Here is a 56,952-nt window from a genome sequence, read left to right as displayed (position 1 = left end):
ACCGGCTCGTCAATTTTATCCACACGGTTCGGAGCCCAAAGTTTAGATTTGATGGCGCGTCCGTTTCCGTTTCTGATATCTTCTGTTACTAACTGTACTTTGCCCTCATCATCTAAGGTTGCAGAGCAGTTCTGTGCAGTTAAAAGGAATTTATTGTCAGGGCATCCGGCAGGATAATCCTGTGTTTTATCGAAGTAAGTCGGCTCCAGGGCGATGGATGCACAGGTATCTGTGTTAATAATAAACGCATCGTCGTGAAGTACTTTAATTTCGTATTTTCCGTTATGTTTTGCATGTGTCAGAGTGGATTTACCGGATCCTGACAGTCCATATACAGATGCTACGTACTTGGAACCGTCTGCCAGTGTGTACTCTTTCTGTCCGCCGTGGCAGGCTGCGTATCCGTTACGGTTAGCGATAGCCCATGCCATGGTCAGCGTGCCTTTTTTATGTTCACCGAAATATCTCATACCAAGGATGCAGGCACAGTTCTGATCCGTATTAAAGTAGCATAATGTCTGCGGATCGCTTAAGCAGTCAAAATTCACGCCCGGATGATCTACCGGTGACCACTGTGGATCAGAGAAAATAAAGATATCTGCCTCTTTGCCGTCTCCCACAGCTTTGGAGTTTTTATACATTTTTACGTATTCATCTGACATATACTGGAAGTTCAGCATCCAGGAATACATAACATTTTCTTCTCCTTCCGGAATCAGAAGGTGAGCTTTAACCATAAATTCAGGATCCAGACCTACATATACTTCTGCATGGTACATGGTTTTCCAGCGGGCTTCATAGATAGCATCCATAGCCACTTTATCCAGAGCCGCACAGTCTACCCCGGGTTCTCCGGCGATACGGCGTGCTGCTGCATAACGTCCGGTAATGGCACCGTCATTGAATAATAATACTTTTGCATCTGGTTCCAGTCCAAATTCTTCGCCTCTATAAACCGGCATATCTGTAACAACTGTTCCAGGAGAGTTTTTGGCTAACTCATATGCCTCTTTTAATGTGTTAACTTTAACCACATTGTTGCCATAAAATGCAGCTTCAATGATGGAACGTGTTTTGCTGAATCCTGCCTTGCCAGCACCAATTTCATTAATTGGATAGTATGCTTTTGTTGACATGTTATGTCCTCCTTTTTCTCCAAAATCAAACCTATTATCTCATTTTCCTCTTACGGTGTCAATACTTTAACAAACGATTTCGAATTATTTTCGCAAGATGAATTATTTTTATATGCATATTACCTAAATCACTCCACTTTATACAGGCGTCCCATACGTGAATGCCTTCTCCTGGTTTGAAACGATCATTTGGCTGTTTTAAAGTAAATAACTGCATGCCGCCCTGGCTGTATCCGTTTTTTTAAGTCAATCGTCAGACAATTGATGAAAATGAGTGAAATGAATTATTTTTGTGTCTATCCTGCATTTTGACAGTAAACACAAAGAGATGTCCGGATCATTACCCCCGGACATCTCCTGTTTTCTTATATTCCCAGAATTTTTTTAACAATCTTTGGCATCTCTTCTACTTCCACTGTAGTATTGTGAAGTACGGGAGCTGTACGGATTTCTTCGATGGCATTGGGCACCGGTGTGTTGGAAATCTTTGACAGCTCATCCACTAATTCAAAGTCACCCATGGAAGCATACTTCTCATCAATGGCTTCCATTACGCTTCTGGTGAATTTGTATGGACTGGCGGTGGAAGCGATTACCGTCTTTTTCCCGTCTTTAGTCTCTTCTTTGTATTTTTCATAGACAGCTGCCGCTACCGCCGTATGTGTATCAATCACATAACCGGTATCCTCATAGATTCTCTTAATTGTCTCTGCTGTCTCTTTCTCGGATGCATAATTCCCATAAAAATCTTTCAGTTCTTCCAGCATCTCACCGGTAATGGTGTATTTTCCTTCCTCTTTCAGACTGTCCATAAACTCCTGATTCTTTTTTGCATCATTCCCGGCAAGGCGGAAAATGAGTCGTTCCAGATTGCTGGAGATCAGAATGTCCATAGAAGGGGAGGTTGTAAGAATAAACTCCCTGTTCTTGTCATAAGTGCCAGTGCGGAAAAAGTCAAACAAAACCTTATTGTCATTGGAGGCACAGATCAGTTTATCAATGGGCAGCCCCATATTTTTGGCATAAAAAGCTGCCAGAATATTTCCAAAATTACCTGTGGGCACTACTACATTAATTTTCTCATCTTTTTCGATTTCGCCGTTGCCGTACAGAGTGGCATAAGCATAAACATAGTACACAATCTGAGGCACAAGACGTCCGATATTAATAGAGTTTGCAGACGAGAACTGGAACCCTGCTCCGTCCAGCTCCTCTGTCATATTCTTGTCATTAAAAATATTCTTAACCCCTGTCTGCGCGTCGTCGAAGTTACCCCGGATACTTACAACATAAGTATTCTTTCCTTTTTGGGTAACCATCTGCTTCTCCTGAATAGGGCTCACTCCGTCTTTGGGGTAAAATACAATTATTTTCGTTCCCGGAACATCAGCAAATCCGGCCATCGCCGCTTTTCCCGTATCCCCTGAAGTTGCCGTGAGAATCACAATCTCATTCTCTGCGTGATTTTTTTTGGCTGAAGTAGTTAAAAGGTATGGTAAGATGGAGAGCGCCATATCTTTAAAAGCGATTGTAGATCCATGAAACAGTTCCAGATAATATGCCCCGTCAGACTTCGCCAAAGGTGCTATTACTTCTGTATCAAACTTTTTATCGTATGCCCGTGCAATACAGTCCTTCAGTTCATCCTCTGTGAAATCCGTCAGGAATTTGCTCATAACCGTATAAGCAACCTCCTGGTAGCTCATCCCCGATAAGGTTTCGATATCCGTGTCAAGGGCAGGGATCTGCGTGGGGACAAACAGTCCTCCGTCCTCAGAAAGTCCTTTTAAGATTGCGGCAGATGCCGGCACTGTCTCATTGTTACCCCTTGTGCTTTTGTATAAAATCTCCATGTTTTCCATTCCTTTTCTATGTATTCATTATTGTTGCGCGACCCTGAAAATATCTACCGGAATGATTCCTCAGGGCATAAGGTGTTCATTGCATGTTAAAGTATACCATAGGAATTTCTTCCTTACAAGTAGGAAAGGAAAGGACGCCTGCTTCAAGCTACGCCCTTTCCCTCTTATTCTGTCTCATCGTCAGGATAAGTATAAAAATCATGAACTCCATACTTAAAGAGTTTCTTCAAATCCTTGTCAAACCATTCTACATTTTTCTTTTCAGCCTGTTCCTTTGCCACAAAGAATAAGGCTCCTTTGGAATAATCTTCTCCGTCTATCGCTCTGTTTACTGCCTCTCTCGTGGTATCAGAGACGGTAACCGTATGTATTCTTCCGTCAGAGGTAGGGGAAAACTGAGGTTTTCCTGCAACCTTTTCCCATACAACCTTTGTCACCGTATCCGGAAATCTGGAATCCTTTACGCGGTTAAAGATTACATTGGCAACCAGGATACGCCCTCTCATATCTTCACCGCCTGCCTCCGCTTCCACAATAGACAGAAGTGTCTCATAGTCATGATCCGTCATGCGCATCCTGTCTTCCACCACATCCACGGAATGATCTCCCAGATATTCCACACTGGTAGCCACTTCTTCTCCCACTTCTATTCTGGATTCCCTGGCCTGTGTTGCCGTCCGCTGCCCTACCAGAACTGCCTCATAGGAGGTCCCTATTCGACCGACAGTATTGTTCGTATTCTGTGTAACCAGAACTCCTGAGATAATGCCTCCCAGTCCGGATAAAGATTCTTCTTCCTCCGGTTCTTTCTCTTCCTGGGAAGGATTATCCTTTTCAGCCGCCGCATACACTGCATTCTTTCCTCCGCTGCCGAGCGCATTGGACGTAAAGGCAACTGCGGCAACCGCTACTGAGCCAACCAATATGACAGCACAGGACCTGCGCTTCTTTTTCGTGATTTTTTCTGCCAGAAACTGAAAACCGTACAGCAGATTTCTGATTAGTTCCATAAGCTGGTTCCTTAACCTCTTCCTCAGTAAGATATCAACAAGTTCCAAAATAAGTGATTGTTTTAAAATTATAAAATAATTACTTGGTATTCGTCAATATCTAAGGAATTTTTTCAGCCATTTTTCACAAAATTAAGCAGATAATTTCTGGGTATTTTTGGGTATATTTCACAAAGTTTTCAGCAAATTTAGACATTTACCGATTGTTGATTGCTGTTACCAGCGCATCGATGGAAGCCCGGATAATATCCGGATCCACACCTGCTCCCCAGGCCAGAGAACCGTCTGGTTTTCTGATTCCCACATAAGCTATGGCCTTGGAACTGGAGCTCTGCTCTAAGGCATGTTCCTGATACGTTACCAGATCATATTTCAGCCCATATGCCTTCTTAAGCGCATTGCTTACCGCATTGAGGCGTCCGTTTCCGGCCGCTTCTGTCACCGACTTCTGTCCTCCGGCAAAGGTTGAAGTCACTGTGGTTGTAATCCCCTCTTCTGTCTGCTGGAAATGAACTTCGCGGATATTCAGCGGCTCCACTACGTTCTCGAAGGTTTTCTTGAATAATTCGAATATCTCCTCCGGCATAAGCTCCTTGTGAGTGTGATCGGACACTGCTTTTGCTGCGTATCCCATGGCCTCTCTCATCTTGGCGGGCAGATTCAAACCAAACTTTGTCTCCAGAATGTAGCCCACGCCGCCCTTTCCGGACTGGCTGTTGATACGGATCACATCGGCATCGTAATTTCTGCCCAAATCCTTGGGATCGATTGGAAGATACGGTACGGTCCAGTGTTTGGGATCTTTCTCCTCCAGCCATTTCATTCCTTTTGCAATCGCATCCTGGTGGGAGCCGGAGAATGCCGCAAATACCAGCGCGCCGCTGTAAGGCCTGCGCTCGTCAATATGCATTCCCGTATATTCCTCGTACTGCTCGCAGATCTCAACCATGTTAGAGAAATCAAGCTCCGGATCCACGCCCTGAGAATACATATTCAAAGCCAGGGTCACAATATCCACGTTGCCGGTTCTCTCACCGTTTCCAAATAGAGTCCCTTCCACCCTGTCTGCTCCGGCTAAAACGCCCATCTCCGCATCCGCTACGCCGCAGCCCCGGTCATTGTGAGGATGTATGGACAGGATTACATTCTCCCTGTATTTCATATTCTCACTCAGATACTCAATCTGGCTGGCGTACACATGAGGCATAGAGTGCTGTACGGTAACAGGAAGATTAATGATCGCCTTTTTATCCGGAGTCGGCTGCCAGATGTCAAGAACCGCATTGCAAACTTCCAGGGCATATTCAGGCTCTGTTCCGGTAAAGCTTTCAGGACTGTATTCAAACAGAAAATTTCCCTCTGTCTCCTCTGCCAGTTCCTTCAGGAGAGCTGCGCCGTCCACTGCAATTTTCAGGATCTCTTCTTTTGATTTTTTAAATACCTGTTCTCTCTGCGCTACGGAAGTAGAATTATATACATGTACAACGGCTTTTTTTGCCCCTTTTAAGGCCTCAAAAGTTTTTTTGATAATGTGTTCCCTTGCCTGTGTCAAAACCTGAATGGTAACATCATCAGGTATTAAATCCTGCTCAATCAATGCTCTCAAAAACTGGTATTCCGTCTCCGATGCTGCCGGGAACCCAACCTCAATCTCTTTAAACCCGATTTTAACAAGAAGTTTAAAAAAATTTATTTTTTGTTCCAGACTCATGGGAATCACAAGAGCCTGATTCCCGTCTCTAAGATCCACGCTGCACCAAACAGGTGCTTTGTCAATGTACTCCTTCTCTGCCCATTTCATACATTTCACCGGCGGCATAAAATACTGTCTGGTATACTTGCTGCAATTTGTCATAATTATATCCTCCCTGATTTTTATTTTTTGATAAAAGAAAAAGCCCTCCGTTCTATCCCGGCATTCACTGCCTGATAGAGACGAAAGACTGCTAACTGTCCTACGCGGTACCACTCTATTTTATGAAGTATCTTCATACGCTCTGCAAGATACGGGTCACTGCAATAACCTTATATCTCTCCCTGAATAACGGTCGGGCTCCGTCTGCGTCTACTTTTCCTTAGAATTTCGGGCAGCCGCTCGGAGGCGAGTTCAGATTATTCTCTCTGCCGCTTTCCACCTCCCAGCAGCTCTCTGTCATCGAAAATAAACTTACTATTCCTCTTCATCGCTTTTTCTTATATCAATTTATAGAATATAAGATAACATTTCTCTTATCCATTGTCAATCATTTTCTAAAAATGAGTACAAAAAAATCGGGGCAACAGGATTTGAACCTGCGACCTCACGGCCCCCAGCCGTGCGCGCTACCAAGCTACGCCATACCCCGATATGTGTCAGTGTCTCTTATCTGACCCTGACTACTATACACTATTTTGTTGTGCTTGTCAATAGCGAGAAAGGGATTCGAACCCCCGACACTGCGGGTATGAACCGCATGCTCTAGCCAACTGAGCTATCTCGCCCCACCGCTTCTGGACTACCAGAGCGAACTTCCATATATTATCACTATTTGCCTTATTTTGTCAATAGTTTTTCACAATTTTTTTATCTTTTCCTCCTCTTAGTTTTCTACTATAATAAAAATAAAAAGGAGAATACATTATGATAAATCCATCTGCCCAAGAATTGCTGCATTTCTTCAAATATACTATGAAGCTTCAGGGTCTGTCCGCTGTGGATACCGCGGCTCTGATGGGCATAGAACCCCAAGCCCTCTGCCGTCTGCTTTCCGATACCAGTCTGACATTTCAGCAAGCTGTATGCATAGCCAGTGCTTTAAACTGCCAAATTCAGGTAGAAGACAAAAGGGAAGGCGGGGAAAAGGAATTTACTTGTAAGTCATACTCGCCATTTAGTAAGTAAAAAAGTGCTCCTGGCAAGCGGACAGCCCTCCGGAAGGAATTCCTGCTCAGCCCAGGTAACTCCTCACACGGAGGTGTCCCCGGGAAACAGGATCCCGCCCGGAACTGCCGGCTCATACCGCAGAGTGACGTCTGCATCATTATTGATTGATGTAATTAATAAGCCCCTCTGCCTTTATAATCTTCTGCATAAAAGGCGGAAACGCCTGCCCTTTATATTCCGTACCTTTTGTCTTATCGTAAATCATTCCGCTGTCGAAGTCTACTTCAACCTCATCGCCGTTTTCAATTGCTTTAGCTGCCTCAGGGCATTCAATAATAGGCAGACCGATGTTTATGGAATTTCTGTAGAAAATGCGGGCAAAGGTTTCTGCGATCACGCAGCTTACGCCTGCTGCTTTAATGGCGATGGGCGCATGTTCTCTGGAAGAACCGCATCCAAAGTTTTTATTTGCCACAATAATATCACCCTTTTTGACTTTGTTCACAAACTCCTGGTCAATATCCTCCATACAGTGTGTAGCCAGTTCTGCAGGGTCAGAAGAATTCAGATATCTGGCGGGAATAATTACATCTGTGTCTACATTGTCACCGTATTTAAAAACTGTTCCATTTGCTTTCATCTATATCTCCTCCTATAATCCTAGTTCAGCAGGATCTGATATTTTTCCTGTCACAGCGCTTGCCGCTGCCACTGCAGGGCTTGCCAGGTACACCTCAGAATCCACATGCCCCATACGGCCCACAAAATTTCTGTTGGTCGTGGACACGCAGCGTTCATTGGCAGCCAGAATCCCCATATAGCCTCCCAGGCAGGGACCGCAGGTAGGGGTGCTGACCACAGCACCGGCTTTTATAAAGGTCTGTACCAGCCCTTCCTCAATCGCCTGCAGATAAATGGCCTGTGTGGCTGGGATCACGATGCAGCGCACGCCTTTTTTCACCTTATTGCCTTTCAAAATATCAGCCGCACAGCGAAGGTCCTCAATACGCCCATTGGTACAGGAGCCAATCACTACCTGATCAATCACCACATCCTCTGTAATCTCATCCGTGGTCTTTGTATTCTCCGGCAGATGGGGGAAGGCTACGGTTGGCTTTAAGGAACTGAGATCAATGGTATATTCCTCATCATACGCAGCGTCTTCATCCGCCTCGTATACCGTATAAGGTCTGTTGGAGTGTTCTTTCATATAGGCTTCTGCCAGGGCATCTACAGGGAAGATGCCATTCTTGCCGCCTGCCTCAATTGCCATGTTGGCAATGGTAAAGCGATCATCTATAGAGAGATTCGCAATTCCCTCCCCGGTAAATTCCATGGATTTGTAAAGCGCACCGTCTACCCCTATCATACCAATAATATGAAGAATAACGTCTTTTCCGCTCACCCATTTAGATGGCTTTCCAACGATATTGAATTTGATAGCGGAAGGGACTTTAAACCATGCTTTTCCGGTTGCCATACCGGCAGCCATATCTGTGCTTCCCACGCCCGTGGAGAATGCCCCCAGTGCGCCGTAGGTACAGGTATGGGAATCGGCTCCGATAATCACATCTCCTGCCACAGTAAGGCCTTTTTCCGGAAGCAGGGCATGCTCAATCCCCATGTCTCCCACATCAAAGTAGTTGGTAATATCATGTTTACAGGCAAACTCTCTTACACATTTGCAGTGTTCTGCTGATTTGATGTCCTTATTCGGAATAAAATGGTCCATTACCAGGGCAATTTTATCTTTGTCAAATACAGTATCCCCTTTTATCTTATCCATTTCATGAATCGCCACCGGGGATGTAATGTCATTGCCCAGTACCAAATCTAAATCTGCCTCTATTAACTGTCCGGCTTCTACAGAATCAAGTCCGGCATGTGCAGCCAGAATCTTCTGTGTCATTGTCATACCCATTCCTAAATCCTCCTTTATGTTCCAGTACTTTTCTTTCATTTCTTTAGTTGTAATTCTAACACACTTCCTGGTATAATAGAAATACATATAATGCATATTTACTATAACTATTGATTATATATTGCTGCTGGCTCCGTGTCCTGCAGCCCTCTGGGTAAGCCATAAAAATATCCTGAGGGATCCTATGGCAGAAACAGCAGCTATTCTATTACAGGGAGGAAGTATGGATCAAAATCTTTCGTTATACAAAGTCTTTTATACCGTAGCCAATTCCAGAAACATTTCCAAAGCCGCCTCTGAGCTTTTCATCAGCCAGCCCGCAATCAGCAAATCCATCCGAAAACTGGAGCAGAGCCTTGGTGTCACCCTGTTTTCCAGGAATTCCAGAGGCGTCCAGCTGACAGAGGAGGGAGAGATTCTCTACGAATACGTAGAACGGGCCTTCGACTCTCTGCAGTTAGGAGAGGCGCAGCTGAAAAAGGTCAATGAGCTTGGCATCGGCCATCTTCATATCGGTGTCAGTACTACTCTGTGCAAATATATGCTTCTGCCCTATCTGAAGGCCTTTATCAAAGCTCATCCCCACGTAAAAATCACCATTGACTGCCAGTCCACCAACCACACCCTTCAGCTGCTGAAAGAAAACAAAATTGATATCGGCCTGATCGGGCGGCCGGACAGTCTGCATCACATCTGCTTTGATTCCCTTGGAGAGATCGAAGACATTTTTGTGGCCACAAAAACGTATCTGGACAACCTTTCTCTGAGAACCAGAAGCAATGAAATGGATCTCTTCCGTTCAGCTACGCTGATGCTGCTGGACAAAGAAAATATGACCCGCCAGTATATTGATGACTATCTGTCCCTTCACCATATTGAGACAAATAATCTCCTGGAGATCTCAACCATGGATCTTTTAATTGAATTTGCCAAAATCGGTCTGGGGGTTGCATGTGTTATCAAGCAGTTTGTCTCAAAAGAGCTGGAGAATGGAACCTTTGTGCAGATTCCTCTGCCCTTTCCTATTCACAAACGGGAAATAGGTTTTGCCTATCTGGAGAATCAGCAGCATTCCAATGCAGTGAAAGATTTTGTGGCCTTCTACACCGCCCAGAAGCCCCAATAAAAAACCGGTTCCTGGGAACCGGTTTTTTATTGTCTGTTTTAGTTATCAATTAATTTATTGCCATCATTCCAGCTGTATAATTTGCGGAGTTCTTCTCCAACCTTTTCTAACTGGTGATTTCCTTCTTTTCTTCTCATAGCGTTGAAGCTTGGGCAGCCAACCTGGTTTTCCACTAACCAGTTGCGTGCGAACACACCGTCCTGGATATCTTTTAAGATCTGCTTCATAGCTTTCTTTGTCTCATCAGTAACAATCTTAGGTCCTGTGATGTAGTCGCCGTATTCTGCGGTATTAGAGATAGAGTATCTCATTCCCTTGAATCCGCTCTCGAAAATCAGATCCACAATAAGCTTCATCTCATGGATACACTCAAAATATGCGCTTTCCGGTTCATATCCGGCTTCCACCAGAGTTTCAAATCCAGCCTTCATAAGGGCAGTTACACCGCCGCAGAGTACAGCCTGCTCTCCAAAGAGGTCAGTCTCTGTCTCCTCACGGAAGGTAGTCTGCAGAACACCTGCTCTTGCACCGCCGATAGCCAGCGCATAAGCCAATGCTTTGTCATGCGCCTTGCCTGTATAATCCTGATGCACAGCGATCAGACAGGGAACGCCTTTGCCCTCCTGGTACTGGCTCCGAACTGTGTGTCCGGGTCCTTTGGGCGCAATCATAGTAACATCTACATTCTTTGGAGGACGAATCTGTCCGAAGTGGATGGCAAATCCATGCGCGAACATCAGCATATTGCCCTCTTCCAGATTTGGTTCAATAGACTCTTTGTACATAGCTGCCTGTTTCTCATCATTGATCAGAACCATGATGATATCAGCTTTCTTTGCAGCTTCTGCTGCAGTATATACTTCAAACCCTTGTGCTTCTGCTTTTGCCCAGGATCTGCTTCCTTCATAAAGGCCGATGATTACATTGCAACCGGATTCCTTGGCGTTGAGCGCATGTGCATGTCCCTGGCTGCCGTATCCGATAATGGCAATTGTTTTGCCTTCCAATAAGGAAAGATTACAATCTTCCTGATAATAAATTTTTGCTGCCATATTACTTTTCCTCCTACTATGTTTACTTTTTAATATATTTGTTAGGGAATATGAAATCCTCTAGCTAACTATTTTTACAGAGCGAAACTATGTATTAAAGGTAACGGACATCTTCCGCCCCTCTTGACAAACCAGTGATTCCTGTCCGCGCAAGCTCCAGAATCTCATATCCATCCAGAAGGTTCAGGAACGCTTCCAGCTTTGTCTGTGTACCTGTCAGTTCCACTATCAGTGACTCTTTTCCGATATCAACAATATTAGCCCTGAAAATATTGGCTACAGCGATTACATTCTGCCTCTGCTCCGGACTGGTACGAACTTTAACAAGAATCAGCTCCCTGTTAACGCTTTCATTATCCTTTAATACTTTAATATCTCTGACATCCTCAAGCTTTTCCAGCTGCTTGGTAATCTGCTCCAGAATCAGCTCATCACCTCTGCAGACCACTGTCATTCTGGAATATCTGGGATCCGCCGTCACGCCTACGGTCAGGCTGTCGATGTTGTATCCCCGTCTGCTGAAAAGCCCTGCAACACGGCTCAGTACACCGGCGGTATTTTCTACCAAAATGGATAATACTCTTTTCTTCATACCCTACCTTCTCCCTGTATTAATAACTTCTATATTGCAGTTAATTCTATCAATTATTCAATTTTTTGTCAATGGATTTGTCGAGTTATAACTAATTCGTATGAAAGTTATAACCTATAGGAATAAACATACAGGTGCGGAAATTCCTGCAACAGAATTTCCGCACCTGTAAAAGCTGCCTTTCAGAGAACTCAGCTAACCTTCCAGACGAATTCTCCATTTTCCTGTATTCCATAAAAATCACTGAAGTTCAGCTCAAAAATATCCTTTTCAATAGAAGCAATAGGAATCTGATTCTTTATCAGATACTGCCAGATACCGGCGTGTGAAATATCCCCCTGAAGGAGTACTCCAGCCACTTTTCCATCCCGAAGGAGTATCCGTTTATAATTACGGGCATCCTCTCTGGCGATCACGACATCTTTTTCCTCCGGCTTTATAACTCCTACGCACAGAGAGGCCAGCCCAAAGAAGTTGATCGTATTTTTAACGGCAAAAGTATCTGTGTAAGCAACTTCAGATCCCATCATATTAAGAGCTGCTGTTTCGCCCTGCTTCATGGCATTTGGCCAGATACCGGAAAGCCCCGTAACATCTCCGGCCGCATATACACCCAAAACATCGGTCTGCAGATACTTATCTACCTGAATTCCCCTGTCAATTCTGATTCCTTCCCCGTCCATGCCGACAGTGCCCGGACGTACTCCGGCTGCTACTATCACCATATCACAGGGGATTTCCTCCCCATTGTCCAAAAGCAGCCGGGTTACTTCCCCTTTTTCATCGCACAGGGTATCCTGTGCTTTTCTGCCAAGATAGAAGCGGCATCCTGCATTCTCAAAGCGCTTCTGATACTCTTTGGCTCCTTTTTCATCCAGCTGAATAGGCAGAATTTGATCTGCCATCTCAATTACAGTTACCTGTTTTCCCTGTTCCATCAGCCCGCAGGCCGCATCCAGACCCACCAGTCCGGAACCGATGATGGCAATCTTTGAGGAGACTTCTGCCTTTTTGTCAATTGCCCTGGCATCCCTCAGATGGCGAAGCCCGAACACATTGGATGCCTCCCGAAGTTTTCCTACCGGAGGGATAAAGCTTTCCGCCCCTGTGGCTATCAGCAGCTTGTCATAAGAGATCTGCTGCCCATTATCCAGAACCAGTTCTTTTGATGAGGTATCCAGCTTCACTGCAGTGCATCCCGGCATCCATTCTATGTTGTTTTCGCAAAAAAAGTCTTCCGGAACAAAATTCAGTTCCTTTTCATCCCTCTCATGACTCAGATATTTGTGAAGCATGCAGCGGGAATGTACTCTGTCGTCTGTGGAGATAATAAGTATGGAATCTTCCTTTCTCCCCTTTCGGAGTGTCCTGGCTGCAGTAATGCCTGCAGCGCCTGCACCTAGAATTACATATTTCATACCTTACACCTCCTCGATATAGATAGCTTCTTTTGGACAGGCTTTCACGCAGCTGGGTTCCCCTCCCGCGTCTTTGCAAAAATCACATTTGATAATATGCATACCCGTTTTGTCGTCTGGCTTCAGAACTCCGTAAGGGCAGTTCATGACACACATAAAGCAGGAACCGCATTTTTTTTCATCATAACAGACATGTCCGGATTCCGGATCCTTTGTCAAAGCCCCGCTCATGCAGGACATAACACATTCCGGCTGATCGCAGTGGCGGCAGAATATGGGGGTGTAGCCCCCGGTTCTGTTTTTATAGATAAAGTTTCTGGATTCGTTGTCCGTATCCAGGAGATTCAGATCATATAAAGTACCAGTATCTTTTCTATGGGCCTGCATACAGGCCAGAGAGCAGTTCTTACAGCCGTCGCATTTTGACGCGTCAATTATTATTCTTCTCATACCCTCAGCCCCTTTCTATATATGCAGTCCGGCACGTTTCTCCTCGATAATTTTCTCCAGAATATCCGCACTTTCTTTTCCGTCGCCGTTGATGATCACCTGACCGCCGGTAAGATCTTTCATATCTTCCGTTAACACTTTGGTTACCAGCTGGCTTCCTGTGACAAAGGGAGGAAGTCCAAGATGCAGAGGGAGTCCAAGGGCCAGACCAAAGCATCCGTCAGCCAGGGCCTGTTCCTCCAGCCACTGTGCTGCGGACAGGGCGAGAGGAAGCTGGGGAATATCAATGCCGATGGCCTCAGCCAGTTCTGTTGCAACAATCTCCAGTCTTCCGATCGCCAGACAGGGCCCAAAATTCAGTACCGGAGGAATTCCCAGCTTTTCGCAGACAGCACGCAGCTTCGGGCCTGCAAGTTTAGCTGCCTCTGGTTCCATTAGTCCGCAGTTTTCAATGCCTCCTGAAGAGCATCCTGCGGTAAGGACAAGAATGTCTCTGGAAATTAACTCTTTTGTGAGATCCACGGTCAATACATCATGGCCTCCTGCAGTAAGATTAGAACATCCTACTACTCCCACAATACCTTTGATATCTCCGGATACAATCAAATCAATGAGAGGCTTCCAGTTCCCGCCCAGGAACGCTTTTAAGGATACCTCGCTTACTCCCGTAAGCGTTTTATCATTTCCGTGCTCAGGGAACAGATTCATCTCTACTTTGCCTCGTCTCTCCTTATACGCGGCAACGATTTTATCGATGATTTCTTCACTCTGCTGTTCTCTCTCCTCAAATATAAAAGGTTTCATCTCTGCATTTGCCTTCTTTGCTACACTGTCAAGACAAATCTGCTTAATCATCATTTTGTCACAGATGGGCTCTATACCCGGAAGTGTACAATTAAACTCTGAGAGTACGGCATCTATTCCGCCTGTGGCAAGCACGGCTTCACTGGTATAGTTATTTCCTGCATGGCCGTCGAAGACTTCCTGATAATGGGCCCCTCGAAGCTGAAGATCCTGACCGACACAGGTACATCCAACCAATTTAAACCCTTTGGCGCCTGCCGCCTTCGCTTTTGCCACTGCCTCCGGAGAGGTCAGGCGCTCCTGCAGATCTACAAAAATTGTATGCTGATGCCCGGTTATCATAATATTTATATAATCCGGATCGATGACGCGCAGTCCAACCGGGGCCATACGAAGCTCAGGCTCTCCCAGAAGCACATCATTCAAAAGATTCGTCAGTGTCAGACCATAGATCCCTGTAGAAATGCCTAGCTTCAGACAGTCTGTAAGCATATCCGCCGGATCAGAATTCAGGTTCGTAGAACATTTTACCACTCCATGAAAAACTTCTCCCTTGGCGCCTCCGGGCAGGATCCCAAGCTCTTCCCATTTTTCATAGCGGGGAGCATAGGCCATCTTCTTTACCAGTTCCATTTTTTCATATTCAGGTTTGTATAGATCAGCCAGGACAGCGTCTGCCACCTTTAAGGCTGTCTCATATTTGTCCTTACCTTTCAGGCCGAATATTTGAGAAAGACGCTCCAGCGCTTTTTCCCCTTTGATCTCTCCTTTTGCCAGAGCTGTCTTCTTTACATTCAGGGCTGTATTTTCTACTACATGAATATAACATCCGGATCCTGCTGCCACCGCCCGCAGAAAATTTCTGGCAACAATGGTGTCCGCAGTGGCGCCGCAGATCCCTCTGGGTGCTTTTGGTGTGATACGGCAGGGACCATTGGAACAAAGACGGCAGCAAACCCCCTGAAGTCCAAACCCGCACTTAGTGCTCTGCCCCTCCACTCTGTGGTGAGACGTCTCCACTGAAAGATTTTTTATGTACCCTTCCAAAGGCTTATCTGCACTTGCACATGTGTTACATCCAAAACATTGATTCATCTTTTTTTCCTCCTGAATACTTGATTATTTTTATCAATTTTATTTCCGAAAAAACAGCAATTCCTGAGAATTCCTGGATTGATAATATTATATCAATCTTAACCTTTTTAGTCAAGATTATTTCACACTTTTTTTGCAGAATTTTCCATAGGAGCTGCGTACAGTCAGCCCTCCTGTCCTTTAGACTGACTGTACCAGGCTGTCCTATGAATGATCTCTGCACTTGTTTTTCAGGATCGCTGTGCATACCGGCCAGGAAAACGAAAGCCTGCTCCTATTGTCTGAATACCTTCCATTTATTTATCACTTCACGGATGGCCTTTTCTGATCCCTCCTTATCCTTGCCGTAATTACCGGCTATTTCCTTAATTTCCTGTATCTCCTGATAAGAAAGAGAAAACGTATACTCAGGTTCTTCCTTCTTCAGCCTCTCTTCCAGTTCACTTCTGCTCCAGTGGGAATCTTCTGCCAGCGTATCCAAATATTCCAGAGAAATAAACCGGACATCTGCATCCTCACCAGGCTCTTCCTCAGTGTCTGTGATTTCTATATGCAGCTTTGCATCGCAGGCCTTCCCGAATCTGTCGGTAGCCGTAACATCTCCTGTGTATTCCCCGGGCAGAAGCCCCTGTTCCATGGAAACCGACTCACCGTCGGCGCCCTTTATTTCTGTCAGCATAAGGGATCTGCGTATATCCACAACCTGCCCGTCCCTGTCAAGGACACCGGCAGCTCTTGCCATATCATCTTCTTGGTCTTTTACTGTCACATAATTTAGCAGCTTGGCTTCTGATAGTCTGCCTGCCCTGGCTTCCTCAGCTGTTAAAACCACCCGTTTTGGAACTGCAATTACCGGGGGATTATTGTAAACCACATAAACCGGCATCTCACAAAATGTTACATTCCCAGCTGAGTCTTCGGCTCTGCACCGCAGAATATCAGTTATCCTTTCTCCTTTCTCCATTCCCTTGTACTGATACGTATCAAGCATATAGCTGTCCGGAAGTCCTTGCATAAACTCCTGATCCTCTCCCTGATAACCGCTTTTGGTTCTGCCATAGGAAATTTGGGTAATCTCTGCTTTATCAGTAATATCGCCATCCTCAGTGTCCATCCCCTGCAGTATCCCCTTCTTCAGCTGAGACGCACTCACCTCTTCCCCTTCATAAAATTCATTTCCGCATACTTTCAGAGAGGGCGCGGTATCCCATATGGCATAGAGTGTAATCTCCCTGATTCCTTCTGCCTCAGTAAATGGATACATGGACAACAGCTTTTCAGGAACGACCTCCTCCATAGGATGAAACAGCTTTCCGTTCACGCTATTTACTTTTCCAAGTGACCATCCCGCAAAAGCAGCCTGTTCTCTCTCAAACTCATTATCACGGATTCTGTAGGTTTTGTGTACAGAGACCACCTCGGAGCTCATCACCCCGGTTCCCCCGTTTGCATCATAATGTATTCTGCAGCCAGAGGAAGTCAGATATACACTGTAGGGATAAGATGTCAATTCCAGGCTCCCGCTTTCCAGGACAAGGAGTTTTCCGGATGCAGTATTCTGCGTTTTTTGTTCAAGCGAGTATTTGTCTAATTCGCTGTCTCCCGGCATAAGGGTATAGTGGGCCAGCACCCTGCCCTGAAAGGTATCTTCTGCCGCCATTTGGCATACAAAGCGTTCTATGCTTCCTGTCACTGTAATAAATCGTGAGGGAGCCAGAAAAACTTCTTCTTTTACCCTGGGATTTCCATATGCCTTCAGAGTTCCGTCCAGATAAACAGCCCCTCCTCTTGCTGCAGAATTATTCTCCAGCGTGCTTTTGGACAGCTCACAGGCAGCTCCATTCAGAATACAGATTCCGCCGCCGTCTTTTGTCCCGGAATTATTTTGAAGTGTGCCTCCTGAAACAGAGGTTCGGGCAAAGGAGGATGCACCGCAGATTCCCCCTCCCTGGGACGCCTGGTTTCCTGTGACTTCTCCTCCTGTCATTGTAAAGGCACCCTGGTTAAAGATACCCCCGCCTCTGGAGGCTGTATTATCCTTTATGGTTCCGTTTTCCAACAGGAAATCTTTCTTGTTGATGATTCCCCCTCCATCGCTCCCACGGTTGGAGGATACTGTCCCATTTTTCATGGTATACTTTCCTTCGTTCAGAATCCCTGAGTTTTTGTTGCTGCGGACATTACCTGAACAAAACAGCAATTCTCCAAAATTATATATTCCGCACTGATTGCTGTATATCTCCGGTGTCCCCTCCAGCTTCGCATATCCATTGGGATACAGCAGAAAGCCATATCTGTAGTTTTCATATATCTCAACATTCGTAACGCTGAACTCCGCATATTCTGAAGACGCAACCCCATATTGATTTCTGTAGAAATCTCCTCCTGTCAGAATGCCCTTGGCGCCTGTCCTCTTCCCCTCATAGGTTCCGGCTATGTATAACCCGGTATCATTTTCATAAAACTTCCCTCCCGACACCTGAACGGTTCCATAGCTTCCTACCCCGTCATGATAATTTCCCCTCAGACTGCCTGACTCTACAATAATCAGGCTTTGGACCTCCCCATAGATTCCATGACCGATAGAATTCTGAATGCAGACACTGCTTCCCTTTACACGCAGTGTACCCCCTGTTTTTACAAAAAGATTGCTGGTAACATCGTCTGCCACCTTATCTTTTTGTCCATCGAATACAAGGCTGCCTTCCAGGGATACGCTTCCGGTGATGACCCATCGCTTTAAGCCAGTGCCATATATCGTACAGCCTGAGCTATTGGGGGCAGTGGTTACCGTCATAGTCTTACCGATTCTAAGTTCCGCTTCATTTGCAAGACTTGATACTGTCAGCCGGACGATAGAACAGTGGCCCGAGCCTACGGCCTGCTGCAGCGTCTTAAAGCTGCCTATCCCTGCCGTAGTACAGTAACCGCTTCCATTCACATAGTTATTGCTGTCCACCCAGGTGTTTGTGGCAATATACCCATTGTCTTTGAAATAGTACCAGTCATATACCCCATCGTACGCCAGGTACTGCCAGCAGTTTTTGTAGTACGCGGTAGTACTGTAGGCATACCACCATCCGGTATTGTCACTGTTCCATCCTACCTTGTAGGATGCACGTACCGATGCCAGGAGCTTATTTGTCTTTTGTACTTCTGTTTTCAACTCTTCCGCGGGCCCTTTTTCTTTAGGTACCTCTTCTCTGGAGGCTGCATCCGCGGCAGGCTGCTCTTCTTCCTCAGACGGCAGTTTTGTCTCTCCCTTAATAAACGAAGCAAAGCTTTCCAGAATCCGCTTTTTTTCCTTCTCATCCGGAAGCCGAAGTAAAACCTTTGTCAAAGGAATCAGGACTTCACGCTCCAGGGCAGACATTTCATCCTCCTCTGGCTCTTCCTCAAAATATGTCCCCCAGCACATATAGGTATCGGTCAGGGACTTCAGCTGAGTATACATCTCTCCCTCCGACTGATAATCCTCTGTCATTTTCGCCAAAGCGGCCTCCGCCTCAGCAAATCCTGTCCCCGCTGCCCCGTTCCGAATGCTTTCATGATAAATCTGTGCCAAATACAGACAGGTATAAAACTGCGCCTGCAGTTCTTCTCCTGATACCTGCCGGGTGCCATTCTCTTTTAAACCTTCCTCTGAAAGTCTGAGTATGTTTTCTTTTTCTGCACAGATAGCAAAATAAAACGTATACGCCCTTAAAAAGAAGTATTTCTCCGCCTCTGACAGTGACAAAAAGACGGTTCTTTTGTCATCCTCCGGCAGCAGATGGAAGGATTTTATGTTTTTCTCCAGATATTCGGCTGTCTGAATCAATGTTTCCTCTTTCTTCTCATCTGTCTCGTCTTCTTCATTGTTCTCAGCCTCCGCCCAGTCTGCAGATTCCTGCCTTTGCGCGCTGACCGGAGATGCTGCCGTCAGGAAAACACCTGCCAGAACTAAGCTGACCATCCTGATACCGTTTCGTTTCTTCCTCAGCCTCTTTTTTCTAAGATAACCGCTCTTCTGCAGGTAATCACCCCCTCTTTTCCTGTAAAATGTCTATATTTTTCTTTCAGAAGAAGTTCCAGCATTCCTTTCTCATAATCTACATTCATAACGGATATCTCTATATCTCCATAGCTTTCTATCTGGCAGCAGAGATTGATCAGAAAATCAGCCACCAGCTCTGTCTCATTCCGAATCTCATAGGTTTGATCCGCATATAAAATTTCCATGGACTGTTCAATAGCAATCGCTGCACTTTCTTCCATCTCACTTTTTCGTATACTCCTTCCATGGACTGTGAGTACTGCTGCGCCGGTTAAAACAAGAAGGAGCAAGGATAAAAATGATATAACAGCTGTTTTCATACCTCCTCCTTATCTGGCATATCCTCTGATCTCATGTATCTCTGATTTGCTGTGGAGAATCCCCACTGCATACGTATATTTTACAACCACCTCGCACATCTTGCGATTCGGGATAATCTCTCTTACCTCGACCGGTTCCAGCTCATATCCCAGTCTGTCCGCTTCCCTGTACAGGCTGCTAATCACATCCGGATTATAATTGCTGTTCTCGATCTGGCTGACTGCGGAAGCGTGAAAATTTCTCGCATTCTCAGCCGCAATACTGCCGGTGACCAGTGAAGTGCCCATAAGCGATAAGAAAAGCAAAAGTATAATTCCTATAAAATATCCTGGAAGTCCTTTCATATCTCCCTCCTGCGTTTAGTAGGATAAGCTCTCTGCCATCCACAAAAATACAGCTACAAGGCATCCGCCTAAAATTGCGATAGCTGCCGACTGACAATATTCTTCAATAATTTCTCTCGTAACTCCACCTACTTTCTTTACATTTTTCTCACAAAGATACGGCAGCTGCTGTTATCATTAACCGCTTCTTTGTACATGGCCTCAGCTGCTGCTGCCTTATCCTCCCTGTCTGCCACAAGCTGCAGACAGCAATCCCCCACATTGGTAGCAGTCTGCAGGAAACATCCTTCGTACTGCGCGGGACACCCCAAAAGCGCAATACTGCCCTTTAGCTTCCCACAGTTTTTAAACGTATTTCTGCAGTTTCTGACACTGGAAGGAATGGGACCTGCCAGTTCCAGATTCCCGCAGTCTTCATACATGCCCTCAATGTCTTTGGCCCCGTCAGGGATACCAGCCGCCCTGAGCTGGTTGCAGCCCTTAAACGTAAACCGGAAGCTTTCAGCGGTCTCAGGCATCCGGGGGATTTCTTTGAGACTTCTGCACTGGTAAAACCACCCGTCCATACAAGCTGTCTCAATTCCCTCCTCAATCCTGCACACCTCTATGGTTTCTCTCACATCTTTCCAGGGAACCGTATCCTGATTCAAAGGCTTCACTCTCCCTTTTCCCTCCAAAGACAGGAGAAGTGTCTCATCCTCTTTTTTATAGAGCCTTGCCCTCACATCTTCTCCCTCCTCTCCCATCTCCCATTCTTCTATAAGAGCTGTAATCTGAGGGTCTGCCTTGCGGCTTTGTATCTGTATGTATCCGGATTTGCAGGTCTCCATATAGTCTTCTCCTGTAAGGACAAACCGAATTTTGATTACTCCTGGTTTATCTCCCGAAATCTCATAACTGCCATTGACTTCTGTACCGTCTTCCAGATAATACTTTACCTGTTCCCGCAAATCAGAGCTTGTACCATGACTTGCTTCTGTGATCATATCCTGCAGAAATAGAGAATCCCCGATTTCCAGCACCTTGTTTTCCACCGCAAGCTTGGGGCTTCCTTTTTTGCTGAGCTTCTGCAGAATTTCCCGTGTCTCGCTGGTGTCCGCCGCGCCTGAAGTCACTGAAAAGCCTCCCAGCACCTTAAGAATCCCCTCCGGATATAGCAGAATGGCGGCGAAAATTCCTGCAATTACTGCGGCTGCAGCCATTCTCCCGTGTTCTCCAAACAGCTGTCTCATATCCTTTCAGCCTCCCAGTGTGAGTCTTCCGAACACAGCAGTCAGAACTCCTAATGGGCCCTCCGGCTCCATGCACCATCTGCCGGCTGTCAATAGTATGGCTGCGGCAAGGCATCCAGCAATGGTTCCTCCATATTCTTCCAACATCTCTTTCATATATACCTCCTATATCATTCCCTTTGTAATATTCATCAGGCCCACCAGAAGCAGCCCCATATCTGTCATCATTTTTATTGAGCCTGTAACCATAGGGATAAGTACCAGCATCCCCACTCCTGCCAGAGAGTCTTCATTGGAAAGCCGCTCCGCCTTATCCATCAGATGGTGATTTTTCTCTACCAAAACCGCTATCTGCTTTTCCATATCTTCCCGGTCTCCCGCTGCCCACATAGAGTAAATCAACCGCAAAGCGGACTGCACATCCGGCAAATCCAGCCATGGCATAAAGTCCAGGAAAGGTTCGATACTGTTTGGATTTTTTTCAATGGAATCAAGCATCCTAGACAGTTCCTCTCTCAATACATAGGGAGCTTTAGCAAGGGATTTTTCCAGCGCATTATGAACATTTTCTGTCTGCATCAATAGCGAGAGATCCATCAGCCAGACCGGAAACGCCTTATCCACCTCTTTTATAATTCGTTTTTTTGCCAGCCGATACCTGATTCCCGGCCAACACCACAGCAGTATGGATACAGTTCCAAGCAGCAGCAGCGCAGTCCGTGATTTCATCCACACAGCGAAAGCTGCAGAGAGGCTCAAAAGCAGAAGCTTAGCGGGCACATGCTGTGCCGCCCCTTTTCTGCCATTGGTTTTGAGATACTCATACTCTCTGCGAATCTCCTCTTCCTGTGCTGCATCCTCTTTCAGCCAGGCTGCCTGAAGCTTTTTCTGCCCCCAGAACCATATAGTAATTCCTGATATCATATAGGCTGCTGTCACAATCTGTGAAAGAGGGTGCTCCAATGCCATAAACTCTTTTGGGAGCATGATCATAGATATTTTGCAGATTCCGGCAGAAAGCAGGAGAGAGATGAAAATGTTCCGTCTTATATTTCTGCGCTGCTGCGCCAGTTCATATACACGCTCTACCCACAGCTGCCGATCCAGTAAAAGTATGCGGAGAGCATTGGAAAAATCTCCCCCGATTTCTTCTGCCTTCACGAGAAATTCATGAGTTTGTATCAGTCTCCTGCAGGAATATAAAGTCTCTATATCCTGAAAGGCTGCATGATAGAGATTTCCCTCTTCTGTTTCATTTTGTATCTTATGTACCGCAGACTGGATGGCTTTGTGCATCTTACCTTCCGGAAATACCAAGGCAGCATCTTCCAGCGAGGTCAGTATTTTAGGAATCCGTTTAAAGGAATACAGCATCTGTTCCAGATAATTTGCAGTATCCTCAAAGTCTTTCTCTTCACAGGCATTTTTACAGGAATTCATAATAATAAAGGGCGACAACAGCAAAGCGTAGAGGGACACGGCAGCAATATAACCTAACTTCAGTCCATACCAAACACCCAGCAGGACAATACCTGCGAAAGACAGCAAATACTTTTTCCAATTGCTTTGCAAGGAAAATGTATACCCATATCTGGAGACCTCGGCCGCCAGATGGTTTGGATTTAGATAATGCCAAAATCTTAGATTCTTTTTATTTATGTTTCATTCATCCTCTCTTTTGGAAGAAAAGGGTCCTCAATGCCCGCAAAGGAAAACTTCCTTTTGATATCCGGCGGGAGTGACCTGTTTATAATACTTCCCCCCTCTGCCATCATAACTATCTTATTTTTTCCATTCTCCCTGCTGTAAAAGCAAATCTGATCTATATATCTGCGGATTCCCTTTCTCAAATCAGTTCCCTTTCTAATGAGAATCCCTGCATCTACAAAGGAAAAAACATCATTTTCAATCCGTTGGGGAGATACGGTATCCTTCATCATATTTTGAATCCGGTCCGGTACCTTATTTACATCATCTGTGTGCAGAGTTGTCAGGCAATGGGTGCCTGTGCTCATAGCCTCCAGCAGATATTTTACTTCTGTGCTTCTGGCTTCAGACAGCATAATCCACTTGGGATTCTGCCGCAGGCAGCTTTTGATGGCTTTCGTATAGTCAAAAAACTCTTCGTTTACTTTTAACTCCACACAGTCCTTCTGTGGATTAATGGAACGATAATGGATTTCCAGATTGTCTTCTATGGTAATGACTCTCTCATTCTCAGGAATATACTTTGTCAAAAACTTTAATAATTCCGTTTTCCCGGAACCAGGAAGTCCTGTCATGATTAGATTCATATGCGCCCGAATACAATTTTCCAGAAAAACAAGCATTTCCGGTACACAATAGCCATCCTTCAGCATGCTGTCTTCGGTCAGACGTCTGGCCGGAGATGTCTTTCGGATAGAGATAGATGTTCCTGTGCAGGCCACACTCTCATGGATAATACTAACACGCAGAGTTTCTGTCTCCGCCTCCAGCAAATTATTAAATTTGTTAAAGCTTTTGCTGACTACATTGCTGATTCTTGTGGCAAACTGACTGACAAAATCTTCGGAAAGTTTTATGTCTGCCCGGTATCTTCCTCTGTACAGATGATCGATCCAGACATCCCTCCCATTGAAATTGATGTCTGTCACCAGTTCATCTCTCACATAGGGCAAAAGTTCTCCGAAATTCTCCGGCTGAAACGTCCATACATTCAAGATCTCACCTCCGACCTTTTTTCTTTCATTTTAAAAAGGACTGGTCCAGGTAGGGGGATTGGTAATTCCGGACTTGTTAATAAAATCCGTAACAGTTCCGGCAATTGCTGTCCCGATATACTGTCCCAGAGGAGTGGCCAATACAACCATTAAAAGGGCGATTATTGCCACAATAATGATAATTCCATATTCCTCAAGAAACGCTTTCATAGCAATCTCTTCTCCTTTCTTCCGTATTTCGTCTCAGACGTAACATCACCTCCAAAAGCAGTTCTCTTTCACACAATCCGGTGCACGTCCCGTTATCCAAGGCCAGGGGGATTACCTGAATAAAAGCAGGACATTTCCCAATTCATGAACATACAGAAACTCTCTCTTCCACAAACAGCACGAATGGCAGGAACCATAAGTAGTCTTGATAAGAATTGCTGATGCTATTTTGTTCATTGGTAAATAGGGTTTTTAATGGAAAATAAATGATTTTAGAATTGTTTAAGAAATACTAAGTCTCAGATAGCATGTTGTGAAAGCAGTTTAAACTGCAATGCCATGAACACTTATATGAAACAAGAACCTTATATTTAGTCATTGACAAACCCTGGCAGGCGCCCTACTATTAGCTTACAGTGGGAAGCTTTAGAGGTTTGCCTCTGACTATGGGTTAATTATAATAGTCTGCAGACTATTTGTCAACAACTATTTTGCTACTTTATATGGATTATTAGAAAGGACGCTATTATGAACCTGTATGAGAGAGTGAAATCACTCTGTAAAGAATACCAAATTACAATCGCCGGGCTGGAGCGCATCTGCGGATTCGGAAATGGCACCATCAAAAAATGGGAGCACACGATCCCCTCCGGAGACAGACTTGCCAGAGTGGCCGATCACTTCCATGTGACTGTGGACTCCCTTCTTGGCAGAGAGCCTCTTCTGTCCGGAGAAAAAGATTCTGAACTTCTGGAGATGGCCAGGGAGCTAAAAGAAAATCCAGATATGAAGCAGCTTCTTGAACTGGCACGCCATTCCTCGCCCGCTCATCTGAAAGCCTACGTATCCTTTTTAAAAGAACTTCAGAAAAAAGAATAATTTCCCCTTCCCATTATTGACATATGTCGATAATAGTTTTATAATAAATGACATAAGTCAGAAACAAAGGAGATGAACTTTATGCCTCGCCCGCCCAAATGCAGACGTATCTGCGGTCTGCCCGGAATCAAGAGCTTTGGTCCGTGGGAATCAGACCTTCCTCTTCCCGTCACCGGGAAGATAGAGATGACACTGGATGAGTATGAAAGCATCCGTCTGATCGATTTGCTGGGCTACACCCAGGAGGATTGTTCCCGCCAGATGAATGTAGCCAGGACAACTGTCCAGGCAATCTATAACAGCGCCAGAGAAAAACTGGCAGATGCCCTCATAAATGGAAAGCAGCTGCTGATTCAGGGCGGCTCATATGCCCTGTGTTCCCTCTCCAGAGAATGCTGCGGAAAGGCGAAAGGCACCTGCTGCTGCCATCAAAGTTCATGTGCCAAAAAAACAAAAACAGGAGGAAATTAAGATGAAACTTGCAGTAACTTACGATAACGGAGAGGTATTCCAGCATTTTGGACATACCGAGTATTTTAAAATTTATACCTTAGAAGACGGAAGTATCACTTCTGAAGAAGTCCTATCCACGGACGGGCAGGGACATGGTGCATTGGCCGGATTTTTACAGGAGCATGAGGTAAACGCCCTCATTTGCGGAGGAATCGGCGGCGGTGCAAGGACTGCCCTTGCTGCTGCCGGCATTGAATTGTATCCAGGTGTCTCAGGCAATGCTGACGCTCAGGTAACAGCCTTTCTGTCAGGGCAGCTTCAGTACAACCCTGATACCCAATGTGCAGATCACGAACATCACCACCACGGAGGAGACTGTCACGGTGACTGCAGCGGTCACTGCTAAGGGCTGCATTTAAAAAGACAAAAATAAAAAGGAGGGGCATCCTCCTTTTTATTTGTCTTCTCCTGTCAGATTCAAAATATCCCGTATCTCCTCCTCTGTCATTTCAAGGTAAAATGACAATTCCTCAATGCTGAATTTTGTATCCTCATCCTCTGTCAGCTCTTTTATCGCAGCTTCCAGACGCTCGACCTTGTTTACCATCATCTCATCTCTTCTTTTCTGCTCAGATAGTTCTTCGTTCAATTCCAGAATTCCTCTGCGGATTTCTTCTTTGATAAACGTATCTGCGTCCGCCTCTGTATCCAGTCGTTCCACAGCCAGCAAGAGATTTACATTGCCCTCAGCCACAGCATCCCCAAGAAAAATATCCGGTCCTGCTATTTTTTCAGCCAGCTCTGCCACCGTTTCAAGATAGAGCTCTGCAAGTCTGCCTTTCGCCAATGCATCCCCTTGTATTACTTCCCGGATGAGACGGGCTCTCTCCCCTTCTTCTTCCTTTCGGATCAGAGATAACTCCTCTCTGTATTTTTTTAAGTATGCCTCCTCATCCGGAGACAGCTTTTTCTTCTTTTCTTCTGCTAAGACTTCGTCTCCCCTGTATCCGGAAACTGTGATGCCCCGGGCAAGCAGATATTCCTTTATCATCGCAAGCTGTTCCTCTGACAGACTATCCTCCCGGAAAAAGTCCTCTATTCTTTCCTGAGACATACAGTCCCCTGCATCCTTTGCCTCTTCCATCAGTTTCTTCAGCTTTTTTTGAAATTGCAGCTTATCTTCCATAATAACCTCCAAACTTTGATCTCCCGGCGTATACCGTTCCCTATACCATACCATAAAGGCAGATTCTCCACAAGCTGTGACTGCCTAAATGTTTCATTGCCAACTATTGACTTTTTTACAATCAGATTATAATATAGTCTCATAACTATTATGAAATTGAGGTGTACTCTTATGCCGGACATATCCCCGGACGATATCCTGAAAATGACATCTGTCATACATAGAAAAACCCAGATGTACCTGAACGAGGAGACTAAGACTCTGGGAGTAACCAGCGGTCAGACTCCCTTTATCATGATTATCTGTGAAAACGGGAAAATGGTTCAGAATCAGTTCTGCGAGATTCTCGACATGGATAAAAGCACGGTAGCCAAAATGATGGCCAAGCTGGAAGCCAACGGTTATATTACCCGTTCTCCCAATCCAAAAGACAATCGTTCCATTGACGTTTCACCCACATCCAAATCCCAGGAACTCTACCCTCTGCTGAAGAAAATCGGAGAAGAATGGTCCCTGAAATTAACAAAAAACCTAACCGTTTCAGAGAAAACTGTTTTCGTAGAAATGCTGAAAAAAGTCACAGAAAACGCAGTTACTATGTAAGAGCAGAATACTAAATCCAGGGAAAACTCCCTGGATTATTACTATCTTCTGGCCAGTTCTCTGGTAATTTCCTCCCAGGTTACTTCCTTTTCCGCCATAAGGACCATAACATGATAGAGGAAATCTGAGATTTCATACTTGATCTCTTCTTTATCCGGATTTTTGGCGGCAATCACAATCTCCGTGCATTCCTCCCCTACCTTTTTGAGAATTTTGTCGATTCCCTTATCAAAAAGATAATTGGTATAGGATCCTTCCTTCGGATGTACTTTTCTGTCCAGTATCACATCATAGACATCCTGAAAAACCTTCAGAGGATTGGTATCCTCATACTCTTTTTTCACCAGTTCCTGGAAAAAGCAGGTTCTGTTTCCCGTATGACAGGCAGCCCCTACCTGGGAAACTTTTGCAAGAATGGTATCATTGTCGCAGTCCAGCGTCAATGATTTTACATACTGGAAATGTCCGGAGGTCAGTCCTTTCATCCACAGTTCATTCCTGCTTCTGCTCCAATAGGTCATTCTTCCGGTTTCCAAGGTTGTCTCAAAAGCCTCCTGATTCATATAGGCCAGCATCAGAACCTCACTGGTTTTGTAGTCCTGGACAATTACCGGCACCATCCCGTCACTGTTCTTCTTAAAATCTTTCCATGCTATCCGGCTCTCCCATGTATTTACCGGAATACCGGCCTTGCGGCAGGACTTTTTCAGCTTCATCCGATCCGCCTTGGGATCACTGACATAGGCTCCCGTGACAGCTGTAACACCCGGCTGCTTCAAAACCTCGAAAACCGCATCCCTTTCTTTGGGAAGCACTGTCACTAGAAGCTCTCCCTCCCAGTCTTCCCTGAAAGGCTGCCAGTCGTTGGTAAGAGACAGAATCATGTCCGCATAAGTCTTCAGCAGCTCCAGATTCTTTTTTACCTGCTCCGGCTCAGACACTGCTGCCCCTATCTTATCTTTCCCGAACCGCTTTGACACCTCTTCCAGCAATTCTATATTTCCCGGTTTTGAAAAATTCAGTACAACTCTTTTGCATCCTGCATAGAGAAGTTTTTTCACATCCTCCATACGTCTGATATGGCCGGCACCAATGACAGGCACCTCTGCCTTCTCTGCAATCTCCCGAATAGTTCCAATGGCGGCGTCATGTTCTTCATCTGTCTCTGATAAATCAAAAATTAAAACTTCATCCGCTCCCTGATTCCCGTATAATCTCCCCAGCTCCACAGGATCCGGCATATCAAAGGCTTTTGTGGCTTCTTCGCCCAGACCGCATACGGCCTTTCCATATTTCAAGTAAATGCAGGGTATTAATAATTTATCTCTCATACTAATCTTATCTCCCATATCTGTACTTTAACGTACGGGCACACCGTACGCGCATTCAAAGGATCTGGACGGCAGTCCTCACGAAAGAGTCCCCTTCGTTGACAGAACGTCTGTAATCCTCCCGTCAAAGGCTGCCGCAGCATCCAATGCCTTTGCGAATGCCTTAAAAAGGGCTTCTGCCATATGATGGTTATTCCCGCCAGTAAGAATCTTCATATGAAGATTCATTCCCGCACTGTAAGAGACGGCATAGAAGAATTCACGAATCATCTCCGTCTCCATATCTCCCACCTTATCCCTTGTAAATTCCCCGTCAAAGGAGAAATAGGGACGTCCGCATAAATCAATGGCGCACAGAACCAGGGTTTCATCCATAGGAAGTATCATGCTTCCGTATCTGCGGATTCCTTTTTTATCCCCCACAGCCTGGGCAATAGCAGTCCCCAGCACGATTCCCGTGTCTTCTATCGTATGGTGGTCATCCACCTCCAGATCCCCGTTTACCTTTAACGTAAGATTGAATAGCCCATGACGGGTAAACCCTTCCATCATATGATTAAAAAATCCCACTCCGGTATCGATAGAACTGCTTCCGCTGCCGTCCAGCTCCAGAGTCAGCTGAATCTGTGTTTCCTTTGTATCTCTGGTCACGGTTGCCTTTCTGCTCATAGCTTTCTCCTTTCCCTGCTAACTCTCCTCGTCAAAACGCACCCGGATGGAATTGGCATGAGCCGTGAGCTGTTCTGACTCGGCAAACTGTATAATATCTTTATGAATAGGTGCAAGAGCCTCCCTGGAATAATAAATCACACTGGATTTTTTAACAAAATCATCCACCCCCAAAGGAGAGAAAAATTTTGCAGTACCATTGGTGGGAAGGATGTGATTGGGACCCGCAAAATAGTCACCCAGAGGTTCACTGCTGTATTCGCCCAGGAAAATTGCCCCTGCATTTTTTATTTTGGTCATCACATAGAAGGGATCCCTGGTAACAATCTCCAGATGCTCGGAGGCAATGGCGTTGGCAGTCTCAATCGCCTCCTCCATGTCTTTTGCAAGGAGAATATATCCAAAATTATCCAGAGATTTTTCTATGATTTCTCTTCTGGAAAGTGTCTGCAGGAAATTATGGATCTCATGGTTTACTCTTTCTGCCAAAGCTTCACTGGTGGTAATCAAAATAGCGGAGGCCAATTCATCGTGTTCTGCCTGTGATAAGAGATCCGCCGCCACATATCTGGGATTGGCAGTTTCGTCAGCCAGTACCAGAATCTCACTTGGGCCTGCAATTGAGTCAATGCTCACATGTCCGTACACTGCCCTTTTTGCCAGTGCCACATAAATATTGCCGGGGCCTACAATCTTATCCACCTTGGGAATGCTGGCCGTTCCGTAAGCCATCGCCCCGATGGCCTGGGCACCTCCGGCCTTATATACCTCATCTGCGCCCGCCTCTTTTGCTGCCACCAGCACCGCCGGATTAACCTTTCCTTCGCTGTTGGCCGGTGTGGTCATAATAATTCTCTCAACCCCGGCGGCTTTGGCCGGCACTATATTCATCAGCACAGAAGAGGGATATACTGCTTTGCCGCCAGGCACATATACACCGACCTTCTCCATGGGAGTGACCTTTTGCCCCAGCATGGTCCCGTCCCCGCTGGTGTCAAACCAGCTGTTTCGCTTTTGCTTCTCGTGATACTTCTGAATATTGACCAGGGCCTTGCGAATCACCTCTGTAAGAGCGGGATCTGTCTCTTCATATGCCCGTAAAATTTCTTCCTCAGTCACCCGAATATTAGATGCGTCTGCCGGAAACTTGTCAAACTGCCGGGTGTATTCAAAAACCGCCTCATCTCCTCTTTCCCTCACCTGACGGAGAATCTCTGTCACCCGCGCCTCGTAAGCACCGTAGTTGCCCGGGCTTCTTTGGAGCATCGTTTCCAGTATATCAGAAATAGCCTCTTTCGTTAATTTTACTGTCCTCATGTTATCTCCTCGCTACAGCACAGACTTTAGATCTGTAATTATTTTACTGATTCTGTCATTTTCCATCTTCATACTGACCTGGTTTACTACCATTCGCGCAGAGAGTGGGCATACCTCTTCCAAAACCTCCAGCCCGTTCTCTCTCAGGGTAGAACCGGTCTCAACAATATCCACAATCACCTCTGACAATCCGACAATAGGAGCCAGCTCAATGGAGCCGTTCAGTTTGATAATTTCTACTGTCTGATGCTTTTTGTTATAAAAATAATCTTTGGCGATGTTGGGATATTTTGTAGCTACCCGGATCAGCTGGCTGTGATTCAAAAGCTCTCTGGCTGACTGGGGCCCGCATACACACATCCGGCATTTGCCGAATCCCAGATCCAGAACTTCATAGAGCTTTCTTCCCTCTTCCAATATGGTATCTTTGCCCACAATGCCGATATCTGCCGCTCCGTATTCTACATAGGTAGGTACATCCGGACCTTTGGACAGAAAAAACTTTAATTTTAATTCTTCATTTACAAAAATAAGCTTTCTGGAGTCTTTGTCTTTCATCTCCTCACAGGTGATTCCTATTTTTTCAAACAACTCCAGGGTTGTCCTGGCAAGACGCCCCTTACCTAGGGCAAAGGTCAAATATCTCATTATACTTTCCTCTCTTCTCATAATCCTCTTTGGTTCGAACCGGATCTTTTAACAGAAGCTCTGCCTCTCCCCCCTTTTTTCTCCAGGAGGCTGCCATGGCAATTGCTTCTTTCTGCTGCTCTTTGGTATATAAAATCAGGATCCTTTTGGTCTCCACAGGTATCTGTATTCCCTGGCGGGAAAGTGCATTCATAAGATTCTCCATGACAATGGTGAATCCAATGGCAGCCGCAGGCTTTCCGAAGTGCCCCAGCAGATGATTGTACCGTCCCCCCTTGATTATGGCATCCCCGGTCCCATATGTATATGCCTGAAAGATAATCCCTGTGTAATACTGATATTTGCTCAGCATGGATAAGTCAAAGGCAATATACTTCTCACATCCGTAGCAGGCAAGTACCTCATAAATTTCTTCCAGCCGTTCCAGCGCTTTGACTGCCTGTGTGTTCTTTGTGAGCGTCTTAGCTTCTGTCAGCATTTCCACTCCCCCGTAAAGCTTGGGAAGCATAAGAAATGCTTTTTCAAGCTCAGAATCCAGATTCAGATTAGAGATCAGTTCCTCTACCCCAAAATAATTCTTATTGGAAATCTGCTGGCGCAGCTGTTCCTCCATCTCCCCATCCATACCTGCATCTTCTAACAGAGATTTAAAAAAGTCCACCTGACCGATGCTGATCTGAAATTCCTTCAGTCCTGCCGTTGAGAGCAGCTCAACCATAAGCGCCAGAATCTCCCCGTCACTCTGTGCAGAGCCATCCCCCACAAACTCCACCCCCATTTGGGTAGACTCTTTTAACCGGCCCTGATAACTGGAATTATTGATAAAGGTATTCCCCTTATAGCAGAGACGGAGGGGAAATTCTTCCGGTGTGAAGTACATAGATACCGCCCGGGCAATAGACGGCGTAAAGTCGGGGCGCAGCACCAGGGTATTTCCCTCACGGTCAAAAAACTTATACAAGTCTTTGGAGGGTATAGTTCCCACCTCACGGCTGAAAACATCAAAGTATTCAAAGGTCGGTGTTTCTATGTCCTGATACCCATAGCTTCTGAGCACTGTATGTAAACGTTCTTCAAGAACCAGCTTTTGTTCGCATTCCCCATTATATACATCTCTTACCCCTTCCGGCGTATGAAACATTCTCTCCATATTATTCTCCTTTGCTTTATTACATTAAACTGCTAATTCGATACCATATTAGCAAATAAAATTATAAAGAAACTTTATCCGTTTGTCAATCCTGTATTTTAACCGTCCTGCTTTACTATCTGGACAGAAGATCCTTTTGCAGACCCTCCAGAAACGGCACCAAAAAGCCGTGTCCGCTGGTAAAAAAATATTCCGGGTTTAGCTCTTCCAGGGTAAAGTGCTTACGCCCCCCGCTTTGTCCCCGCTCCCAGAATCTCAGCATGTCTTCATAGCGCAGATAGTAAAATTCATTTCTCCTGGTAAAAAAAAGAATAAGGAAGGCAATGCCTCCCTGTCCCTCAAACTCTCCCATAAAATCCACCTGATGCTGATGGATATTCTGCAGAGGAAATTGATTGGAATGGCATTCCTTTGCATCAAAACATACCGGAATGCCCTGCACAGCACCAATATAATCCACTGTACTTTTCTTTTCAAAGTAGGCCAGCGTAATATGTCGGCTTTCCTTATCAATTCTCACAGGAGTAATGGGCGTAGGGATCTTCTGGATTACTGCCAGCTTCTTTTCCCGGTACTGTTCACAAGTCCGGTTAATAAACTCTTCCAGGGTGGAACCCCGAAGCCCTCTGGAATTCCAAGTACTCATAGCAATCTGCTCCTGTATCTATTTAATCCGTTTAATCGAAGGGAAGTAGCGGATCACCGCTTTCCCAAGTATCTTATCTTTCTTTACATAGGTATTTGCCCAGAATCTGGAGTCCTTGGAATAATTCCTGTTATCCCCCAGCATAAAATAGCATCCTTCCGGAACCTCATAAGGTCCGTAGCTTCCGGCCGGAGTCTCCGGCGTAAAGCTGTCGTCCAGCGGGGTGTCTGAGTCATTGATATACACCTTTCCGTCTATAATCGTAACTGTTTCCCCCGGAAGTCCGATAATTCTCTTAATAAAAAGCTGGCTTTCGTTGTCCGGATACTTAAAAATCACTACATCATAGCGCTCCGGCTCCTCAAAAAGATATGCCAGACGGTTGCCAAAAATCCTGTCCCCTGTCATGATTGTCTTTTCCATGGATTCTGAGGGTATCTTTGCATTAATCAGCAAAAAATTATTGATAACAAAGACAACCGCTACCACGAAGATAATCATTTTAATATATTCCCATAATTCCCTGCCGATGGATGGCCCCGTATTTTTTTTACTCATTCATGTATACTCTCCTCTATGTGTTCTCCCTCCAGAACTCTTTTCATGTCTGAAGGTATTGGCGCCGTCAGCACCTTGTGGGATAGATAGTTCAGTTCTCCCTTCAACTCAGGCATTGTAAGCCGATATGCGTGAAGCAGCTGGGACTTCACTCCGTAGCTGTCACAAAACAGCTGGTTGCTCTTTTTGCTGCCGTACTTTCCATCACCAATGACTGGATGTCCGATACTGGCCAGATGGCTTCGTATCTGATGGGAACGGCCCGTGACCAAATGAATATTCAAAAGAGTTACCCTCTGATTGCCGGCTAAGGGACGGTACTCGGTTTCTATAGGAACACTTCCCTCAAACGGCTCTTTTTCTACTACTACTTTATTACATTTTTCATCTTTATGCAAATATCCTTTCAGATATGCCCCGGAGGAAACCACACCCTCCACCAAAGCCAGATATTCTTTTTTGAGGGAACGCAGCTTAAAGGCCTCGTTCATCTCCTGAAGGCCGGCCAGGGTTTTTCCTGCGATTACAATACCGCTGGTATTACGGTCAAGACGATTGCATATCCCGGGATGAAAACATCTGAAATCCTCCTCTTTCATCTGTCCGCTCTCCAGCAGATAACCGGTCAGGTACTCCACCAGCGAGACATCACTGCCCGATGCTTTCTGGGACAACATTCCTGAGGGCTTATTGACTGCCGCTATATGCTTATCCTCATACAGGATGGACAATTTCCCATGGCTTCTTTCCACTTTCACCTGTGAAAACTTGTCTATGGTCTCCTCTGAGAGAAAGAGGCGTACAATATCCTGCTCCTTCAGCTTTTCGCTTCCGGTAGCCTTCTTTCCATTCAGTGTTATATTCTTTTTTCTTAGCATTTTGTAGAGAAAACTTTTAGGCGCCTCGTTAAGGTATTTGGACAAATATTTATCAAATCGCTGTCCGGCCTGGTTTTCCCCTATCACAATCTCTTTCATGGGTACACCTACAGGGAAATTGCATAGATCGTATGCAGAATCAGTTCGTTTCTGGTGAGCTCTGGATAATTTTCATCAGGAGTAAACCGGATGTCCTTCTCAATACTCTCTCTGTGCTCGTTGAGACTGTCCAACCGTTCCAGATAGCTTTTTAGTTCCCGGAACACTTTCACGGATACGGAAAAGCCGTTTTGTTTCAGGATTTTCTGTATATGCTTTTCCACAAAAGGGCCGTCTGTCTTCTCCCTGCTGCTGTAAGCCGCCACCGTATTCCCGCAGACCACGACGGAATCCAGAAAGCTCTGTTTCTCATAGGCAGTCACCACAAGCTCATACCCGCATGTAAGCTCTCCTTTATGTGCCTCAATGGCCTCATAATCTTCTTTTTTCATAGGTTTCTGCATGTACATCATAATACTGCTCACCGCCATTTTGCAGGCAGGCAGGCATCCCAGGATCGCAATAACTGTAAATATCGTATTTCTGTTGCCTTTGAGAACCAGCCCTGTAAAAAAGACCAATAAAGGGGCGGCAAATAATGCCAGGGTAATCCAGGTTCTTTTTATTTTCTGGGCACGGATATAGCCGTAGCTGCCTTTGGTTGCTTTCATGTAAATATTGTCCTTCTTTCTCTTATAGTATCAGATTCATAACAGCAAGCAGCACCCGGTGAGGAATGATTCTGCACAGCACATACACAGCGTTCATGGGAATACCGTAGACAGACAATTCCTTTCCTCCCGCTGCATCCAGGATTGCCTTGTGCACTACCTGATCCGCCTTTGCCATGCATACCTTCTTTGCAAATGAAAGGCTCCCCCCTGCTTTCTGGAAGAACTCAGTGTCCACAGGACCCGGACACACAGTAGTCACTGTGATTCCTTCCTGTTTCACCTCTCTTCTGAGTGCCCGGGAGAGACTGAGCACATAAGACTTTGTAGCTGCATAGACTGCCAGTCCCGGCTGAGGTACAAAGGCTGCCGCAGAAGCTATTTGTATCACATGACTTCGCTTTCCGCAGTAGGGAAGGCACAGAGTTGTCATCTTTGTAAGTGCGGTACAATTCAGAGTAATCATACCCTGAATGGTATTTGTGGTGCATTCGCTTACTTTGCCAATTTTACCAAATCCTGCGGCATTTACCAAGACCTTAACGTGAGGTTTTTCTGTTTTTAACAATTTCTGTATGGTAAAAAAGCTGCTGTCTTTTCTGAGATCCAGAGGAAGAATCCGAAGCTTTGCATCAATCCGCTTCTGAAGCTGTTTCAGATTCTCTTCTCTTCTGGCAATGACCCATATCTCATCCAGCCATGGATAGCAGTAAGAGAGCTGGCGGACAAATTCTTTTCCGATACCTGAAGAAGCACCTGTTACAATTGCTATTTGCATATTCATCTTCCCTTCTTTTTGTGGACATTACGAATCGTTTTCTTTCTGCTTTTCTTCTGCATACCAGGTGAGACCTGTTCTCCTTTTCCGGGCTTTATAAGACATTTGGGGCCATAACCGATGAGATCCCTTCGTCCGGCCAGTTCCAAAGCTTTTTTCACCAGTTCATAGTTCTTTGGGTCCCTGTATTGGATCAGAGCCCTCTGCATCTCCTTCTCCCGGGGATCCCGGGGTACATATATCTTCTTCATCGTCCTGGGATCCAGTCCTGTGTAATACATACAGGTAGAAATCGTTGCCGGTGTGGGATAAAAGTCCTGTACCTGCTCAGGCATAAACCCCAAATCCCTTACATACTCTGCCAGCTTAACCGCATCCTTCATGGTACAGCCGGGATGGGAAGACATAAAGTAGGGAACCGCATACTGCTTTTTCCCTGCTTTCCGGTTGGCCGTCTGAAATTGCTTCAGAAAAGAGAGATATACCTCATGCCCTGGTTTTCCCATGGCATCCAGCACAGGCTTGGAGACATGTTCCGGAGCTACCCTGAGCTGTCCGCTTACATGGTACATGGCCACTTCCTCCAGAAAACGGGGATCTTTGTCCGCCGTCACATAGTCAAAGCGAATTCCGGACCGTATAAAAACCTTTTTTATTCCCGGCAGCTCTCTGAGCTTTCGCAGCAGCTGAAGATAATCTTCGTGGTCTGCCTTCAAATTGCCGCAGGGCTTTGGAAACAGGCACTGACGGTTTGTGCATACCCCTTTGCTTAACTGCTTTTCACAGGATGGGTGCCGGAAATCTGCAGTGGGTCCTCCCACATCATGTATATATCCTTTGAACTCAGGATCCCGGCGGCAATTTTCTGCTTCCCTGAGAATGGACGCATGGCTTCTCACCTGCACCTGCCTCCCCTGATGGAACGTAAGTGCACAGAAACTGCAGCCCCCGAAGCATCCCCGGTTGCTGGTCAGACTAAACTTAATCTCCTCTATGGCAGGTATCTTACCCATTTTTTCATACGAAGGATGATAGGTTCTCATATACGGCAAATCATAAATATCATCCATCTCCTGTATGGTGAGGGGGGCCGCCGGGGGATTCTGTACGATACATCCCTTAGTGCCATAGCTCTCGATCAGAGTTTTCCCGGTAACTGGATCTGTATTCTCATACTGCAGAGCAACACTTCTGGCATATGCCTCCTTGCTGCGGCAGATTTCCTGGTAATCCGGCAGACAAACTCCCTGATAGACAGAATCCATCTCTTTTGTCCGGTATACCGTCCCCGGAATATACGTAATCTCGTTTACAGGAATTCCTGCCGCCAGCGCTTCCGCAATGGCTAAAACGGAGTGTTCTCCCATCCCATAGGATATCAAATCTCCGCCGCTGTCCATAAGCACGGATGCCCTCACCTGGTCAGACCAGTAATCATAGTGGGCCATTCTCCGCAGGGAGGCTTCTATTCCCCCAAGAATGATGGGCGTTTTTTTATATGTCTGGCGTATGAGATTACTGTAGACCACCGCCGCACGGTCCGGGCGCAGGCCGGATATGCCGCCGGGGGAATACGCATCTGTACGCCGCCTTTTTTTTCCTACTGTATAGTGATTCACCATAGAATCCATATTCCCCGCAGATACAAGAAATCCCAGCCGTGGTTCACCGAATTCCTGCACGCTTTCTTTTCGCTTCCAGTCCGGCTGGGGAAGCATGCAGACAGAATATCCCCTGGATTCCAGGAGACGGCTGATAATCGCCGGGCCAAAGGATGGGTGATCCACGTAGGCATCTCCAATCACATAGACGAAATCCGGCTGTTCTATGCCTCTTTCCAGCATTTCCTGTTTTGTAATGGGCAAAAAATTCATCCTGTTGTCCTCTTGTCTCTCCTTATACTTCTTCGTATGTCCCGTTAATCACATCATAATATGAGGCAATATAATAGTCAGCCAGCCGCCGCTTCTCTTCTTCCTGATCCCTGCTGAAGGCGTCCTCCACCGCACAGGTGCTCATGCCTGCATTCTTTCCGGCAAGTATGCCCATGGGAATATCTTCAAAGACCATACATTCTTCCGGCGCCACCTGCAGATCCTCCGCCACTTTCAGATATATATCAGGGGCAGGCTTCCCGTGAGGGACATCACAGCATGTACGAATCTTTTGAAAGCATCCGTCTATGCCGTGGGTCCGGAGCACTGCCTCTACCAGTTCTATGCTGTTGCTGGAACATATACCTGTCTTTATGCCTTTCTCTTTCAGTACCTTTAAAAATTCAGGAACCCCCGCCTTCAGAGGAACCTCCCAGAGGTACTTGTCTCTGGCCATAGAAAGCCAGATTTCTTTAATTTCTCCGATGCTCTCCGGTATATCAAAGGTCTCTTTGAAGTACACCGCAGTTTCCGTAAAACTCATGCCTTCTATATCCCTCTGGAGTCCGGGCGGAAGTTCTTTCCCCAGCCTTCCCAGATACAGGACATCTATCTCCTTCCACATCCACATGGAATCCACTAATGTTCCGTCTAAATCAAATAATACTGCTTTTTTTCCCTGTAGCATCTTCACGCAGCCTCTCCAGTTCTTCCTTTGTCAGAGGACGGTATGCCCCCGGGGGCAGTGTTCCGTCCAGATACAGGCTTCCCATAGAAAGCCTTTTTAAGTATACCACATGTTTCCCCAATGCTTCAAACATCCTTTTTATCTGATGGAACCGCCCCTCCCGGATGGTAACCCTTACCTCACGTCCATCCCCATTCTGTTCCATTTCCAGTCTGGCTGGAAGGGTTGGCTTTTCATCCCCGATATCCAGTCCCCTTCGGAAAGCCTCCGCGTCCTTGTGTTCAGCCGGGAGATCCAAATGGACCAGGTAAGTTTTATCCACATGTCTTCTGGGCGAAAGCAGCCTGTGAGCCAGTTCACCGTCATTGGTGATAAGAAGAAGTCCCTCAGTATCTTTGTCCAGTCTTCCAACAGGGAATAAATCCTTTCTGCTTTTACCGGTGATAAGATTCAGTACCGTTTTTTCCTGCCGATCCTCTGTGGCAGATACATATCCGGCCGGTTTATGAAGCATATAATATTCAAAGTCTGTGTACCCAATCCTGCTGCCGTCTGCCTCCACCGCATCTTTTCCCGGATCCACCTTATATTCAGGACGCAGGATCTTTGTACCGTTTACGCTTACCCTGCCCTTGTTAATCATCTGTTTGACCTGGCTGCGGGTTCCTGTGCCCATATCAGCCAGATATTTATCTAAACGAAGCATCTTACTGCCATCTCCATCCCGGATAATATTTGTTCTTCAGCATTCCTCCGGACAATTTTCCCCATCCCAGAGGAAATCCGTCCACACAAACCAGCTGCCAGCCCTTTTTGCGGGGGGCGTGCAGGTCGCTGACTTCAATGGTTTCCCCCTTCAGATATCGAAGAGTTCTCTCATCCCCGGAGGACAAATTTATGGAGGAATCATATTCCTCCCTCTTAAGGGCCATAGCCAGAGCCTGCGCAGGCTCGAACCTATTTTTCTTCCGCTCGCCCAGATAGAGCCCTGTGCGCAGATACCTGAGTCTCCCGGGCATGCCGCTTCCAGCGGGCAGATAATACACTTTATCCTGCACCATATAAAACCTGTCCTGCTCAAAGGGACAGCTGATCCCCTGAAGGAACTCCCGGACCTCCGCAGGTATGGCTTTTCCGGTACCCTGTCCGCGGGCCGCTGTGATCGGTTTGTGACTTTCCCCTGCCTTTTTTAACAGTGCCATAAAATGGCCTTCCCCATTCATTTTATGGGGGAAAATCCTAACACAGGAGGAAAGCCCCACCCCCGGGGAAAATCCCTCATAAGGGACTATCTCCTCCAGAGACAGATCCGGAGCCTTTTCCAGTAGAAAATGAATCACCTCTTCATTTTCTTCTCTGGAAAAGGTACAGGTAGAATAGAGAAGCATGCCTCCCGGCTTCAGCATAGCAGCCGCCGCCAGCACAAGCTCCTTTTGTACAGAACTGTATTCTGAGGGGCCTTTTTCCTCCCACTCTCTGGCCATCTCGGGCCTCCGGCGGAACATTCCCTCCCCGGAGCACGGGGCATCCACTAATATTTTATCAAAAAAGCAGGGCAGCTGCTGCTGTAGTTTTACAGGATCTTCACAGGTAACATAACAATTCCAAAGCCCCATAAGCTCCAGGTTTTTCAGCAGCGCCTTTGCCCTTGAACTGCTGATGTCATTGGCCACCAGCATGCCGCTTCCCTTCAGCCTGGCACCCAGCTCTGTTGCCTTGCCCCCCGGAGCCGCGCAGAGATCCAGCACAGTATCCCCCTCTTCCACCGGAAGACGGCTGGCCGGAGTCATCGCGCTTGGTTCCTGCAGATAATAAAGTCCTGCATAATAATAGGGGTGGCGGGAGGGCTTTTCTTCCTCTTTATAATAGTATCCGTTAGGGATCCAGGGAACTTTTTCCAGAGAGAACGGGCTTATCTTCTCCCATTCCTCCCCGGTCACTTTGTTCTGATTTATCCGCAGTCCCAGCCGGACGGGTTTCTCAAAGGTTTCCAGATAACTTTCAAACTCTTCCCGGAGTAAATTTCTCATACTCTCCGTATACTTCATTGGTAATTCCATGCTTAATATCCTTCCAAATCATCTTCCAGTGTAACTGCCTGTGCCCGGTACCCCTCAGATATAATGTCCAGCTGTTTGTGAAAACGCTCCAGCTGCTCAATATCCTTCGCTGAATAGATGCGGTAGAACTCATCCTGTATCTTTGCCACTTCCCTTTTATTGGAATATCGGTAAAGATTCTCAATATTATTCAGGATATCCGCCACCAGGTTTGCCTGCATCTGGGAGGAGTTCTGCGCATCCATAACCTCGCTCCTCACAGAGGACATTTCCCGATCAAGGGCAATGATAGCATCCGCAGCCTTGCTGAGGCGCTGTGTGAGATGCTCCGGCATATTTCCTTTATATTTATACTGGAGAGAATGTTCAATGGTTGCCCAAAAGTTCATCGCCAGTGTACGAATCTGAAACTCCACCTGAATTTGTTTTGTCCCCTGAAAGGTTTCCACATTATAGTAAACAATCATATGATAGCTGCGGTATCCGCTTTCTTTCATATGCGTAATGTAATCTTTTTCATACTTCACAGCCATATCGCTGCGGTTTCTGATAATCTCAACCACTTTTTCTATATCTTCATAAAACTGGCAGATAATCCGCATTCCTGCGATATCCTCAACCTGTACCTCCATATTGCCCCAGGTAATATTCTTCCTCTGCATCTTTTCTAATATACTGTTAATACTTTTTACCCGGCCGGTCACCTGCTCAATGGGGCAGTAGATATCCAGCTGCCGGTGTTCTTTGATCAAATGATTAAACTTAACAGTCAGCTCTTTCACTGCCAGCTCATAAGGATTCAGAATTTCTCTCCACAATTGTATTTCCATAGTTCTTTAAATCTCCTTACCTTTCCGTCACAGAAGAATCATTCCCCTATGGGCGGTAACTTCACACGGCCCACTTATGCTATTATAGCATAAAAATCATTTCTGTGCTTTTTAATATAGATACCTGCGCCTGTTTTTCTCCAGATATTTCAGGACTATGTAAGGATCTACCGGGTATTCTGCCTGGTCTTCCTTCTCAATATAAATGCCCAGATGAAGATGGGGAGGAAATTTTCCTGTAGTCCCTTCCTCACCGTATCCGGTATCCCCCATGAATCCCAGCAGTTCACCGCCCTTCACAGCATCTCCCTCCCGGAAATCTCTGGCATAGCCATACAAATGAGCATAATAAAAGTAGCCGCCCGAAGGACTTCTCACTCCGATCCGGTATCCCCCCAAAGGAAGCCAGCCTACCTTTTCTACTGTCCCGTCTGTCATACTGAGTACCGGATAATATCCGGGCTTTTCATTGGAACCGAATATGTCACAGCCCTCGTGCTTTCTGTTCCCCCCATAGCTCCTCTCCTCCATCCAGGTATCCTCATACGAGAATTCTTCCCCAAGGAGATCCGATGGTAGGGGAAAATACTTGAGATCCTTCCAGAAAGCACCATAATCCCTCATTTCCTCCCGGTTTATCCCATGTTCTCTCATAAACCCAAGGGGAATACCCATCTTTTTCAGCTCTGCGTCTGCAGCTTTGTTCCCCAAAAAAGTACTTCCCGCAATGTCGAAAAACAGTACAATTACTAAAAGAAAGAAGGTTTTACGCAATTTGCATCCCTCCACCTCTCAGTCTATGCGTCAGGGCAGAAAAAAAGACCAAAAAAGTGTCTTCTTTTTCAGTCTTTTTTCTCTGTTTATCTGATGCGTTCTAAGACGGTGCACAGATATTCCCATACCCGCTTTGTGGAGGAGATGCTCAGGTGTTCCTCGGTTGTATGAATGTCAAAGATATCTGGACCGAAGGAAATACAATCAAGCCCTGGAATCTTTTCAAAGAAGAGTCCGCACTCCAGTCCGGCGTGAACTGCCTTTACCTGAGGTTCCTTTTGGAATAGGTCCTTATAAACCTGAACCATCAGCTCCCTGAGCGGAGAATCCTGGCGGTATTCCCAGGCCGGATACTCTCCCTCTGCCTCATAATCTCCCCCTAAAAATTCAGTCAGATACTGAATGCGTTCCGCGATTGCTGTCTTCCCGGACTTTACGGAGCTTCTCACGCTGGAGGATGCACGAAGCTCATTTGGAGTCAATTCCAGAATTCCCAGATTGGTGGAGCTCTCCACGAGTCCCGGAATCGTACCGCTCATTTTCAGGATACCGTTAGGAATATGCATCAGATAAAAAATCACCTTTTCCAGACTTCCGGGATGAAGCGCAGGCTCTGTCCCCATTCCCAGTCTCTCAACCGTCACGGTGATCCCCTCATCTGTCCCCGCATATTCCTTCCGCAGTGCCTCCTGAAATCCGGCGGCAGCCTCAAACAGACGCTCTTCCTCCTCTTCGGAGAGCATTAGAAGGGCGCTCGCCTCCCTGGGTATCGCATTGTCCTTCTGTCCGCCCTTCAGCTCTGAAAGCAGATATCCCACATGCTCCCTCAGTTCAAAAAGGAAACGCCCCATAAGGATAACGGCATTGGCCCTGATCTTATCAATTTCTGCCCCAGAGTGCCCGCCGCAGAGGCCGTGGATCTTAACCCCATATCTGTGGTTTGCTTCTTCTATATACCTTACAGGAATTCTGCTCACTGCCGTAAGTCCTCCGGCACACCCTACCCAGAGACAGGATTCCTCCTCAGAGTCCAGATTCAGCAGAAGCTTCCCCTTCAGGGGAGAGGCATCCAGAGATCCTGCCCCGAGAAGGCCAATCTCCTCATCAACCGTCACCACTACCTCCAGGGGCGGGTGAGGCAGTTTGTCATCATCCAGAACCGCCAGCGCATAGGCAACTGCGATGCCGTCATCTGCGCCAAGAGTGGTATCCTTTGCAGAGATAAAGTCCCCCTCTGCCTGAAGCTTTAGTCCGTCTTTTGTAAAGTCATGCAGAGATCCCGGCTTTTTCTCACAAACCATATCCATATGACCCTGAAGAATCACCACAGGGGCATTTTCATATCCAGGCGTCCCCTCCTGAAATATAATCACATTATTATTTGAATCCTGAATATATCGAAGCCCGCGGGCTTTCGCAAAGCGCACAAGGTAATCGCTGATTTCTTTTGTATTCCCGGAACCGTGGGGTATCCCTGCCAGTTCTTCAAAAAACCGGAACACCTTCACTGGTTCTATGCCTTCTAATTTTGCCATAAAAGCACCTCCTGATTTTGTCTTTCTACATTGTGTCACAGGCAAATAAAAATAGCAAGCCCCCGCCGCGAGATTTCTTAAGTTTAAACCTATTTTTCCCTCTCTCCTCATATACTAAGAGAAAGACAATTTCCTGCTGGAGACATAAATGAAAAAACGCTGGTATCTTCCTCCCCTGCTTTTACTTTTGTCCTTTCTCCTGTTTTGTCCGGAAATAGCATTTGCAGCTTCAAAAAGGGGACTTCTTCTATGGTTTCAGAGCCTTCTCCCCTCACTTCTGCCTTTTATGATCCTGTCCAATATTCTGATTAAAACGAATGTCCTGGAAAAATGGATTGCTCTGCCGAAAAAGCTTTGGAATTTCCTGTTCGGACTCTCCCCCAACGGAGCTTACGCCCTCCTCCTGGGGGTGTTCTGCGGTTATCCCATGGGGGCAAAGGTTACGGCAGATCTGTACGGCAGCGGAAAGATCAGCCGGGAAGAAGCCTGCTATCTTCTAACCTTCTCAAATCATCCGGGACCCATGTTTGTATCCTCCTTTCTTCTCCTGGAAACCCTCCACAGAGAGGAGTACATAGGGTTAAGCTTTCTGATCCTTTACACCGGCAGCTTTATCACTTCTCTGCTCTTCCGATCCGGATACAAAAAAAAGAAAAGCCACCTGACAGATCACAAAAAAGAGGTATCCCGGCGTCCTCCTCTAGGAGTTATCATAGATACCTCTATTATGAATGGATTTGAAGGAATTACAAAGCTTGGGGGATATATTATCCTCTTCTCTGTATGCAGCGGAATGATACAGACCTGCACCTTTTTACCGGCACCCCTTCGGTATGCCCTGCTGGGGATCACAGAAATCTCCACCGGTACCGCTGCCATCGCTCAGACCGCCTGCCCTTTTTTTCTCAAATACGCAATTATCATGGCTCTTACCTCCTTCGGAGGCCTATGTATTATGGCCCAGACAAAATCCATGATAAATGAGACATCTCTGCCTCTGATGCCTTATGTGAAAGGAAAGCTGTGCAGTCTTGCAATCACCTTCCTTTTGGCTCTATTAATCGTCCAAATCGTCTAAATCATCCAGATCATCCAGTCCTTCTACTTCCATGTCGTCATCCAAAGCTGCTGACGAAACAGAGGTGGAAGCCTGTGCTACCTGGGGTGCAAGCTCATTGCGGTTTTTATTCACAACCTCGTAGCAGCTCTGAAGAGACTGTACGAAAGAATTATATTTTACAGCCACATCCTCCAGTGCACCGCTCATAATCTGTCCCAGATTTGCCAGCATATCATCGGTGTAGGAGATTGCGCTCAAGCGGATGCTGTTGGCATCACTGGTTGCAGAATCCAGAATCTCCTGTGCCTGACGGTTCGCATTGTTGATGGTCTCATTCGCCTGGGCATACGCCTGCTGCATTACCTCAGACTGGCTTACCATCTCCTGGGTCTGAGCCTTTGCCTCTGCAATCAGTCCCTCTGCCTTCGCCTGGGCATCTGCAAGAATAGCGTCTTTATTGCTGATAATCTTCTGATATCTCTTAATCTCGTCCGGTGTCTTCAGGCGAAGTTCTCTTAAAAGGTCTTCCAGTTCTTCTTTATTTACCACAATCTTAGTTGTAGATAACGGCTGAAATTTACAGGTTTCTACGTATTCTTCGATCTCTTCAATGATTTGTTCAATTCTGCTGCTCATTTTTTACACTCCTTATTGTACATTAATTATTTTATCCCTTGAAACTTTTCTTTCACTTTTTCAACTGCATAGGGGGGTAAAAATTCGGAGATATCAGCGCCAAAACTTGCCGCTTCCTTAACGGTAGAGGAACTCAGATATGCATATTCCAGACTGGTGGTAAGGAACATAGTATCAATATCCTTGTCCAGAATCCTGTTTGTCTGTGCCAGCTGCAGCTCGTACTCAAAATCTGTAATAGCCCGCAGGCCTCTTACGATCACTTTCGCATTGCACTCCTTCGCAAAGTTCACAGACAACCCGCTAAAGGACTTAATCTTCAAATTTGGTATATCCTCCGTCACCTTCTTAAGTATATTAACACGTTCTTCTGCAGAAAACAACGGACTTTTTGCAGAATTATTCAAAACGCCGACAATTACTTCGTCAAAAAGCCTGGTTGCGCGGTGTATAATATCCAGATGACCAAATGTTACCGGATCAAAACTTCCCGGATAAATTGCTATTGCCATTTACTTTTTCTCCTTGTACCTTTTTATAAAGACGTGGGTATTCGTTTTATACTTCTTTTGTTTGACTATGGCATATCCCATTTCTTTCAGATATGAGAAATCTGTAGAAAGAGATGCTTCTATTATAAACAGCGTATGCTCTGAGACAAAGGATTTGTCCCGGCATACTGACAGCACTTCTTTTTCCAACTCCATATCGTAGGGAGGATCCATAAAAATACAGTCAAAAGCTTCTTCCTGTTCCAGCTGCCCCAGCCCTGTAACCACATCAGTATGCATTACCCTGCTTCTTTCCTTTAGCCTTGTAAAGGCAAGATTCTCCTCTATACAGGCGTATGCCTTACGATTTTTCTCAATAAACACACAAAAAGCAGCCCCTCTGCTCAAGGCTTCAATCCCAATGGCCCCGCTGCCTGCAAACAGATCCAGAAATCTGCAGTCTGGGATTTCAGGCTGCAGAACATTAAACAAAGTTTCCTTTGTCCTGTCTGTTGTAGGCCGGGTATCCATACCGGGCACTGTCTTAAGCGGAAGGCTTCTCGCTGTTCCTGCTATGACTCTCATATTGTATCTTCCTGTCTTTCTTTCGCCCAAGCGAATTTAAACTTGTGTCCGCCAGTCCAAATCACCTCTGGCCAGTCCCAGAATCAGAGATTCTGCCGTTGCTATATTAGAAGCTACGGGTATGTTGTACTGGTCACAGCATCTGGTTATCTGATATACATCCGGCTCCTTGGGATCGATCATGGAAGGATTGTAAAAGAATATCACCATGTCGATATCTCCCCGCTCTATCATCTCCGTAAACTGCTTGTCGCCTCCCATACTTCCCGGAAGGAACTTATGGACATGCAGATTCGTCACTTCTTCGATTCTTCTTCCTGTAGTTCCCGTAGCGAATATCTCATGCTTTGCCAGTATATTCTTATAGGCGATGCAAAAATCTTCAATTAACGCTTTTTTGCTGTTGTGAGCAATTATTCCTACATTCATATTGTTATCATTCCCTTGATTTTCTACGTTTTCTCAATCATTATAACAAATAACTAAATAAATCGCAAACTTTTTTCTGAATTTATGCGAAATTAATAAATCTCTCAAATTTTGCTAATTCTAGCAAGAACTTCTAGTGTAAAAATAAACATTTTTCACATACTATCCTTGTAACAAAAAACAAAAAAAGATTTCAAGGAGGCAATTTATTATGGCAAATCGTTCTTCTAATACCGCAGCAGTACCAGAAGCAAAAGGAGCTTTAGACCGTTTCAAATTCGAAGTAGCTAACGAATTAGGAGTACCTCTTACAGATGGTTACAACGGTAACTTAACATCCAAACAGAATGGTTCTGTTGGTGGATATATGGTTAAAAAGATGATCGAAGCTCAGGAAAGACAGATGTCCGGTACAGGCATGTCTGGTTCAAACATGAGCGGAACTCAGTTCTAAAACTCATCAAACAAAAAAGGTAATCATTTACCAAAAGAAAAGAGAGGCTTTCCCGTGGGACAGTCTCTCTTTTTCCTTTTTCGTTTCTGATTACAGATCGATACTGCCTGTAACCTCCTGGTTGATTACGTAATAAACAGTATATTCTTCTGGCTTTACATATAATTTCAGATCCGTAAGGTCTTTTTCCTTCTTGCCCAACTCTTTAGTCCAGATTTCTTTTACTCTCGCTGCCAGATCCTTTGTCAGAATCTCCTTGCCCCCAAACTGCAAATAGATGCTTTCCTCAACCGCCGGCGCCTTTTTCTCAGCTGGCTTCTTCGCTGCCGGTTTTGCAGCAGGCTTCCTGGCCGCCGGTTTTTTAGCCTCAGTCTTTTTGGCGGCTGGTTTCTTTGTTTCCACCGGTACTTTCACTTCTTCTGCTGTCTTTGCCTCTGCAGCTGTCTTTGCCCCTGCAGCTGCTGCGGTCGTTTTCACTTCTGGTTTGGCAGCTGGTGCCGCTGCTTTCGTGATAGTTGATTGTTTCGTTGGCATAATAATTCCTCCTCACCATCTTTTCTGACCTGTTCAATAAATTTCTTTCTCATAATAAACCTATTCTGCGAATTTTTCAAGTATTTCCTACTCCACACTCTTCATCGACTCCACCATGTTTATTTTTTTCAATTTAAAATGCATAGCAAAATTCACAAGAAATGAAAAGAAAAATGTTAGGATAATGCTGAATATAAAACTCTTTGGTTCGATATTTCTGCCAAACATCATTATGTCTATTTCTGCAGTCAAAATCACGAAATAATGCAGCATTCGTCCGAAAATAACACCTACTATACTCCCGATCAGGGTCAGCCATATATTTTCCCTGATCATATAGCTCGAGACTTCCATGTCATAAAATCCCAGCACCTTCAGGGTGGCCAGTTCCCTCTTTCTCTCACTTAAATTGATCGTATTGAGATTATACAAAACGATAAAGGCCAGCATTCCTGCAGATATTACCAGCACATAGATTACGGTATCCATACTCTTAAGCATATCCGCAATCCTGTCCGCCAAACCGGAGAGGAATGAGATTTCCGTCACTTGTTCTTCTTCCATATAACGTCTCTGGAATTCCTCCTCAAACTTCCCGCTGTCGGAACTATTTATGGTATAGATCTGGTGGAACTCAGGTTCTTCCTGATAAATTTTTTCATATAAAGCAGGTGTAATATATACATAATGATAGAAATAATTTTCCGTTATATGACTTACCTTTACATTCAGCTTGTGAGTCTCATCCTTTTTCAGATAGATCTCATCACCAGCTTTCACATCCAGTAATTTTGCAAGCTTCTCTGTTATGATCACTCCGTCGTCGGTGAGTTCATAGGGTGTTTTTGTCAGTCTGTCCCTAAGGCTGATAAATTCTGTCAGACGGCCGGGATCCTGAGGGATTACCATATAAGAACTTTTTTCCGTTCCTTTGCGTCCCACATCCACTGACGTCTCACACACGGAAAGAGAGTTCTTTATTTCTTTGTCATTCTTTACAATTTCCAGTAGCTGATTCTCCTCTTCCTCTGTAACGTCATCCTTCATAGCAATACTGGCACTGTAATTGCGGATACTGCCAAACTGAAGCGTCCCGATGGACTTAATAGAATCCTTCAGCCCAAAGCCTACCAGAAGAAGCCCCATGCATCCTCCGATTCCCAAAACTGTCATAAAAAATCTTTTTTTATACCGGAACAAATTCCGAATGGTAGACTTGTTAGTAAAGTTCAGGTGGCGCCATAGAATCCCGATCCGTTCCAGAAGTACTCTTTTCCCGATTTTAGGTGCTGCCGGCCGCATCAGCTCTGCCGGGCAGGCGTTCAGTTCCTTGTAGCAGGCAAACACAGTAGCTGCCACCGTACAGAAAATCGCAGCGGCAGTAGAGGACAGCGAGTAAGACAGATGCAGCGGGTTCAGGATCTGCGGCAGATTGGTATACAAAATTCCATAGGCATTAATAATTACTACCGGAAGCAGTTTCTGTCCCAGCACCAGCCCTGTCAGGCTTCCCAGCATAGTGGCCGTAAAGGCATAGCAGATATACTTAGCCGCTATGGAAAACTTCCCATATCCAAGGGCCTTTAGAGTACCAATCTGAATTCTTTCTTCCTCAACCATACGTGTCATTGACGTAAGACAGATGAGGGCGGCAACCAGAAAGAAAATTACCGGGAATACTTTTCCGATTGCCTCAATTCTCTGGGAATCCTGATGATATTCCACATAAGATTCTATGTAATTCCTGTCTAAAACATACCACTCCGGAAGCTCCAGTTCCTGAAGCTCCTTCTCTGCATCCTGAATCTTAACCTTGGCATCGGCAATCTCAGGCTCGGCTTCCTCCCGCGCCTCCTCGTATTCCTGCTTTCCGTCCCAAAATTCCTGTTCTTTATCCTGAAGCTCCTTTTTGGCGTCCTCCAGCTGATCTACTCCATCCTGCCACTCTTTTCCGGCATCGTACAGCTTTTGTTTCCCATCCTGCCACTCGGCTTCTTTTTCCTCCAGAAGCGCTGCCTGCGCAGACAGCTCCTCCCATCCCGCATTTAATTGAGACTGGCCATCCTCCAGCTCTGCCCTGGCAGCTTCCAGCTGTTCAAAGCCGCCGTCCAGCTCTGCCTTTCCCTCTTCCAGCTCTTTTTTAGATGCTAAGAGCTGCTGCCTGGCAGCAGTTTCGTTCTCTTCGATAATCTTTTTGTTCTTTTCCAGCTCTCCGCGGGGATCCGCAAATTGATTTTCAATGACTTTCACAGCCTCGGCAACAGCGCTCTCCTGAGCAGCAGATATAGCTGCCGCAAGTTGGGCGTCTGCCTCCTCCTGCGTCATAAGTCCGGCTTCCACCGCCGCTTTCAGACTCTCCTCCATGGCGGCTCTTACGCCTTGTTCCGCCTGCTGCCTGGCCTCCTGCTCCGCCTGCTCCCTGGCCGAAGCCCAGGCCCCGTCCAGGGCAGCTTTTCCCTCGTTCCACTCTTTCCAGGCGGCTGCAATTTGTTCTTCGGTCTTTGCTTCGCCCTCTTTATACAGCGCCAGACCTGACTCGTACTCCTGCTGCTTTTCCTTCAGTGTCTGTTCGTTGGCCTCAATCTGCTCCCAGCCGCTGTCTATCTCCTGCTGCTTCTCCTCCAGCTGTTCTTTGGCATCTGCTATCTGGACATATCCGTCGTCTATCTGGCTGCGCCCGTCCTGAAGAACTGCTTCATTGTCGTCCAACTCTTTTTTTCCGTCTGCCAGCTTCTGCTCATTCTCCGCAATTTCTTTTTTTCCGTCCTCCAGCTTTACCTGGCCGTCCTCCAGTTCTTTGGCCGCATCTTCCAGCTTTTGTTCATTGTCAGCAATCTCTTTTTTAGCATCCGCAATCTTGTCCCGGCCCTCCTCCTGTATTCCGTCATAACGCGCCTGGCATCTGTCCTCAGAGATATCCTCCAGCCGATCCTGCACCTTTCCCACCAAATTCTCATAGGCGTCTGAGGTGTCCAGAAGCTCCCTGGCGCCTGTAACTGTCAGACAAAGTTCGGTATACGCCTCAATCGCAAAACAATCTTTGGGAAGAAAAATAAAGCTGTTCAGGTTGCCGTTGCCAATCTTTGTGGTTCCCCGATCCAGGCTCAGATAATAGGGAATACTACCGCTGCCTACAATCTTATAAGAAGTCTCTTTCACCGTGTCTTTGATATCGTCCTCTGTCCCCGAGGCAACCTTAATGGTGTCACCAATCTCATATCCTGTATTTGTAATAAACTTTGTATCTACCAGACACTCCTGATTATTCTCCGGCAGCCTGCCCTCTGCTATCTGTATCTCATTCATAGATTCAGGCATAGACATAAGACGTACTACAATCTGGGCATCTTCCAGATCACATAGTACGTCTGCTGAGTAACCGCCTTCTGCGCTGCTTACACCTTCTATGCCGCGGACAGCATTCACGTCCTCATCGGTAAGTCCAAGACTGCTCAGAATCCGCATATCCATAAAATTGCTGTCGTCATAAAACTTATCCGCCGACAGATTCATATCCGGACTCGCAGCACGGATACCGGAGAAAAAGGCAACTCCCAGAACCACGATAAGAAGTATGGAAAAAAAGCGGTTCTTTGTTTTTCTCAGTTCCACAAAAAAGTCTTTTTTCAGGGCATTATGCTTCACTACATCACTACCATTCTATCTCTTCTACGGGCATGGGATTCGGATTCTCCGTCATACTGCTCACACGTCCGTTCTTGATTTTTATTACTCTGTCAGCCATAGGGGTAATGGCCTGGTTATGGGTTATCACAATCACTGTCATCTTTTTTTCTCTGCAGGTGTCCTGGAGCAGTTTCAGGATTGCTTTTCCTGTCTGATAGTCCAGAGCTCCTGTGGGCTCGTCACAGAGCAGCAGCTTTGGATTCTTGGCCAGCGCCCGGGCAATGGCCACTCGCTGCTGCTCCCCTCCCGAAAGCTGGGCCGGAAAATTCTGCATTCTCTCTTTCAATCCTACATCGCAGAGGGCATCCTCGGCATTGAGTGGATCCCTGCAGATTTGGATTGCCAGCTCTACATTCTCCAGAGCCGTCAGATTCTGGATCAGGTTATAGAATTGAAATACAAAGCCGATCGCCTCCCGACGGTATTCTATTAGTTTTTTTCCTCTGAATTTGCTGATGTCTGTGCCGTCCACCAGGACAGCACCTTCATCACAGGTATCCATTCCGCCCAGAATATTGAGTACCGTTGTCTTTCCCGCACCGCTGGGACCCACAATAACCACAAATTCCCCTTCCCGTATATAGAAAGACACGCCGTCCACAGCATGAATGGTAACCTCTCCCATCCGATAGGATTTTTTTACGTTGTCCAGTCTTACAATTTCCTTCATACACACCGCCTTACAGCCCCAGCGTCTCTGCCTGAGACTTCATATATTTCTCCAATTCCTCTCTCAGAGGCCTGTGCTGTTCCAGGGCAAGCTCCGGATCCAGGGCCAGAATTCCCCCTGCCGCCTCGCTGGCCTCCTTTAGTATATTTGCATCCTGATAAACATCTGCGATCTTAAACTCCATACTACCGCTCTGACGGACTCCGAACAAATCTCCCGGTCCCCGCAGGCGAAGGTCCTCTCCTGCAATAAAAAAACCGTCATTGGATTTCTCCAGAATCTCCAGCCGTTTCTGAATCTCTTCCCCTGCATCGTTGTGCATGAAAATGCAGTAAGACTGCACATCTCCCCGTCCCACTCTGCCCCGCAGCTGGTGGAGCTGTGCCAGGCCGAACCTCTCTGCATTCTCAACCATCATAACCACTGCATTAGGGACATTCACTCCCACCTCTATGACAGTGGTGGACACCAGAACCTGGATTTTATTCTCTGCAAAGGCCTCCATAATCTGATTCTTTTTTGCCGGCTTCATTCGTCCATGAAGTGATTCTACCACAATCTGGGAAGGAAAAACAGTCTTTAATCGGTTTGTATAATCAAGAACATTTTCCGCCTCCATCCCTTCGCTTTCCTCCACCATGGGACAGATGATATACACCTGGTGTCCGGCCTCTATCTGACGCTGCATAAAAGCATAGGCTTTCGGCCGATAACTGGTATCCACCACACAATTTTTTATAGGAAGACGCTTTGCCGGCAGTTCATCGATCACGGAAATATCCAAATCCCCGTACAAAATAATCGCCAGAGTCCTGGGAATAGGGGTTGCACTCATTACCAGCACATGAGGACTTCCGCCTTTCTTAGACAGTATTTCCCTTTGCTGTACCCCAAACCTATGCTGCTCATCCGTAATCACCAGAGCTATGTTCTGGTATACTACCTTTTCCTGGATCAGCGCATGAGTGCCCACAATCATCTTAGCCTTTCCTTCCGCAATCATTGCATATGCCTCTCTTTTCTCCTTTGCGGTAGAGGAACCTGTCAGAAGAATAGGTTCTAAGCCTGTCAGTTTGCTGTCCTTAATCAGCCTTCTCAGCCCCTCCCAGTGCTGTCTGGCCAGCACCTCCGTGGGGACCATCAGCGCACTCTGGTATCCGTTTGTCCCGGCCAGAATCATGGCCAGAAATGCGAGGATTGTTTTTCCGGATCCCACATCTCCCTGTACCAGACGGTTCATAAGGGTATGACCGGTCATATCCCTCTCTATCTCATGCCACACCTGCGTCTGGGCATTGGTCAGACGGTAAGGAAGCTGTTCTATTACTTTTTCTGTCTCCCATACCGGCTTCATATCAAACAGATTCTTCTCCTCTGTCTTTTTTTCCTTCAGAAGCTGAATCCCCAGAATAAAGAAAAGGAATTCGTCAAAGGCAAGCCGGCGCCGTCCCAAAACCATGGACTCCTGGTTTTCCGGAAAATGGATCTGGGAGACCGCAAAATTATACTCCGACAGGCGATATGCATTTCTTACTTCTTCCGGCAGGTATTCCGCAGCCAGCTCCTTCTGCTCCAAAACCTGGCGGATCATTTTAACCAACAATTTGTTTGTGATGCCAGCTGTAAGGCTATAGACAGGCTGCAGGCCGTTCTGCAGCTTTTCATACTCCTCCCGGGTAAAGATCTGAGGGTGTTCCATAACCATTCTATGTCTTTTTTCCGCTACCTTTCCTCTGAATATATAAGCCCCGCCTCTTTTCAGCACATTTCTCAGAAAAGGCATATGAAACCAGATGAGCTGCAAGGCTTCTCCCCGGTCCGTCAGGACAGTCGATACTATGGTACTTTTCCCTGCAATTTTCACATCCACATTTCCCGTAATCCTTGCCGCAACTGCTGCTTTCCCGGCTCCTTTTTCCACCGCTTCCTTTACGGTCACCGGTTCCGTATATCTGTCATATTCCCGTGGGTAATAGTGCAGCAAATCCCCAACTGTATAAATTCCAAGCTTCTGAAACAGCTTTTCAGTCTTGTCCCCTACTCCTTTCAGAGAACGAAGAGGTGCACTTTCTTCCATATATCCCTTCCACCTTTTATGTAATATTAGAAAAACTGTGAAAGAAAGGTGCTGCCCCGGCCCACTTCGCCAGGCAACACCCTTCCTTTTCTCTCCTTTATTCTACTGATACAATATAATAATAGATTGGCTGTCCGCCCTGATTGACCTCCACATCAAAGTCCGGGTACTTATCTTCCAGTCTGGACGCCAGTTCCTCCGCATCCTCTTCCGAAACCTCTTCCCCATAGTAGATACTTATGATCTCCGATTCTTCGTCCACCATCTCTTCCACCATATGCAGAGTTACCTGTTCAATCTCTTTTCCCACAGAGAGAATCTTATGATCTCCGATTCCCATAATATCCCCCTGGGATATTTCTTTGTCATCAATATGGGTATCCCTAACCGCATAGGTTACCTGTCCTGTTTTTACATTCTTGATTTCTTCTGCCATTGCCTCTGCATTTTCTTCCGGGCTTCTGTCCGGAACGTAATTGATAAGTGCAGTAATTCCCTGAGGCATGGTTTTTGTGGGAATTACATAGATATTTTTATCCTCTGTCAGATCTCTGGCCTGATTTGCCGCCAGAATAATATTCTTATTGTTCGGGAATATAAAAATATTTTTCGCCGGGACACGTGAAATTGCGTTCAGCATATCCTCTGTACTGGGGTTCATGGTCTGTCCCCCTTCAATCAGATAGTCTGCCCCCAGTTCTTTAAAGATCTCACACATACCTTCACCTACAGATACAGAGATGAATCCCACTTCCTTCTCCGGCACTGTCTCTTCCCCGGCCTGCTCTGCGGCAAGCTTTTCCGCATCCTTTATCAGCTTCTCCTGATGTTCTTCCCGCATATTGTCAATCTTAATACGAGAGAGGGAACCATAGGTCAAAGCCTTGGAAATTGCAAGTCCAGGATCATTGGTATGTACATGGATCTTGACAATTTCATCGTCAGCCACGACCACCAGTGAATCACCGATTGACATCAGATATTCTTTTATCTTGGAAACCTCATGCTCCGAAAGTTCTTCCTTCAATACAATGATAAATTCTGTACAATATCCGAACTTAATATCTGCTTCCGCCTGAGGAGAGATTCGGGTCAGCTTCTGCCCCGTGGGAGCCTCAAAGCTATAGTCGATTTCTTTTCCCAGGAACCCGTCGTAGGCCCCCTTCAGCACTTCTAAAAGCCCCTGTCCTCCGGAATCAACGACACCTGCCTCTTTCAGCACGGGAAGCATCTCCGGGGTCTGAGAGAGGACATATTCCGCATGGTCAATAATCTCCCTGAAAAATGCATCCAGATCCTCCATCTCCTCAGCCAGTTCCAGGGCACGGGTTGCCGCTCCTTTTGCCACAGTAAGTATCGTCCCCTCCTTCGGCTTCATAACTGCCTTGTAGGCAGTCTCAACACCTTTTTCAAAAGCGTCGGCAAATTTCTGTGCATCCAGTTTCTCATAATGAGCGATTCCTTTTGTAAATCCCCGCAGCAGCTGGGAGAGAATAACACCGGAATTGCCTCTGGCACCTCTGAGAGAGCCGGACGATATGGCTTTTGCCAGGGAATCCATAGTTATTTTATCCAGCTGGCTGACTTCTGTCGCTGCAGACATAATGGTCAGGGTCATATTCGTTCCCGTATCCCCGTCCGGCACTGGAAATACATTCAGTTCATTAATCCACTCTTTTTTTGCCTCCAGATTCTTTGCTCCTGCCAGGAACATCTTAGCCAGGACGCCTGCATCTATGGTCTTTGTACTCACAACAAGTTCCTCCTTAATTAATCAATTACTCGTACGCCTTCCACAAGGATATTGATCTTCTCAATCTCCATGCCGGTAAAGGCTTCTACTTTATATTTCACGTTGCTGATTAGATTGTCGGACACTGCGGAAATACTAACACCATATGCCACAATTACGTGAAAATCCAACTCTATCTTATTGTCACTGATCGTCACATTGATTCCGTGCTTTAAGCTGTCCTTTTTCAAAAGCTTAACGAGCCCGTCTTTCATGCTGACAGCAGCCATTCCTACGATACCAAAACACTCAACGGCAACACTTCCCGCGTACGTAGCAATCACATCTGTATCAATAACTATTTTGCCCAATCCTGTATCAATACAACCATTCATACCGGACACCTCCACTATATTATTCAAAATCCGTTTCTGTGCCAAGACGCCAGTCTTCCGGATCATGTTAGTATTATAACCTGTTTTATACAAAAATGAAATAATAATTTGAATTTTTTATATTTTTACTTGCAAAAAGTGCCACCATCTGTTAAAATAACTATTGTTGTGAGTCTGTAGTAATAGGGTATATCAGACTTATTTTATATGTCAAGGAGGTGCTATCATGGCAAAGTGTGCTATTTGTGAAAAGGGCGCTCATTTCGGAAACAGTGTGAGCCATTCCCATAGACGTTCTAATAAAATGTGGAAATCAAACATCAAATCTGTAAGAGTGAATGTGAACGGTGCTTCAAAGAAGATGTATGTTTGTACTTCTTGCCTGAAGTCCGGTAAAGTTGAAAGAGCGTAATGCAAGGAAATAAAAAACCATCGCGGTTGGCGGTGGTTTTTTTATTTTC

At 46.0% G+C, this 56,952-nt stretch carries 57 protein-coding genes, 2 tRNA genes and 1 other annotated feature (1 of these 60 cut by a window edge); of the genes, 9 read left to right on the top strand and 50 right to left on the bottom strand.

Going from position 1 to position 56,952, the window contains the following annotated elements; translation table 11 throughout:
• From BUA56_RS08875 to BUA56_RS08850, 6 genes are all read right to left on the bottom strand, one after another.
• A protein-coding gene (locus tag BUA56_RS08875) for a phosphoenolpyruvate carboxykinase (ATP) (protein ID WP_072851021.1) crosses the window boundary here: on the bottom strand, window positions 1–1,136 show its 5' portion. It extends 556 nt beyond the left edge of the window; only the first 1,136 of its 1,692 coding nucleotides appear in the window; the start codon lies at window positions 1,134–1,136; its stop codon lies off the left edge, out of view.
• Between the two features lie 365 nt (window positions 1,137–1,501).
• Complete coding sequence (gene thrC / locus BUA56_RS08870; RefSeq protein WP_072851019.1) at window positions 1,502–2,989, bottom strand: threonine synthase; 1,488 nt, start codon at window positions 2,987–2,989, stop codon at window positions 1,502–1,504.
• A gap of 173 nt (window positions 2,990–3,162) precedes the next feature.
• Window positions 3,163–4,008, bottom strand: coding sequence for a cell wall hydrolase (locus tag BUA56_RS08865; protein ID WP_072851017.1), 846 nt, complete (start codon window positions 4,006–4,008; stop codon window positions 3,163–3,165).
• Between the two features lie 196 nt (window positions 4,009–4,204).
• The gene (locus BUA56_RS08860) at window positions 4,205–5,863 is read right to left on the bottom strand and encodes a 2-isopropylmalate synthase (protein WP_072851015.1); all 1,659 of its coding nucleotides are present in this window, start codon (window positions 5,861–5,863) and stop codon (window positions 4,205–4,207) included.
• 73 nt (window positions 5,864–5,936) lie between these two features.
• Window positions 5,937–6,201: a binding site (T-box leader), on the bottom strand.
• 78 nt (window positions 6,202–6,279) lie between these two features.
• A tRNA-Pro gene (locus BUA56_RS08855) sits at window positions 6,280–6,353 on the bottom strand.
• 62 nt (window positions 6,354–6,415) lie between these two features.
• Window positions 6,416–6,489, bottom strand: a tRNA-Met gene (locus BUA56_RS08850).
• Window positions 6,490–6,628: 139 nt separating this feature from the next.
• Here BUA56_RS08850 and BUA56_RS08845 point away from each other — a divergent pair.
• Window positions 6,629–6,889 (top strand): hypothetical protein, encoded by a 261-nt coding sequence (locus BUA56_RS08845; RefSeq protein ID WP_072851013.1) that lies wholly within the window; start codon window positions 6,629–6,631, stop codon window positions 6,887–6,889.
• Between the two features lie 139 nt (window positions 6,890–7,028).
• Here the strand turns inward: BUA56_RS08845 and leuD are convergent, their stop codons facing one another.
• On the bottom strand, window positions 7,029–7,511 hold the full coding sequence (gene leuD / locus BUA56_RS08840; protein WP_072851011.1) for a 3-isopropylmalate dehydratase small subunit: 483 nt from the start codon (window positions 7,509–7,511) through the stop codon (window positions 7,029–7,031).
• Window positions 7,512–7,523: 12 nt separating this feature from the next.
• Complete coding sequence (leuC, locus tag BUA56_RS08835) at window positions 7,524–8,792, bottom strand: 3-isopropylmalate dehydratase large subunit (RefSeq protein WP_072851009.1); 1,269 nt, start codon at window positions 8,790–8,792, stop codon at window positions 7,524–7,526.
• 223 nt (window positions 8,793–9,015) lie between these two features.
• On the opposite strand from leuC, the gene BUA56_RS08830 reads away from it, so the two are divergent.
• A complete protein-coding gene (locus BUA56_RS08830) occupies window positions 9,016–9,918 on the top strand; it encodes a LysR family transcriptional regulator (protein ID WP_072851100.1) in 903 nt (300 codons plus the stop codon).
• Between the two features lie 38 nt (window positions 9,919–9,956).
• On the opposite strand, the gene ilvC is transcribed toward BUA56_RS08830, so the two are convergent.
• The 14 genes from ilvC to BUA56_RS08765 all read right to left on the bottom strand — a co-directional run bounded on the left by ilvC (window position 9,957) and on the right by BUA56_RS08765 (window position 24,174).
• Complete coding sequence (gene ilvC / locus BUA56_RS08825; RefSeq protein WP_072851007.1) at window positions 9,957–10,970, bottom strand: ketol-acid reductoisomerase; 1,014 nt, start codon at window positions 10,968–10,970, stop codon at window positions 9,957–9,959.
• A 94-nt stretch (window positions 10,971–11,064) separates the two neighbouring features.
• Window positions 11,065–11,562: an acetolactate synthase small subunit gene (gene ilvN / locus BUA56_RS08820; RefSeq protein WP_072851005.1), complete on the bottom strand. Its 498-nt coding sequence runs from the start codon at window positions 11,560–11,562 to the stop codon at window positions 11,065–11,067.
• Window positions 11,563–11,753: 191 nt separating this feature from the next.
• Window positions 11,754–12,980, bottom strand: coding sequence for an NAD(P)/FAD-dependent oxidoreductase (locus BUA56_RS08815; protein ID WP_072851003.1), 1,227 nt, complete (start codon window positions 12,978–12,980; stop codon window positions 11,754–11,756).
• Between the two features lie 3 nt (window positions 12,981–12,983).
• A complete protein-coding gene (locus tag BUA56_RS08810) occupies window positions 12,984–13,430 on the bottom strand; it encodes a 4Fe-4S dicluster domain-containing protein (protein WP_072851001.1) in 447 nt (148 codons plus the stop codon).
• 15 nt (window positions 13,431–13,445) lie between these two features.
• A complete protein-coding gene (cooS, locus tag BUA56_RS08805; protein WP_072850999.1) occupies window positions 13,446–15,329 on the bottom strand; it encodes an anaerobic carbon-monoxide dehydrogenase catalytic subunit in 1,884 nt (627 codons plus the stop codon).
• On the bottom strand, window positions 15,307–15,576 hold the full coding sequence (locus BUA56_RS23305) for a hypothetical protein (protein WP_072850997.1): 270 nt from the start codon (window positions 15,574–15,576) through the stop codon (window positions 15,307–15,309). Before BUA56_RS23305 ends, cooS begins: the two co-directional genes overlap by 23 nt.
• A gap of 27 nt (window positions 15,577–15,603) precedes the next feature.
• The gene (locus BUA56_RS08795) at window positions 15,604–19,284 is read right to left on the bottom strand and encodes a hypothetical protein (protein WP_072850995.1); all 3,681 of its coding nucleotides are present in this window, start codon (window positions 19,282–19,284) and stop codon (window positions 15,604–15,606) included.
• A gap of 23 nt (window positions 19,285–19,307) precedes the next feature.
• Complete coding sequence (locus tag BUA56_RS08790; protein WP_072850993.1) at window positions 19,308–19,685, bottom strand: hypothetical protein; 378 nt, start codon at window positions 19,683–19,685, stop codon at window positions 19,308–19,310.
• A 9-nt stretch (window positions 19,686–19,694) separates the two neighbouring features.
• Window positions 19,695–20,030, bottom strand: a complete 336-nt coding sequence (locus BUA56_RS08785; protein ID WP_072850991.1) for a hypothetical protein — start codon at window positions 20,028–20,030, stop codon at window positions 19,695–19,697.
• Between the two features lie 137 nt (window positions 20,031–20,167).
• Window positions 20,168–21,262, bottom strand: a complete 1,095-nt coding sequence (locus BUA56_RS08780; protein ID WP_072850990.1) for a hypothetical protein — start codon at window positions 21,260–21,262, stop codon at window positions 20,168–20,170.
• A 6-nt stretch (window positions 21,263–21,268) separates the two neighbouring features.
• On the bottom strand, window positions 21,269–21,418 hold the full coding sequence (locus BUA56_RS22955; protein WP_158640994.1) for a hypothetical protein: 150 nt from the start codon (window positions 21,416–21,418) through the stop codon (window positions 21,269–21,271).
• 9 nt (window positions 21,419–21,427) lie between these two features.
• A complete protein-coding gene (locus BUA56_RS08775; protein ID WP_084067797.1) occupies window positions 21,428–22,810 on the bottom strand; it encodes a hypothetical protein in 1,383 nt (460 codons plus the stop codon).
• Window positions 22,811–22,917: 107 nt separating this feature from the next.
• Window positions 22,918–23,964 carry an ATPase, T2SS/T4P/T4SS family gene (locus BUA56_RS08770; protein WP_072850987.1) on the bottom strand — a complete coding sequence of 349 codons (1,047 nt, stop codon included), beginning with the start codon at window positions 23,962–23,964 and terminating at the stop codon, window positions 22,918–22,920.
• A gap of 30 nt (window positions 23,965–23,994) precedes the next feature.
• Window positions 23,995–24,174, bottom strand: coding sequence for a hypothetical protein (locus tag BUA56_RS08765; RefSeq protein WP_072850985.1), 180 nt, complete (start codon window positions 24,172–24,174; stop codon window positions 23,995–23,997).
• 528 nt (window positions 24,175–24,702) lie between these two features.
• Here BUA56_RS08765 and BUA56_RS08760 point away from each other — a divergent pair.
• The 3 genes from BUA56_RS08760 to BUA56_RS08750 all read left to right on the top strand — a co-directional run bounded on the left by BUA56_RS08760 (window position 24,703) and on the right by BUA56_RS08750 (window position 25,912).
• A complete protein-coding gene (locus BUA56_RS08760) occupies window positions 24,703–25,053 on the top strand; it encodes a helix-turn-helix domain-containing protein (protein WP_072850983.1) in 351 nt (116 codons plus the stop codon).
• A gap of 81 nt (window positions 25,054–25,134) precedes the next feature.
• Window positions 25,135–25,524, top strand: a complete 390-nt coding sequence (locus BUA56_RS08755; RefSeq protein ID WP_072850981.1) for a DUF134 domain-containing protein — start codon at window positions 25,135–25,137, stop codon at window positions 25,522–25,524.
• Between the two features lies 1 nt (window position 25,525).
• On the top strand, window positions 25,526–25,912 hold the full coding sequence (locus BUA56_RS08750) for a NifB/NifX family molybdenum-iron cluster-binding protein (protein WP_072850979.1): 387 nt from the start codon (window positions 25,526–25,528) through the stop codon (window positions 25,910–25,912).
• Window positions 25,913–25,960: 48 nt separating this feature from the next.
• On the opposite strand, the gene BUA56_RS08745 is transcribed toward BUA56_RS08750, so the two are convergent.
• A complete protein-coding gene (locus BUA56_RS08745; protein WP_072850977.1) occupies window positions 25,961–26,692 on the bottom strand; it encodes an RNA polymerase sigma factor region1.1 domain-containing protein in 732 nt (243 codons plus the stop codon).
• Between the two features lie 171 nt (window positions 26,693–26,863).
• Here BUA56_RS08745 and BUA56_RS08740 point away from each other — a divergent pair, with 171 nt between their 5' ends.
• A complete protein-coding gene (locus BUA56_RS08740) occupies window positions 26,864–27,295 on the top strand; it encodes a MarR family winged helix-turn-helix transcriptional regulator (RefSeq protein WP_072850975.1) in 432 nt (143 codons plus the stop codon).
• 41 nt (window positions 27,296–27,336) lie between these two features.
• On the opposite strand, the gene hisIE is transcribed toward BUA56_RS08740, so the two are convergent.
• The 17 genes from hisIE to BUA56_RS08655 all read right to left on the bottom strand — a co-directional run bounded on the left by hisIE (window position 27,337) and on the right by BUA56_RS08655 (window position 43,741).
• Window positions 27,337–28,644 (bottom strand): bifunctional phosphoribosyl-AMP cyclohydrolase/phosphoribosyl-ATP diphosphatase HisIE, encoded by a 1,308-nt coding sequence (gene hisIE, locus BUA56_RS08735; RefSeq protein ID WP_341443410.1) that lies wholly within the window; start codon window positions 28,642–28,644, stop codon window positions 27,337–27,339.
• Window positions 28,645–28,704: 60 nt separating this feature from the next.
• Window positions 28,705–29,295 carry an imidazoleglycerol-phosphate dehydratase HisB gene (gene hisB, locus BUA56_RS08730; RefSeq protein ID WP_072850971.1) on the bottom strand — a complete coding sequence of 197 codons (591 nt, stop codon included), beginning with the start codon at window positions 29,293–29,295 and terminating at the stop codon, window positions 28,705–28,707.
• An 18-nt stretch (window positions 29,296–29,313) separates the two neighbouring features.
• Window positions 29,314–30,612 (bottom strand): histidinol dehydrogenase, encoded by a 1,299-nt coding sequence (hisD, locus tag BUA56_RS08725; protein WP_072850969.1) that lies wholly within the window; start codon window positions 30,610–30,612, stop codon window positions 29,314–29,316.
• A gap of 12 nt (window positions 30,613–30,624) precedes the next feature.
• Window positions 30,625–31,260 (bottom strand): ATP phosphoribosyltransferase, encoded by a 636-nt coding sequence (gene hisG, locus BUA56_RS08720; RefSeq protein ID WP_072850968.1) that lies wholly within the window; start codon window positions 31,258–31,260, stop codon window positions 30,625–30,627.
• The gene (gene hisZ, locus BUA56_RS08715; protein WP_072850966.1) at window positions 31,232–32,410 is read right to left on the bottom strand and encodes an ATP phosphoribosyltransferase regulatory subunit; all 1,179 of its coding nucleotides are present in this window, start codon (window positions 32,408–32,410) and stop codon (window positions 31,232–31,234) included. The genes hisG and hisZ overlap by 29 nt, the downstream gene beginning before the upstream one ends.
• 115 nt (window positions 32,411–32,525) lie before the next feature.
• The gene (locus BUA56_RS08710; protein ID WP_072850964.1) at window positions 32,526–33,056 is read right to left on the bottom strand and encodes a Holliday junction resolvase RecU; all 531 of its coding nucleotides are present in this window, start codon (window positions 33,054–33,056) and stop codon (window positions 32,526–32,528) included.
• Between the two features lie 18 nt (window positions 33,057–33,074).
• A complete protein-coding gene (lepB, locus tag BUA56_RS08705; RefSeq protein WP_072850962.1) occupies window positions 33,075–33,614 on the bottom strand; it encodes a signal peptidase I in 540 nt (179 codons plus the stop codon).
• Window positions 33,611–34,591 (bottom strand): RluA family pseudouridine synthase, encoded by a 981-nt coding sequence (locus tag BUA56_RS08700; protein WP_072850960.1) that lies wholly within the window; start codon window positions 34,589–34,591, stop codon window positions 33,611–33,613. Before BUA56_RS08700 ends, lepB begins: the two co-directional genes overlap by 4 nt.
• Before the next feature lie 8 nt (window positions 34,592–34,599).
• Window positions 34,600–35,202: a hypothetical protein gene (locus BUA56_RS08695; RefSeq protein WP_072850958.1), complete on the bottom strand. Its 603-nt coding sequence runs from the start codon at window positions 35,200–35,202 to the stop codon at window positions 34,600–34,602.
• Between the two features lie 22 nt (window positions 35,203–35,224).
• Window positions 35,225–35,986 carry an SDR family NAD(P)-dependent oxidoreductase gene (locus BUA56_RS08690; protein ID WP_341443409.1) on the bottom strand — a complete coding sequence of 254 codons (762 nt, stop codon included), beginning with the start codon at window positions 35,984–35,986 and terminating at the stop codon, window positions 35,225–35,227.
• Window positions 35,983–37,854 carry a YgiQ family radical SAM protein gene (locus BUA56_RS08685; protein ID WP_072850956.1) on the bottom strand — a complete coding sequence of 624 codons (1,872 nt, stop codon included), beginning with the start codon at window positions 37,852–37,854 and terminating at the stop codon, window positions 35,983–35,985. Before BUA56_RS08685 ends, BUA56_RS08690 begins: the two co-directional genes overlap by 4 nt.
• A gap of 22 nt (window positions 37,855–37,876) precedes the next feature.
• Entirely contained in the window at window positions 37,877–38,542 is a 666-nt protein-coding gene (locus BUA56_RS08680) for an HAD family hydrolase (protein ID WP_072850954.1), read from the bottom strand.
• A complete protein-coding gene (locus tag BUA56_RS08675) occupies window positions 38,511–39,248 on the bottom strand; it encodes a pseudouridine synthase (protein WP_072850952.1) in 738 nt (245 codons plus the stop codon). The genes BUA56_RS08680 and BUA56_RS08675 overlap by 32 nt, the downstream gene beginning before the upstream one ends.
• Before the next feature lies 1 nt (window position 39,249).
• Window positions 39,250–40,602, bottom strand: coding sequence for an RsmF rRNA methyltransferase first C-terminal domain-containing protein (locus BUA56_RS08670; RefSeq protein ID WP_072850950.1), 1,353 nt, complete (start codon window positions 40,600–40,602; stop codon window positions 39,250–39,252).
• 2 nt (window positions 40,603–40,604) lie between these two features.
• On the bottom strand, window positions 40,605–41,432 hold the full coding sequence (locus tag BUA56_RS08665; RefSeq protein WP_072850948.1) for a GTP pyrophosphokinase: 828 nt from the start codon (window positions 41,430–41,432) through the stop codon (window positions 40,605–40,607).
• Window positions 41,433–41,543: 111 nt separating this feature from the next.
• On the bottom strand, window positions 41,544–42,206 hold the full coding sequence (locus tag BUA56_RS08660; RefSeq protein ID WP_242946746.1) for a M23 family metallopeptidase: 663 nt from the start codon (window positions 42,204–42,206) through the stop codon (window positions 41,544–41,546).
• 86 nt (window positions 42,207–42,292) lie between these two features.
• Complete coding sequence (locus tag BUA56_RS08655; RefSeq protein WP_072850946.1) at window positions 42,293–43,741, bottom strand: aminoacyl-histidine dipeptidase; 1,449 nt, start codon at window positions 43,739–43,741, stop codon at window positions 42,293–42,295.
• A gap of 148 nt (window positions 43,742–43,889) precedes the next feature.
• On the opposite strand from BUA56_RS08655, the gene BUA56_RS08650 reads away from it, so the two are divergent.
• Entirely contained in the window at window positions 43,890–44,819 is a 930-nt protein-coding gene (locus tag BUA56_RS08650; protein ID WP_072850944.1) for a hypothetical protein, read from the top strand.
• Here the strand turns inward: BUA56_RS08650 and BUA56_RS08645 are convergent.
• Genes BUA56_RS08645 through BUA56_RS08630 form a run of 4 tightly spaced genes read right to left on the bottom strand, consistent with a single transcriptional unit; the run spans window position 44,799 to window position 46,942 of the window.
• Complete coding sequence (locus BUA56_RS08645) at window positions 44,799–45,437, bottom strand: ATP synthase subunit B family protein (RefSeq protein WP_072850942.1); 639 nt, start codon at window positions 45,435–45,437, stop codon at window positions 44,799–44,801. The genes BUA56_RS08650 and BUA56_RS08645 overlap by 21 nt on opposite strands.
• A 26-nt stretch (window positions 45,438–45,463) precedes the next feature.
• Complete coding sequence (gene coaD, locus BUA56_RS08640; protein WP_072850940.1) at window positions 45,464–45,949, bottom strand: pantetheine-phosphate adenylyltransferase; 486 nt, start codon at window positions 45,947–45,949, stop codon at window positions 45,464–45,466.
• Window positions 45,950–46,513, bottom strand: a complete 564-nt coding sequence (gene rsmD, locus BUA56_RS08635; RefSeq protein WP_072850938.1) for a 16S rRNA (guanine(966)-N(2))-methyltransferase RsmD — start codon at window positions 46,511–46,513, stop codon at window positions 45,950–45,952.
• A gap of 36 nt (window positions 46,514–46,549) precedes the next feature.
• The gene (locus BUA56_RS08630; RefSeq protein WP_072850936.1) at window positions 46,550–46,942 is read right to left on the bottom strand and encodes a methylglyoxal synthase; all 393 of its coding nucleotides are present in this window, start codon (window positions 46,940–46,942) and stop codon (window positions 46,550–46,552) included.
• Window positions 46,943–47,153: 211 nt separating this feature from the next.
• Between BUA56_RS08630 and BUA56_RS08625 the strand changes: the two genes are divergently transcribed.
• Window positions 47,154–47,396, top strand: a complete 243-nt coding sequence (locus BUA56_RS08625; RefSeq protein WP_072850934.1) for an alpha/beta-type small acid-soluble spore protein — start codon at window positions 47,154–47,156, stop codon at window positions 47,394–47,396.
• A 90-nt stretch (window positions 47,397–47,486) separates the two neighbouring features.
• Here the strand turns inward: BUA56_RS08625 and BUA56_RS08620 are convergent, their stop codons facing one another.
• The 6 genes from BUA56_RS08620 to BUA56_RS08595 all read right to left on the bottom strand — a co-directional run bounded on the left by BUA56_RS08620 (window position 47,487) and on the right by BUA56_RS08595 (window position 56,491).
• The gene (locus BUA56_RS08620; protein ID WP_103711450.1) at window positions 47,487–47,930 is read right to left on the bottom strand and encodes a DUF6465 family protein; all 444 of its coding nucleotides are present in this window, start codon (window positions 47,928–47,930) and stop codon (window positions 47,487–47,489) included.
• Window positions 47,931–48,017: 87 nt separating this feature from the next.
• Window positions 48,018–51,575 carry an ABC transporter permease gene (locus tag BUA56_RS08615; RefSeq protein WP_072850930.1) on the bottom strand — a complete coding sequence of 1,186 codons (3,558 nt, stop codon included), beginning with the start codon at window positions 51,573–51,575 and terminating at the stop codon, window positions 48,018–48,020.
• A gap of 7 nt (window positions 51,576–51,582) precedes the next feature.
• Window positions 51,583–52,287, bottom strand: a complete 705-nt coding sequence (locus BUA56_RS08610; RefSeq protein WP_072850928.1) for an ABC transporter ATP-binding protein — start codon at window positions 52,285–52,287, stop codon at window positions 51,583–51,585.
• A 10-nt stretch (window positions 52,288–52,297) separates the two neighbouring features.
• On the bottom strand, window positions 52,298–54,364 hold the full coding sequence (recG, locus tag BUA56_RS08605; RefSeq protein ID WP_072850926.1) for an ATP-dependent DNA helicase RecG: 2,067 nt from the start codon (window positions 54,362–54,364) through the stop codon (window positions 52,298–52,300).
• A 97-nt stretch (window positions 54,365–54,461) separates the two neighbouring features.
• Window positions 54,462–56,117 carry a DAK2 domain-containing protein gene (locus BUA56_RS08600; RefSeq protein ID WP_072850924.1) on the bottom strand — a complete coding sequence of 552 codons (1,656 nt, stop codon included), beginning with the start codon at window positions 56,115–56,117 and terminating at the stop codon, window positions 54,462–54,464.
• Window positions 56,118–56,134: 17 nt separating this feature from the next.
• A complete protein-coding gene (locus BUA56_RS08595; protein ID WP_072850922.1) occupies window positions 56,135–56,491 on the bottom strand; it encodes an Asp23/Gls24 family envelope stress response protein in 357 nt (118 codons plus the stop codon).
• A gap of 226 nt (window positions 56,492–56,717) precedes the next feature.
• On the opposite strand from BUA56_RS08595, the gene rpmB reads away from it, so the two are divergent.
• On the top strand, window positions 56,718–56,903 hold the full coding sequence (gene rpmB / locus BUA56_RS08590; protein ID WP_072850920.1) for a 50S ribosomal protein L28: 186 nt from the start codon (window positions 56,718–56,720) through the stop codon (window positions 56,901–56,903).
• Window positions 56,904–56,952: the final 49 nt, after the last annotated feature.

This window comes from Lactonifactor longoviformis DSM 17459, from assembly GCF_900129135.1.
GTDB lineage: Bacteria > Bacillota > Clostridia > Lachnospirales > Lachnospiraceae > Lactonifactor > Lactonifactor longoviformis.
This window is presented reverse-complemented; position numbering and strand designations above follow the sequence as displayed.

What these genes read in the sequence shown, in the direction of transcription:
- hisIE (WP_341443410.1), bottom strand. Translation starts at nt 28,644, where the DNA reads ATGGGAGATAAGATTAGTATGAGAGATAAATTATTAATACCCTGCATT.
- BUA56_RS08755 (WP_072850981.1), top strand. Translation starts at nt 25,135, where the DNA reads ATGCCTCGCCCGCCCAAATGCAGACGTATCTGCGGTCTGCCCGGAATC.
- BUA56_RS08655 (WP_072850946.1), bottom strand. Translation starts at nt 43,741, where the DNA reads ATGGCAAAATTAGAAGGCATAGAACCAGTGAAGGTGTTCCGGTTTTTT.
- BUA56_RS08750 (WP_072850979.1), top strand. Translation starts at nt 25,526, where the DNA reads ATGAAACTTGCAGTAACTTACGATAACGGAGAGGTATTCCAGCATTTT.
- hisB (WP_072850971.1), bottom strand. Translation starts at nt 29,295, where the DNA reads ATGAGCAGAAAGGCAACCGTGACCAGAGATACAAAGGAAACACAGATT.
- BUA56_RS08630 (WP_072850936.1), bottom strand. Translation starts at nt 46,942, where the DNA reads ATGAATGTAGGAATAATTGCTCACAACAGCAAAAAAGCGTTAATTGAA.
- BUA56_RS08830 (WP_072851100.1), top strand. Translation starts at nt 9,016, where the DNA reads ATGGATCAAAATCTTTCGTTATACAAAGTCTTTTATACCGTAGCCAAT.
- BUA56_RS08610 (WP_072850928.1), bottom strand. Translation starts at nt 52,287, where the DNA reads ATGAAGGAAATTGTAAGACTGGACAACGTAAAAAAATCCTATCGGATG.
- BUA56_RS22955 (WP_158640994.1), bottom strand. Translation starts at nt 21,418, where the DNA reads ATGAAAGAGATGTTGGAAGAATATGGAGGAACCATTGCTGGATGCCTT.
- BUA56_RS08670 (WP_072850950.1), bottom strand. Translation starts at nt 40,602, where the DNA reads ATGGAATTACCAATGAAGTATACGGAGAGTATGAGAAATTTACTCCGG.
- BUA56_RS08595 (WP_072850922.1), bottom strand. Translation starts at nt 56,491, where the DNA reads ATGAATGGTTGTATTGATACAGGATTGGGCAAAATAGTTATTGATACA.
- BUA56_RS08815 (WP_072851003.1), bottom strand. Translation starts at nt 12,980, where the DNA reads ATGAAATATGTAATTCTAGGTGCAGGCGCTGCAGGCATTACTGCAGCC.
- BUA56_RS08650 (WP_072850944.1), top strand. Translation starts at nt 43,890, where the DNA reads ATGAAAAAACGCTGGTATCTTCCTCCCCTGCTTTTACTTTTGTCCTTT.
- rsmD (WP_072850938.1), bottom strand. Translation starts at nt 46,513, where the DNA reads ATGAGAGTCATAGCAGGAACAGCGAGAAGCCTTCCGCTTAAGACAGTG.
- BUA56_RS08745 (WP_072850977.1), bottom strand. Translation starts at nt 26,692, where the DNA reads ATGGAAGATAAGCTGCAATTTCAAAAAAAGCTGAAGAAACTGATGGAA.
- BUA56_RS08780 (WP_072850990.1), bottom strand. Translation starts at nt 21,262, where the DNA reads ATGAGACAGCTGTTTGGAGAACACGGGAGAATGGCTGCAGCCGCAGTA.
- ilvN (WP_072851005.1), bottom strand. Translation starts at nt 11,562, where the DNA reads ATGAAGAAAAGAGTATTATCCATTTTGGTAGAAAATACCGCCGGTGTA.
- hisZ (WP_072850966.1), bottom strand. Translation starts at nt 32,410, where the DNA reads ATGGAGAGAATGTTTCATACGCCGGAAGGGGTAAGAGATGTATATAAT.
- BUA56_RS08680 (WP_072850954.1), bottom strand. Translation starts at nt 38,542, where the DNA reads ATGCTACAGGGAAAAAAAGCAGTATTATTTGATTTAGACGGAACATTA.
- BUA56_RS08845 (WP_072851013.1), top strand. Translation starts at nt 6,629, where the DNA reads ATGATAAATCCATCTGCCCAAGAATTGCTGCATTTCTTCAAATATACT.
- lepB (WP_072850962.1), bottom strand. Translation starts at nt 33,614, where the DNA reads ATGAGTAAAAAAAATACGGGGCCATCCATCGGCAGGGAATTATGGGAA.
- ilvC (WP_072851007.1), bottom strand. Translation starts at nt 10,970, where the DNA reads ATGGCAGCAAAAATTTATTATCAGGAAGATTGTAATCTTTCCTTATTG.
- BUA56_RS08760 (WP_072850983.1), top strand. Translation starts at nt 24,703, where the DNA reads ATGAACCTGTATGAGAGAGTGAAATCACTCTGTAAAGAATACCAAATT.
- BUA56_RS08675 (WP_072850952.1), bottom strand. Translation starts at nt 39,248, where the DNA reads ATGCTTCGTTTAGATAAATATCTGGCTGATATGGGCACAGGAACCCGC.
- BUA56_RS08710 (WP_072850964.1), bottom strand. Translation starts at nt 33,056, where the DNA reads ATGAGTACTTGGAATTCCAGAGGGCTTCGGGGTTCCACCCTGGAAGAG.
- leuD (WP_072851011.1), bottom strand. Translation starts at nt 7,511, where the DNA reads ATGAAAGCAAATGGAACAGTTTTTAAATACGGTGACAATGTAGACACA.
- BUA56_RS08700 (WP_072850960.1), bottom strand. Translation starts at nt 34,591, where the DNA reads ATGAAAGAGATTGTGATAGGGGAAAACCAGGCCGGACAGCGATTTGAT.
- BUA56_RS08695 (WP_072850958.1), bottom strand. Translation starts at nt 35,202, where the DNA reads ATGAAAGCAACCAAAGGCAGCTACGGCTATATCCGTGCCCAGAAAATA.
- BUA56_RS08865 (WP_072851017.1), bottom strand. Translation starts at nt 4,008, where the DNA reads ATGGAACTAATCAGAAATCTGCTGTACGGTTTTCAGTTTCTGGCAGAA.
- BUA56_RS08625 (WP_072850934.1), top strand. Translation starts at nt 47,154, where the DNA reads ATGGCAAATCGTTCTTCTAATACCGCAGCAGTACCAGAAGCAAAAGGA.
- thrC (WP_072851019.1), bottom strand. Translation starts at nt 2,989, where the DNA reads ATGGAGATTTTATACAAAAGCACAAGGGGTAACAATGAGACAGTGCCG.
- hisD (WP_072850969.1), bottom strand. Translation starts at nt 30,612, where the DNA reads ATGAGGACAGTAAAATTAACGAAAGAGGCTATTTCTGATATACTGGAA.
- BUA56_RS08765 (WP_072850985.1), bottom strand. Translation starts at nt 24,174, where the DNA reads ATGAAAGCGTTTCTTGAGGAATATGGAATTATCATTATTGTGGCAATA.
- BUA56_RS08665 (WP_072850948.1), bottom strand. Translation starts at nt 41,432, where the DNA reads ATGGAAATACAATTGTGGAGAGAAATTCTGAATCCTTATGAGCTGGCA.
- cooS (WP_072850999.1), bottom strand. Translation starts at nt 15,329, where the DNA reads ATGAATCAATGTTTTGGATGTAACACATGTGCAAGTGCAGATAAGCCT.
- BUA56_RS08645 (WP_072850942.1), bottom strand. Translation starts at nt 45,437, where the DNA reads ATGAGCAGCAGAATTGAACAAATCATTGAAGAGATCGAAGAATACGTA.
- coaD (WP_072850940.1), bottom strand. Translation starts at nt 45,949, where the DNA reads ATGGCAATAGCAATTTATCCGGGAAGTTTTGATCCGGTAACATTTGGT.
- BUA56_RS08795 (WP_072850995.1), bottom strand. Translation starts at nt 19,284, where the DNA reads ATGGTCAGCTTAGTTCTGGCAGGTGTTTTCCTGACGGCAGCATCTCCG.
- BUA56_RS08810 (WP_072851001.1), bottom strand. Translation starts at nt 13,430, where the DNA reads ATGAGAAGAATAATAATTGACGCGTCAAAATGCGACGGCTGTAAGAAC.
- BUA56_RS08620 (WP_103711450.1), bottom strand. Translation starts at nt 47,930, where the DNA reads ATGCCAACGAAACAATCAACTATCACGAAAGCAGCGGCACCAGCTGCC.
- recG (WP_072850926.1), bottom strand. Translation starts at nt 54,364, where the DNA reads ATGGAAGAAAGTGCACCTCTTCGTTCTCTGAAAGGAGTAGGGGACAAG.
- BUA56_RS08790 (WP_072850993.1), bottom strand. Translation starts at nt 19,685, where the DNA reads ATGAAAACAGCTGTTATATCATTTTTATCCTTGCTCCTTCTTGTTTTA.
- leuC (WP_072851009.1), bottom strand. Translation starts at nt 8,792, where the DNA reads ATGGGTATGACAATGACACAGAAGATTCTGGCTGCACATGCCGGACTT.
- BUA56_RS08740 (WP_072850975.1), top strand. Translation starts at nt 26,864, where the DNA reads ATGCCGGACATATCCCCGGACGATATCCTGAAAATGACATCTGTCATA.
- rpmB (WP_072850920.1), top strand. Translation starts at nt 56,718, where the DNA reads ATGGCAAAGTGTGCTATTTGTGAAAAGGGCGCTCATTTCGGAAACAGT.
- BUA56_RS08690 (WP_341443409.1), bottom strand. Translation starts at nt 35,986, where the DNA reads ATGAATATGCAAATAGCAATTGTAACAGGTGCTTCTTCAGGTATCGGA.
- BUA56_RS23305 (WP_072850997.1), bottom strand. Translation starts at nt 15,576, where the DNA reads ATGCACAGCGATCCTGAAAAACAAGTGCAGAGATCATTCATAGGACAG.
- BUA56_RS08860 (WP_072851015.1), bottom strand. Translation starts at nt 5,863, where the DNA reads ATGACAAATTGCAGCAAGTATACCAGACAGTATTTTATGCCGCCGGTG.
- BUA56_RS08785 (WP_072850991.1), bottom strand. Translation starts at nt 20,030, where the DNA reads ATGAAAGGACTTCCAGGATATTTTATAGGAATTATACTTTTGCTTTTC.
- BUA56_RS08685 (WP_072850956.1), bottom strand. Translation starts at nt 37,854, where the DNA reads ATGAATTTTTTGCCCATTACAAAACAGGAAATGCTGGAAAGAGGCATA.
- hisG (WP_072850968.1), bottom strand. Translation starts at nt 31,260, where the DNA reads ATGAGATATTTGACCTTTGCCCTAGGTAAGGGGCGTCTTGCCAGGACA.